Source organism: Streptomyces tamarix (genome assembly GCF_032423885.1).
Taxonomy (GTDB): Bacteria; Actinomycetota; Actinomycetes; order Streptomycetales; family Streptomycetaceae; genus Streptomyces; species Streptomyces tamarix.
On sequence record NZ_JAWCTQ010000002.1, the window covers coordinates 57166 to 113071 of the forward strand.

Annotated in this window: 53 protein-coding genes and 3 pseudogenes (2 of these 56 running past the window's edge); 24 read left to right on the forward strand and 32 right to left on the reverse strand. The window is 73.5% G+C overall.

Features of this window, described 5'->3' with window-relative positions; translation table 11 throughout:
- The 6 genes from RND61_RS02305 to RND61_RS02330 all read left to right on the forward strand — a co-directional run.
- On the forward strand, window positions 1-23 hold the end of the coding sequence (locus tag RND61_RS02305; protein WP_315875928.1) for a phosphatidylglycerol lysyltransferase domain-containing protein. 1807 nt of this gene lie to the left of the window's left edge; 23 of the gene's 1830 nt are visible here — the last part of the coding sequence; the start codon falls outside the window, past its left edge; the stop codon is at window positions 21-23.
- Window positions 24-119: 96 nt separating this feature from the next.
- Window positions 120-983, forward strand: a complete 864-nt coding sequence (folP, locus tag RND61_RS02310) for a dihydropteroate synthase (protein ID WP_315875929.1) — start codon at window positions 120-122, stop codon at window positions 981-983.
- Window positions 980-1441 carry a nuclear transport factor 2 family protein gene (locus RND61_RS02315; protein ID WP_315875930.1) on the forward strand — a complete coding sequence of 154 codons (462 nt, stop codon included), beginning with the start codon at window positions 980-982 and terminating at the stop codon, window positions 1439-1441. Before folP ends, RND61_RS02315 begins: the two co-directional genes overlap by 4 nt.
- A gap of 153 nt (window positions 1442-1594) precedes the next feature.
- On the forward strand, window positions 1595-1954 hold the full coding sequence (gene folB / locus RND61_RS02320) for a dihydroneopterin aldolase (protein WP_315875931.1): 360 nt from the start codon (window positions 1595-1597) through the stop codon (window positions 1952-1954).
- Window positions 1951-2550, forward strand: coding sequence for a 2-amino-4-hydroxy-6-hydroxymethyldihydropteridine diphosphokinase (folK, locus tag RND61_RS02325; protein WP_315875932.1), 600 nt, complete (start codon window positions 1951-1953; stop codon window positions 2548-2550). The genes folB and folK overlap by 4 nt, the downstream gene beginning before the upstream one ends.
- 54 nt (window positions 2551-2604) lie before the next feature.
- Window positions 2605-3090, forward strand: coding sequence for a DUF3180 domain-containing protein (locus tag RND61_RS02330; protein WP_315875933.1), 486 nt, complete (start codon window positions 2605-2607; stop codon window positions 3088-3090).
- Window positions 3091-3172: 82 nt separating this feature from the next.
- On the opposite strand, the gene folE is transcribed toward RND61_RS02330, so the two are convergent.
- The 6 genes from folE to dacB all read right to left on the reverse strand — a co-directional run bounded on the left by folE (window position 3173) and on the right by dacB (window position 10727).
- Complete coding sequence (gene folE / locus RND61_RS02335; RefSeq protein WP_315875934.1) at window positions 3173-3778, reverse strand: GTP cyclohydrolase I FolE; 606 nt, start codon at window positions 3776-3778, stop codon at window positions 3173-3175.
- Window positions 3779-3874: 96 nt separating this feature from the next.
- Complete coding sequence (gene ftsH / locus RND61_RS02340) at window positions 3875-5902, reverse strand: ATP-dependent zinc metalloprotease FtsH (protein WP_315875935.1); 2028 nt, start codon at window positions 5900-5902, stop codon at window positions 3875-3877.
- 210 nt (window positions 5903-6112) lie between these two features.
- Window positions 6113-6652, reverse strand: coding sequence for a hypoxanthine phosphoribosyltransferase (hpt, locus tag RND61_RS02345; protein WP_037947448.1), 540 nt, complete (start codon window positions 6650-6652; stop codon window positions 6113-6115).
- Window positions 6653-6747: 95 nt separating this feature from the next.
- A complete protein-coding gene (tilS, locus tag RND61_RS02350; protein ID WP_315875936.1) occupies window positions 6748-7836 on the reverse strand; it encodes a tRNA lysidine(34) synthetase TilS in 1089 nt (362 codons plus the stop codon).
- Window positions 7837-8046: 210 nt separating this feature from the next.
- Window positions 8047-9174: a zinc-dependent metalloprotease gene (locus RND61_RS02355; protein WP_315875937.1), complete on the reverse strand. Its 1128-nt coding sequence runs from the start codon at window positions 9172-9174 to the stop codon at window positions 8047-8049.
- A 128-nt stretch (window positions 9175-9302) separates the two neighbouring features.
- Window positions 9303-10727, reverse strand: a complete 1425-nt coding sequence (gene dacB / locus RND61_RS02360; RefSeq protein ID WP_315875938.1) for a D-alanyl-D-alanine carboxypeptidase/D-alanyl-D-alanine endopeptidase — start codon at window positions 10725-10727, stop codon at window positions 9303-9305.
- Between the two features lie 135 nt (window positions 10728-10862).
- Here dacB and RND61_RS02365 point away from each other — a divergent pair, with 135 nt between their 5' ends.
- The gene (locus tag RND61_RS02365; protein WP_315875939.1) at window positions 10863-11357 is read left to right on the forward strand and encodes an inorganic diphosphatase; all 495 of its coding nucleotides are present in this window, start codon (window positions 10863-10865) and stop codon (window positions 11355-11357) included.
- 215 nt (window positions 11358-11572) lie between these two features.
- Window positions 11573-13225 carry a threonine/serine exporter family protein gene (locus RND61_RS02370; RefSeq protein WP_315875940.1) on the forward strand — a complete coding sequence of 551 codons (1653 nt, stop codon included), beginning with the start codon at window positions 11573-11575 and terminating at the stop codon, window positions 13223-13225.
- 74 nt (window positions 13226-13299) lie between these two features.
- Here RND61_RS02370 and RND61_RS02375 read toward each other — a convergent pair whose 3' ends face one another.
- The 6 genes from RND61_RS02375 to RND61_RS02400 form a co-directional block, all read right to left on the reverse strand.
- Window positions 13300-13995: a VTT domain-containing protein gene (locus RND61_RS02375; protein ID WP_315875941.1), complete on the reverse strand. Its 696-nt coding sequence runs from the start codon at window positions 13993-13995 to the stop codon at window positions 13300-13302.
- Between the two features lie 401 nt (window positions 13996-14396).
- Window positions 14397-15155, reverse strand: coding sequence for a MerR family transcriptional regulator (locus tag RND61_RS02380; RefSeq protein ID WP_315875942.1), 759 nt, complete (start codon window positions 15153-15155; stop codon window positions 14397-14399).
- Between the two features lie 84 nt (window positions 15156-15239).
- Complete coding sequence (locus tag RND61_RS02385; protein ID WP_315875943.1) at window positions 15240-15881, reverse strand: PadR family transcriptional regulator; 642 nt, start codon at window positions 15879-15881, stop codon at window positions 15240-15242.
- A 215-nt stretch (window positions 15882-16096) separates the two neighbouring features.
- Window positions 16097-16642 carry a DinB family protein gene (locus RND61_RS02390; RefSeq protein ID WP_315875944.1) on the reverse strand — a complete coding sequence of 182 codons (546 nt, stop codon included), beginning with the start codon at window positions 16640-16642 and terminating at the stop codon, window positions 16097-16099.
- A gap of 100 nt (window positions 16643-16742) precedes the next feature.
- Complete coding sequence (locus tag RND61_RS02395; RefSeq protein WP_315875945.1) at window positions 16743-18200, reverse strand: aldehyde dehydrogenase family protein; 1458 nt, start codon at window positions 18198-18200, stop codon at window positions 16743-16745.
- A 76-nt stretch (window positions 18201-18276) separates the two neighbouring features.
- A complete protein-coding gene (locus tag RND61_RS02400; protein WP_315875946.1) occupies window positions 18277-19161 on the reverse strand; it encodes a helix-turn-helix domain-containing protein in 885 nt (294 codons plus the stop codon).
- 289 nt (window positions 19162-19450) lie between these two features.
- Between RND61_RS02400 and RND61_RS02405 the strand changes: the two genes are divergently transcribed.
- Window positions 19451-19951 carry an ATP-binding protein gene (locus RND61_RS02405; RefSeq protein WP_315875947.1) on the forward strand — a complete coding sequence of 167 codons (501 nt, stop codon included), beginning with the start codon at window positions 19451-19453 and terminating at the stop codon, window positions 19949-19951.
- Window positions 19952-20072: 121 nt separating this feature from the next.
- Here the strand turns inward: RND61_RS02405 and RND61_RS02410 are convergent, their stop codons facing one another.
- From RND61_RS02410 to rpmG, 5 genes are all read right to left on the reverse strand, one after another.
- Window positions 20073-20291: a DUF397 domain-containing protein gene (locus RND61_RS02410; protein WP_315876110.1), complete on the reverse strand. Its 219-nt coding sequence runs from the start codon at window positions 20289-20291 to the stop codon at window positions 20073-20075.
- A 269-nt stretch (window positions 20292-20560) separates the two neighbouring features.
- Window positions 20561-20806 carry a 30S ribosomal protein S18 gene (gene rpsR, locus RND61_RS02415; RefSeq protein WP_315875948.1) on the reverse strand — a complete coding sequence of 82 codons (246 nt, stop codon included), beginning with the start codon at window positions 20804-20806 and terminating at the stop codon, window positions 20561-20563.
- 4 nt (window positions 20807-20810) lie between these two features.
- Window positions 20811-21950 (reverse strand): CobW family GTP-binding protein, encoded by a 1140-nt coding sequence (locus RND61_RS02420; RefSeq protein ID WP_315875949.1) that lies wholly within the window; start codon window positions 21948-21950, stop codon window positions 20811-20813.
- The gene (locus tag RND61_RS02425; protein WP_315875950.1) at window positions 21950-22222 is read right to left on the reverse strand and encodes a type B 50S ribosomal protein L31; all 273 of its coding nucleotides are present in this window, start codon (window positions 22220-22222) and stop codon (window positions 21950-21952) included. Before RND61_RS02425 ends, RND61_RS02420 begins: the two co-directional genes overlap by 1 nt.
- Before the next feature lie 5 nt (window positions 22223-22227).
- On the reverse strand, window positions 22228-22392 hold the full coding sequence (gene rpmG, locus RND61_RS02430; protein ID WP_026252351.1) for a 50S ribosomal protein L33: 165 nt from the start codon (window positions 22390-22392) through the stop codon (window positions 22228-22230).
- A gap of 66 nt (window positions 22393-22458) precedes the next feature.
- On the opposite strand from rpmG, the pseudogene RND61_RS02435 reads away from it, so the two are divergent.
- The 3 genes and pseudogenes from RND61_RS02435 to RND61_RS02445 form a co-directional block, all read left to right on the forward strand.
- Window positions 22459-22725 (forward strand): annotated as a pseudogene (locus RND61_RS02435) (hypothetical protein); the annotation flags it as partial.
- 31 nt (window positions 22726-22756) lie between these two features.
- A pseudogene (locus tag RND61_RS02440) lies at window positions 22757-23022 on the forward strand (30S ribosomal protein S14); the annotation flags it as partial.
- A gap of 67 nt (window positions 23023-23089) precedes the next feature.
- A complete protein-coding gene (locus RND61_RS02445) occupies window positions 23090-23578 on the forward strand; it encodes a hypothetical protein (protein ID WP_315875951.1) in 489 nt (162 codons plus the stop codon).
- Window positions 23579-23656: 78 nt separating this feature from the next.
- Here the strand turns inward: RND61_RS02445 and RND61_RS02450 are convergent, their stop codons facing one another.
- On the reverse strand, window positions 23657-24793 hold the full coding sequence (locus RND61_RS02450) for a DUF2786 domain-containing protein (protein WP_315875952.1): 1137 nt from the start codon (window positions 24791-24793) through the stop codon (window positions 23657-23659).
- Window positions 24790-25191 carry a winged helix-turn-helix transcriptional regulator gene (locus tag RND61_RS02455; RefSeq protein ID WP_315875953.1) on the reverse strand — a complete coding sequence of 134 codons (402 nt, stop codon included), beginning with the start codon at window positions 25189-25191 and terminating at the stop codon, window positions 24790-24792. Before RND61_RS02455 ends, RND61_RS02450 begins: the two co-directional genes overlap by 4 nt.
- A gap of 81 nt (window positions 25192-25272) precedes the next feature.
- On the opposite strand from RND61_RS02455, the gene RND61_RS02460 reads away from it, so the two are divergent.
- The 3 genes from RND61_RS02460 to RND61_RS02470 all read left to right on the forward strand — a co-directional run bounded on the left by RND61_RS02460 (window position 25273) and on the right by RND61_RS02470 (window position 28649).
- Window positions 25273-26091, forward strand: a complete 819-nt coding sequence (locus RND61_RS02460; RefSeq protein ID WP_315875954.1) for an NAD(P)H-binding protein — start codon at window positions 25273-25275, stop codon at window positions 26089-26091.
- A gap of 57 nt (window positions 26092-26148) precedes the next feature.
- Window positions 26149-26709 (forward strand): sugar O-acetyltransferase, encoded by a 561-nt coding sequence (locus RND61_RS02465; protein WP_315875955.1) that lies wholly within the window; start codon window positions 26149-26151, stop codon window positions 26707-26709.
- Between the two features lie 272 nt (window positions 26710-26981).
- On the forward strand, window positions 26982-28649 hold the full coding sequence (locus RND61_RS02470) for a bifunctional 3'-5' exonuclease/DNA polymerase (RefSeq protein WP_315875956.1): 1668 nt from the start codon (window positions 26982-26984) through the stop codon (window positions 28647-28649).
- A 235-nt stretch (window positions 28650-28884) separates the two neighbouring features.
- Here RND61_RS02470 and RND61_RS02475 read toward each other — a convergent pair whose 3' ends face one another.
- The 3 genes from RND61_RS02475 to RND61_RS02485 form a co-directional block, all read right to left on the reverse strand.
- Window positions 28885-30177, reverse strand: coding sequence for a hypothetical protein (locus RND61_RS02475; protein WP_315875957.1), 1293 nt, complete (start codon window positions 30175-30177; stop codon window positions 28885-28887).
- 56 nt (window positions 30178-30233) lie between these two features.
- The gene (locus RND61_RS02480) at window positions 30234-30770 is read right to left on the reverse strand and encodes a SigE family RNA polymerase sigma factor (protein WP_315875958.1); all 537 of its coding nucleotides are present in this window, start codon (window positions 30768-30770) and stop codon (window positions 30234-30236) included.
- Between the two features lie 174 nt (window positions 30771-30944).
- The gene (locus RND61_RS02485) at window positions 30945-31334 is read right to left on the reverse strand and encodes a rodlin (protein WP_315875959.1); all 390 of its coding nucleotides are present in this window, start codon (window positions 31332-31334) and stop codon (window positions 30945-30947) included.
- A 227-nt stretch (window positions 31335-31561) separates the two neighbouring features.
- Here RND61_RS02485 and RND61_RS02490 point away from each other — a divergent pair, with 227 nt between their 5' ends.
- Entirely contained in the window at window positions 31562-31942 is a 381-nt protein-coding gene (locus RND61_RS02490) for a DUF6479 family protein (protein WP_315875960.1), read from the forward strand.
- Window positions 31943-32149: 207 nt separating this feature from the next.
- Here the strand turns inward: RND61_RS02490 and RND61_RS02495 are convergent, their stop codons facing one another.
- The 5 genes from RND61_RS02495 to RND61_RS02515 all read right to left on the reverse strand — a co-directional run bounded on the left by RND61_RS02495 (window position 32150) and on the right by RND61_RS02515 (window position 36370).
- Window positions 32150-32332, reverse strand: a complete 183-nt coding sequence (locus RND61_RS02495; protein WP_315875961.1) for a thiazolylpeptide-type bacteriocin — start codon at window positions 32330-32332, stop codon at window positions 32150-32152.
- 54 nt (window positions 32333-32386) lie between these two features.
- Entirely contained in the window at window positions 32387-32578 is a 192-nt protein-coding gene (locus RND61_RS02500) for a thiazolylpeptide-type bacteriocin (protein ID WP_315875962.1), read from the reverse strand.
- Window positions 32579-33703: 1125 nt separating this feature from the next.
- Window positions 33704-34072 carry an STAS domain-containing protein gene (locus RND61_RS02505; RefSeq protein WP_315875963.1) on the reverse strand — a complete coding sequence of 123 codons (369 nt, stop codon included), beginning with the start codon at window positions 34070-34072 and terminating at the stop codon, window positions 33704-33706.
- Window positions 34069-35538 (reverse strand): PP2C family protein-serine/threonine phosphatase, encoded by a 1470-nt coding sequence (locus RND61_RS02510; protein ID WP_315875964.1) that lies wholly within the window; start codon window positions 35536-35538, stop codon window positions 34069-34071. Before RND61_RS02510 ends, RND61_RS02505 begins: the two co-directional genes overlap by 4 nt.
- 637 nt (window positions 35539-36175) lie before the next feature.
- Entirely contained in the window at window positions 36176-36370 is a 195-nt protein-coding gene (locus RND61_RS02515; protein ID WP_315875965.1) for an antitoxin, read from the reverse strand.
- A gap of 304 nt (window positions 36371-36674) precedes the next feature.
- Between RND61_RS02515 and RND61_RS02520 the strand changes: the two genes are divergently transcribed.
- The gene (locus tag RND61_RS02520) at window positions 36675-37151 is read left to right on the forward strand and encodes a hypothetical protein (protein WP_315875966.1); all 477 of its coding nucleotides are present in this window, start codon (window positions 36675-36677) and stop codon (window positions 37149-37151) included.
- A 507-nt stretch (window positions 37152-37658) separates the two neighbouring features.
- Here the strand turns inward: RND61_RS02520 and RND61_RS02525 are convergent.
- Window positions 37659-37838: a hypothetical protein gene (locus tag RND61_RS02525; RefSeq protein WP_315875967.1), complete on the reverse strand. Its 180-nt coding sequence runs from the start codon at window positions 37836-37838 to the stop codon at window positions 37659-37661.
- A gap of 1336 nt (window positions 37839-39174) precedes the next feature.
- On the opposite strand from RND61_RS02525, the gene RND61_RS02530 reads away from it, so the two are divergent.
- Complete coding sequence (locus tag RND61_RS02530; RefSeq protein ID WP_315875968.1) at window positions 39175-39963, forward strand: methyltransferase domain-containing protein; 789 nt, start codon at window positions 39175-39177, stop codon at window positions 39961-39963.
- Window positions 39964-40446: 483 nt separating this feature from the next.
- On the opposite strand, the gene RND61_RS02535 is transcribed toward RND61_RS02530, so the two are convergent.
- Window positions 40447-41382: an NAD(P)H-binding protein gene (locus RND61_RS02535; RefSeq protein ID WP_315875969.1), complete on the reverse strand. Its 936-nt coding sequence runs from the start codon at window positions 41380-41382 to the stop codon at window positions 40447-40449.
- Window positions 41383-41518: 136 nt separating this feature from the next.
- Here RND61_RS02535 and RND61_RS02540 point away from each other — a divergent pair.
- The 3 genes and pseudogenes from RND61_RS02540 to RND61_RS02550 all read left to right on the forward strand — a co-directional run.
- Window positions 41519-41685 (forward strand): annotated as a pseudogene (locus RND61_RS02540) (SDR family NAD(P)-dependent oxidoreductase); the annotation flags it as partial.
- 586 nt (window positions 41686-42271) lie between these two features.
- Entirely contained in the window at window positions 42272-42520 is a 249-nt protein-coding gene (locus tag RND61_RS02545) for a hypothetical protein (protein WP_315875970.1), read from the forward strand.
- Window positions 42521-43257: 737 nt separating this feature from the next.
- On the forward strand, window positions 43258-43779 hold the full coding sequence (locus RND61_RS02550) for a deaminase domain-containing protein (RefSeq protein WP_315875971.1): 522 nt from the start codon (window positions 43258-43260) through the stop codon (window positions 43777-43779).
- Window positions 43780-43904: 125 nt separating this feature from the next.
- On the opposite strand, the gene RND61_RS02555 is transcribed toward RND61_RS02550, so the two are convergent.
- A complete protein-coding gene (locus tag RND61_RS02555; RefSeq protein WP_315876111.1) occupies window positions 43905-44624 on the reverse strand; it encodes an IS6 family transposase in 720 nt (239 codons plus the stop codon).
- Window positions 44625-44936: 312 nt separating this feature from the next.
- Complete coding sequence (locus tag RND61_RS02560; protein WP_315875972.1) at window positions 44937-45620, reverse strand: TetR/AcrR family transcriptional regulator; 684 nt, start codon at window positions 45618-45620, stop codon at window positions 44937-44939.
- A 117-nt stretch (window positions 45621-45737) separates the two neighbouring features.
- Here RND61_RS02560 and RND61_RS02565 point away from each other — a divergent pair, with 117 nt between their 5' ends.
- The gene (locus RND61_RS02565) at window positions 45738-46442 is read left to right on the forward strand and encodes a DUF4386 domain-containing protein (protein WP_315875974.1); all 705 of its coding nucleotides are present in this window, start codon (window positions 45738-45740) and stop codon (window positions 46440-46442) included.
- Between the two features lie 520 nt (window positions 46443-46962).
- On the opposite strand, the gene RND61_RS02570 is transcribed toward RND61_RS02565, so the two are convergent.
- The gene (locus RND61_RS02570; RefSeq protein WP_315875975.1) at window positions 46963-50301 is read right to left on the reverse strand and encodes a S8 family peptidase; all 3339 of its coding nucleotides are present in this window, start codon (window positions 50299-50301) and stop codon (window positions 46963-46965) included.
- Between the two features lie 291 nt (window positions 50302-50592).
- On the opposite strand from RND61_RS02570, the gene RND61_RS02575 reads away from it, so the two are divergent.
- Both RND61_RS02575 and RND61_RS02580 read left to right on the forward strand, forming a co-directional pair.
- Entirely contained in the window at window positions 50593-54423 is a 3831-nt protein-coding gene (locus RND61_RS02575; RefSeq protein ID WP_315875976.1) for an nSTAND1 domain-containing NTPase, read from the forward strand.
- A gap of 564 nt (window positions 54424-54987) precedes the next feature.
- A protein-coding gene (locus RND61_RS02580; protein ID WP_315875977.1) for a Gfo/Idh/MocA family protein crosses the window boundary here: on the forward strand, window positions 54988-55906 show its 5' portion. 509 nt of this gene lie beyond the right edge of the window; only the first 919 of its 1428 coding nucleotides appear in the window; its start codon is at window positions 54988-54990; its stop codon lies off the right edge, out of view.

Sequence of the window (55906 nt, forward strand, 5' to 3'; positions counted from 1 at the left end):
GGCAGGGCGTGCGCGCGGCCTGAGGCCCCGCCCGCGCCCGGGGCGGGCCGCCACCCGGCCGGACCCGGGGGCCCGGCCCGGTCGGCACCCCGTCCCCCGCGCGGGCCTAGGCTGGGGGCATGAGTACGTTGCGCGGACGGGGTACGGTCCAGGGGCTGCCGGAGTGGGACCGCTGCGCGGTCATGGGCGTCGTCAACGTGACGCCCGACTCCTTCTCCGACGGCGGGCGCTGGTTCGACACCACCGCCGCCGTCAAGCACGGCCTGGAGCTGGTCGCCCAGGGCGCGGACCTGGTGGACGTCGGCGGGGAGTCGACGCGCCCGGGCGCCAGCCGGGTGGACGAGGACGAGGAGCTGCGGCGGGTCGTGCCGGTCGTACGGGGCCTGGCCTCGGAAGGGGTCACCGTTTCCGTCGACACGATGCGCGCGTCGGTCGCCCGCCGGGCCGTGGAGGCGGGCGCCGTGCTCGTCAACGACGTCAGCGGCGGCCTGGCCGACCCGGACATGGTCCCGTCCGTCGCCGCCGCCGAAGTGCCGTTCGTCGTGATGCACTGGCGCGGCTTCAGCGAGGGCATGAACGGCCTCGCCGTCTACGACGACGTGGTCGCCGAGGTCGTCGCGGAGGTCCACGCGCGCGTGGAGGCCGTCGTCGCGGGCGGCGTCGCCCCCGAACGGCTCATCGTCGACCCCGGTCTGGGCTTCGCCAAGCAGGCCGAGCACGACCTGGCCCTCGTGGCGCACCTGGCGGAGCTGCGGGCCCTCGGGCGCCCCCTGCTGGTCGCCGCCTCCCGGAAGCGGTTCCTGGGCCGCGTACTGGCCGGGGAGGGGCACGCCCCGCCGCCGGCGCGGGAGCGGGACGCCGCGACGGCCGCGGTCTCCGCGATCGCCGCCCACGAGGGCGCCTGGGCCGTACGCGTCCACGAGGTGCGCGCGACGGCGGACGCGGTCCGCGTGGCCCGCGCCGTCGAGGGCGCCGCCTCGTGAGCGGCGCCCGCACGGACACCGAGGCGGTCGAACGGGCCAACACCGCCTTCTACGAGGCGGTGGAGCAGGGCGACTTTGAAGCGGTCGCCGACCTGTGGCTGGACGAGCGGCACGGCGGGATCTCCTGCGTCCACCCGGGCTGGCCGGTGCTGTCGGGCCGGGGCGAGGTCCTCCGCTCGTACGCGCTGATCATGGCGAACACCGAGTACATCCAGTTCTTCCTGACCGATGTGAAGGTGTCGGTCGCGGCGGACACGGCGGTGGTGACCTGCACGGAGAACATCCTCAGCGGCGGCCCCGCCGAGGACGGCGCCGAGCTGGGCCCGCTGGTCGGGCAGCTGGTCGTCGCGACGAACGTGTTCCGCCGCACCCCGGACGGCTGGAAGGTCTGGTCCCACCACGGCTCGCCCGTCCTGGCGGAATCCGACGACGAGGAGGACGACGAGAGCGCGGTGTGAGCGCTCCGAGCGGGTAGACGGGCCGTGGGGAAACCGCCGGCGGGACCGTGTGCGGGCCGTGTCGGTGGCCGCGGGTAGATTCGAGGGGCTGCGACCGGACCGACCGCACCCGGCCGGGAGCCGCCCAGACCTACGACAGCAGGAGTGATTCGCGTGGATCGTGTCGCACTGCGCGGCCTCAAGGCCCGCGGGCACCACGGCGTCTTCCCCAAGGAGCGGGAGGAGGGCCAGACGTTCATCGTGGACGTGGTACTGGGCCTCGACACCCGGCCCGCCGCCGCGGAGGACGACCTGACCAAGACCGTCCACTACGGCATCGTCGCCGAGGAGGTCGTCGACGTGGTGCGGGGAGAGCCGGTCGACCTGATCGAGACGCTGGCCGAGCGCATCGCCCAGCGGTGCCTCAAGCACGAGGGTGTCCAGGAGGTCGAGGTGTGCGTGCACAAGCCGGACGCCCCGATCACCGTCCCGTTCGACGACGTGACCATCACGATCACCCGGAGCCGCGTATGAACCGCACGCCCAGCGACCCGACGGTACAGCCGGTGCCCGCCTCCGTGACGGAGCAGGTCGACGCCGCCGACACGACGCTGACCAACCCGAGGCTGGCCGTCCTCTCCCTCGGCGGCAACCTCGGCAACCGCCTGGAGAACCTCCAGGGCGCCATCGACGCCCTGGAGGACACGCCCGGCGTGCGGGTCAAGGCCGTGTCGCCGGTCTACGAGACGGAGCCCTGGGGCGTCGAGCCGGACGCCCAGCCCCCGTACCTGAACGCCGTGGTGGTGGTGAAGACCACGCTGCCCCCCTCGTCGCTGCTGGAGCGGGCGCACGCCGTGGAGGAGGCCTTCGACCGCGTGCGCACGGAGCGGTGGGGCGCCCGGACCGTCGACGTGGACATCGTGACGTACGCGGACGAGGTCTCCGACGACCCGGCCCTCACCCTGCCCCACCCGCGCGCCCACCAGCGGGCCTTCGTGCTGCGCCCGTGGCTGGACGTGGAGCCGGAGGCCCAGCTCCCGGGGGCGGGCCGGGTCGCGGACCTGTTGGCCGGTGTCGCCCAGGAGGGCGTCACCGTCCGCGGCGACCTGGAACTCCGCCTCCCCGACTGACCGTTGCCCGTACGGAACGGCAGGCAACGGCACCGACAGACGCGAAGGACACCGGTGAAGCAACTGAGGGTCAAGGTACTGGCCGGACTCTTCGTGGTGGCCGGAGTCCTCTCCTGGGGCGGCGCCCGGCTGTGGGACGCGTTCGGCACGCTGCCGAGCGTCCCGCTGGCCGCGCCGATCGTGCTGGCCGCGATCGCGGCGGTCCTCGCGGCGACGGCGCTGTCCCTGCGCTCCCGCCTGAAGGCGCAGCGGGAGCGCCGCCCCGGCGCGAAGGGCGTGGAGCCGCTGCTGGCGGCCCGCGCGGTGGTCTTCGGCCAGGCCAGCGCGCTGGTCACGGCCGCGGTGAGCGGAATGTACGGGGGGACCGGGGTCTTCCTGCTGGGCTCCCTGGACGTCCCGGCCCGCCGCGACCAGGCCCTCTACGCGGGCTTCGCCGTCCTGGCCGGCATCGCGGTGGTCGCGGCGGCCCTGTTCCTGGAGCGGGTGTGCCGGCTCCCCGAGGACGACGAGCCCCCGGGCGCCTCCCCGACGACGGCGTGACCGCCCCCGCCGGGGCACCGCCCCCGCCGGGCCGTCCACGCCCGCCTACGCCCCGCGTGGCTCCGCGCGCGGCCGTGCGCCGCTAGTTCGCCATGATGAGGCTCATCGCCTCGGCGCGGGTCGCCACGTCCCGGAGCTGGCCGCGCACGGCCGACGTGAGGGTCTTGGCGCCGGGCTTGCGGATCCCGCGCATGGACATGCACATGTGCTCGCACTCGATGACCACGATCACGCCGCGCGGTTCGAGGATCTTCATCAGCGAGTCGGCGATCTGCGTGGTCAGCCGCTCCTGCACCTGGGGGCGGCGCGCGTACACGTCCACCAGCCGGGCCAGCTTCGACAGGCCGGTGATCTTGCCGGAGGTCGAGGGGATGTAGCCGACGTGGGCCACGCCGCGGAAGGGCACCAGGTGGTGCTCGCAGGTCGAGAAGACCTCGATGTCCTTGACCAGCACCATCTCGTCGTGGCCGAGGTCGAAGGTCGTGGTCAGCACGTCCTCCGGCTCCTGCCACAGGCCGGCGAATATCTCCCGGTAGGCCCGCGCGACCCGGGCCGGCGTCTCCCGCAGTCCCTCCCGGTCCGGGTTCTCACCGATCGCGATGAGGAGTTCGCGCACGGCGTTCTCGGCGCGCTTCTCGTCGAACTCGCCGATCGTGCCCTCGCCGTCCAGCGTCACCGCGTCGGTCATGTGTGCCTCGTTCCGTCTTCCCTGAGTGCGCGAACGCCGCGCCCCCACAGGCTAGAACCTGGGGGGCGCGGCATCCATTCCGGGTGGGATCCGGGGTCAGGACTCCGGACGGTCCTCCGGGACCGCGTCGGTGGCCTTCGTGGTCTCCACCGGCGTGGCCGTGGTGGCCGTCGACGGGGTGGCGCCGTTGGTCAGCGCCAGCTCCTTCGGGGAGAGCACCGGCGGCCGCGTCGACGGCGTACGCCGCGAGGAGCCGGTCCACGCCGGGCGCGGCGGGCGCTTCACGATCGGGGCGAAGATCTCGGCGATCTCCTCCTTGCCGAGAGTCTCCTTCTCCAGGAGCTGGAGGACCAGGTTGTCGAGGACGTCGCGGTTCTCGACGAGGATCTCCCACGCCTCGTTGTGCGCCGTCTCGATGAGCTTCTTGACCTCCTCGTCGACCAGCGCGGCGACCTCTTCGGAGTAGTCACGCTGGTGCGCCATCTCGCGGCCGAGGAACGGCTCGGTGTTGTCGCCGCCGAACTTGATCGCGCCGAGTCGCTCGGTCATGCCGTACTGCGTGACCATCGCGCGGGCCGTGGCCGTGGCCTTCTCGATGTCGTTGGCCGCGCCCGTGGTCGGGTCGTGGAAGACCAGCTCCTCGGCGGCGCGCCCGCCCAGCATGTACGCGAGCTGGTCGAGCATCTCGTTGCGCGTGGTCGAGTACTTGTCCTCGTCCGGCAGGACCATCGTGTAGCCCAGGGCACGGCCGCGGGACAGGATGGTGATCTTGTGGACGGGGTCGGAGTTCGGGGACGCCGCGGCGACGAGGGCGTGACCGGCCTCGTGGTACGCGGTGATCTTCTTCTCCTTGTCCGACATGATCCGGGTCCGCTTCTGCGGGCCCGCGACCACGCGGTCGATCGCCTCGTCCAGCATGTGGTTGTCGATGAGCTTCTTGTCGCTGCGCGCCGTGAGGAGCGCCGCCTCGTTCAGCACGTTCGACAGGTCGGCGCCGGTGAAGCCCGGCGTACGGCGGGCGACGGCGGCCAGGTCGACGTCGGGCGCGACCGGCTTCCCCTTCTGGTGGACCTTGAGGATCTCCAGACGGCCCTGCATGTCCGGGCGGTCGACCGCGATCTGGCGGTCGAAGCGGCCGGGGCGCAGGAGGGCCGGGTCGAGGATGTCCGGGCGGTTCGTGGCGGCGATCAGGATGACGCCGCCCTTGACGTCGAAGCCGTCCATCTCGACGAGCAGCTGGTTCAGGGTCTGCTCGCGCTCGTCGTGGCCGCCGCCGAGGCCCGCGCCGCGGTGCCGGCCGACGGCGTCGATCTCGTCGACGAAGACGATCGCCGGGGCGTTCGCCTTGGCCTGCTCGAAGAGGTCGCGGACGCGGGAGGCGCCGACACCCACGAACATCTCGACGAAGTCGGAGCCGGAGATCGAGTAGAAGGGGACGCCCGCCTCGCCGGCGACGGCGCGCGCCAGGAGCGTCTTGCCCGTTCCGGGCGGGCCGTAGAGCAGCACACCCTTGGGGATCTTGGCGCCGACGGCCTGGAACTTGGCGGGCTCCTGGAGGAACTCCTTGATCTCGTGGAGCTCCTCGACGGCCTCGTCCGAGCCGGCGACGTCGGCGAACGTCGTCTTGGGGGTGTCCTTGGTGATCAGCTTGGCCTTGGACTTCCCGAAGTTCATGACGCGGGAGCCGCCGCCCTGCATCTGGTTCATCAGGAAGAGGAAGACCAGGACGATCAGGACGAAGGGCAGCAGCGAGAGCAGCACGGAGACGAAGGCGCTCTGCTTCGTCGGCGAGATCGTGTAGCCGTCCTCGATCTCACCGGCCTCGTACTTCTGCTGCAGCGTCGCGGCGAGGTCGGAACCCTGGGTCCCGATGTAGCTCGCCTGGATCTTGTCGCTGCCGTCGATCTTCTGGCCGTCCTTCAGGTCGGCCTTGATCATCTGTTCGTCGCCGGTGGTCAGCTTGACCTGGTCGACCTGGTTCTTGGCGATCGCCTGGACGACCTTGCCGGTGTCCACCGTCTTGTAGCCGCCCGACGAGCCGACGACCTGCATCAACACGACCACGGCGAGGACGGCCAGCACGATCCACATGACCGGCCCACGGAAGTATCGCTTCACGTCCATCCATACGGAGCGATGACGCCCCGTCCCTCCTGCCCGTAGGTAAATGCTGCTGTGAGAGTGTGAGACTACGTGCTGGCGTCTGGGTCAGCACGGGTGTGGAAAAAAGCTGTTCTTCGGACGGTACCCCAGCATTGTCGCCCGTGGCCGCCTTCCCCACGTCCAACGCGGAGGAGGCGGCCAGGGTTCCCGGGTCGCCGCGGCCCCGGGCCGTCAGCCGCCGTAGACGTGCGGCGCGAGCGTCCCGACGAACGGGAGGTTGCGGTACTTCTCGGCGTAGTCCAGCCCGTACCCCACGACGAACTCGTTGGGGATGTCGAAGCCGATCCACTTCACGTCGATCGCCACCTTCGCCGCCTCGGGCTTGCGCAGCAGCGTGCAGACCTCCAGGGAGGCCGGCTCGCGCGAGCCGAGGTTGGAGAGCAGCCAGGACAGGGTCAGCCCGGAGTCGATGATGTCCTCGACGATCAGGACGTGCTTGCCCTTGATGTCGGTGTCCAGGTCCTTGAGGATCCGGACGACGCCCGAGGACTGGGTGCCCGCCCCGTACGAGGAGACGGCCATCCAGTCCATGGTGACGGGGGTGGACAGGGCGCGCGCCAGGTCCGCCATCACCATCACGGCGCCCTTGAGGACGCCGACGATGAGCAGGTCCTTGCCCGCGTACTCCGCGTCGATCTTCGACGCCAGCTCGGCCAGCTTGGCGTCGATCTCTTCCTTGGTGATGAGCACCGACTTGAGGTCGGCACCCATGTCGTTCTGGTTCACCCGGGTCACTTTCGTTGCAGCCTGCGCCAGCCTGGACCGGCCTGGACGGCCTCCTGACCGATGCCTCGGCCGGTTTTCGGTCAGCCTTGCCGGATGACCAGTCTGCCACCCTGGCGCCGGGCGACGACGCGGCCGGGCAGGTTGATGGCGCCCTGGCCCCGCCAGCCCGTGATCAGCCGGTCCAGCTCCTCGACGTGCCGGGCGAACAGCGACCCGGCCGGGGCGCCCTCGGCGATGGCCGCGCGGCGCAGGACGCGGCGGCGCACGGCGGGCGGCAGGGCGTACAGCTTGGCGCACTCCAGCAGGCCGGCCTCGTCGCGGACGGTGGCGTCGGCCTCGGCGGCCCAGCGGTCCAGGGCGTCGGCGTCGTCGCGGCAGAGCTGCGCGGTACGGGCGAGGGCCTCCACGACGCCCTTGCCGAGCGACTTCTCCAGGGCGGGCAGGCCCTCGTGGCGCAGCCGGGACCGCGTGTACGCCGGGTCGGCGTTCATCGGGTCGTCCCAGACGGGCAGGGACTGGACCAGGCACGCCTTGCGGGCGGTCTGGCGGTCGAGGTGCAGGAAGGGGCGGCGGTAGCGGCCGGCGGCGCCGGAGACGGCGGCCATGCCGGACAGGGAGCGGATGCCGGAGCCGCGGGCGAGGCCGAGGAGCACGGTCTCGGCCTGGTCGTCGCGGGTGTGGCCGAGCAGGACGGCGGCGGCGCCCAGGCGCTCGGCGGCCTCGTCCAGGGCGGCGTACCGGGCGTCGCGGGCGGCCGCCTCGGGCCCGCCCTCGCGGCCGACGGTCACCGTGATGGCCTCGACCGGGTCGAGCCGCAGGGCGCTGAGCCGGGAGGCGACCTCGGCGGCGCGCAGGTCGGAGCCGGGCTGGAGGCCGTGGTCGATGGTGATGCCGCCGGCGCGGACGGCCAGCTTGCGCGCCTCGAAGGCGAGGGCGGAGGCCAGCGCCATGGAGTCGGCGCCGCCGGAGCAGGCGACCAGCACGAGCGGCGGCTCGCCGGCGCGGTCGGTGCCGGCGCGCGCGGCCCGCTCGGGGCCGCTGGCGTCCGGGTGCGCGGGAGCTGCCGCCGCGGGGCGGGCGGCGGTGTTCCGGGAGACCTCGTTGAGTACGTCGTGGAGTACGCGGCGAACCGCCAGGCGTATCGCCGCGACCGCAGGATGGGGACCCATGTCCGGTGCCCTTCGTGGAAGTTGGGGGGTGCCTCGGTCGGAGTCTTAACGGTCGGAACGGAGGGTTCGGTCACTCAGGCCGTCACTCAGCGTGCGTCGATGGTGACAGAACACAGCCGTTACCCGAGCATCGCACGCCTATCCGTCGCCCACGGTCCCTCGGATGGGTGATTGGAGCGGCTCCGTTCCGGGGACACCGGTTCCGCTTCCTCACTCCCCCTTGCGGTGCACCCTCGCCACCCACTCCGCCGGCCTGGCGATCTCGGCCTTCGTGGGCAGCGTGTTCGGGGAGGTCCACACCCGGTTGAAGCCCGCCATGCCGACCTCGTCGACGACGGCCCGGACGAACCGCTCGCCGTCGCGGTACTGACGGAGCTTGGCGTCCAGTCCGAGCAGCTTGCGCAGCGCCGCGTCGAGGCGGGACGCCCCGCGCGCGCGGCGCTGCTGGAACTTCTCGCGGATCTCCGCGACGGACGGCACGACCTGCGGGCCGACGCCGTCCATGACGTAGTCGGCGTGGCCTTCGAGGAGCGACATGACGGCCGTGAGGCGGCCCAGGATCTCCCGCTGCTCCGGGGTCTGGACCAGCTCGACGAGGGAACGGCCGCCGTCGTCCTCCTCGGCCTCCGGCCGGGCGCCGGCGAAGGTCTGGACGGCCTCGCGGAGACGTTCCAGCACGGTCATCGGGTCGACCTCGGTCGCGCCGAGGAACGCCTGGATCTCGCTCCGCAGGTGGTCGCGCAGCCACGGCACGGCGGTGAACTGCGTGCGGTGCGTCTCCTCGTGGAGGCTCACCCACAGGCGGAAGTCGTGCGGGGCGACGGCGAGCTCCCGCTCGACGTGGACGATGTTGGGCGCGACGAGGAGGAGCCGGCCGCCGCCGTTCTCCCCGGCGGGCAGTTCGCGGGTGGCGGGGGCGAAGGTCTCGTACTGGCCGAGGACGCGGGAGGCGAGGAAGGAGAGGAGCATGCCCAGCTCCACGCCGGTCACCTTGCCGCCGACCGCGCCGAGGACGGCGCCGCCGGGGCCGCCGGGGCGGCGCTCCGCCATCTTGTCCAGCAGGGGCTTGAGGAGTTCGCGGAAGCCCGCCACGTTCGCCCGGATCCATCCGGCCCGGTCGACGACGAGGACGGGGGTGTCCTCGGGCTCGTGCCCCTCCGGGACCATGCGGGTGAACCCTCGGACGTGCTCCTCCGAGGCCTTGGCGTGCCGCCGCAGCTCGGCGACGACCTCCCGGGCCTCGTCGCGGCTCACCTCGGGCCCGGGCCGCACGAATCGGGTCGCGGTCGCCACCGCGAGATTCCAGTCGACCATCTCGGCACCACCGATGCTCGTCATGCGTCAACCGTACGTGCTCCGCGCCACAAGGGTGACCCCGCGGGCGTACGCGGACCGTACGCGGGCGGGCGCGGCCGGGACGGCGGGCGCGGGCCGGGACGCGGGGGCCGCCGCGGGCCGGGCGGCGGTCAGGGCCGTGGCCGGGCGGCGGTCAGGGCGGTGGCGAGGGCGTCCAGGGCCGGCTGGGCCTCGTACGGGGACGGGGTGTTCGACGCCAGGAAGGCGAAGGCCAGGAGGCGGCCGTCGTGGGTCACCGCCGTGCCCGCCAGGGCGTTCACGCCCGTCAGGGTGCCCGTCTTCGCGCGGATGAGGCCCGCCGCCGGGGAACCGTCCGTGTAGCGGTCCTCCAGGGTGCCGCTGAAGCCGCCCACCGGGAGGCCCGTCAGGACGGGGCGCAGCTCGGGGTGGGCGGGGTCGGCGGCGCGGGCCAGGAGCGCGGTGAGGAGGCGCGCGGAGAGGCGGTTGCGGCGGTCGAGGCCACTGCCGTCCCTGATGACGGCGCCGTCCAGCGGCACGCCGAGCCCCCGCAGTTGCGCCCGCACCGCCCGCCCGGCGCCGTCGAAGCCGGCGGGGTGGCGGGTCGCGCGGGCGGTCGCCCGGGCCAGCGCCTCCGCCAGGTCGTTGTCGCTGTGCGTCAGCGTGCGCTCCACCAGGGTGGACAGGGGGGCCGAGTGCGTCGCCGCGAGCCGCAGGGGCCGGTGCGGGGCGCGGCCGGGCCGGGGAGCCGGGGACACCGTGACGCCCCGCGCCGCGAGCAGCTCCGCGAAGGCGCGCGCCGTCTCCCCCGCCGGGTCCCCCGCGCGCGGGGCCGGGCCGGAGGTGGAGTCGTCGAGGCGTGCGGAGCGGGTCATGAGCGCCGTGACGGGGGCGATGTTGTCGTTGACGCCGATCCGGTGCCGCACCGGGCCCGTGTACAGGGAGGTGTCGTACGTCAGGGCCGTGGGCGCCGCGCCCCGCGCGCGCAGGGCCTTCGCGGTGGCCGCCGCCAGGGCCTTCAGGCGGCTCTCGTCGAGCGTCGGGTCGCCGCCGCCGACGAGGGTGACCGTGCGGGCGTCCCGCGACGCGACGACGGTGGTGGTGAGGCGGTGGTCGGGGCCCAGCGCCGAGAGGGCCGCCGCCGTGGTGGCGATCTTGATGGTGGAGGCCGGGGGCATGGGGGCCGCCACCCCGTGCCCGTACAGCCGGCGGCCGGTCGCCACGTCCACGACGGCCGCCGTGCGCGGGGCGCCGAGGCCGGGGTCGCGGAACAGCGGGTCGAGCGCCCCGGCGAGGGCGGGCGCGGGGGCGTCCTGGACGCGGGCGGGCGCCGCCAGGGGCGTGAGGACCGCGGGGGCGCTCGGCGCGGGCGCGGGCGCGCGGCCGACGGAGGGGCCCGGCCCGGCGCCCCGGCCGTGATGTGCGCCACCTGTGGCGGCCCGGGCAGCGGCGCGGTCGCGTTCGGCCGTACGCTGACCCCCGTCCCAGGGACCGGCGAGACCCGCCACCGTGGCGGCCAGGGCGACGCCGACGGCGGCGGAGCCCGCGGCCAGCCGCAGCACGTTCCGCTCCAGCACGGCTGACCAGCCCCTTTCGCGAGCACTCGGTTGCGTGAGGGACACTTAACCACTGAGCTGGGCCACGAGCACGGCACCCCGGTGATCACGGCGGTCCAGTGACCCGACATTGTGTTGATCTTGGAGGAGCCACCCGTGGAGTTCGACGTCTGCATCGAGATCCCGAAGGGTTCGCGGAACAAGTACGAGGTGGACCACGAGACCGGTCGCATCCGTCTCGACCGCCACCTGTTCACCTCGACCGTGTACCCGGCGGACTACGGCTTCGTCGAGGGCACCCTGGGTGAGGACGGCGACCCGCTGGACGCGCTGGTCATCCTGGACGAGCCGACCTTCCCCGGTGTTCTGGTGAGGTGCCGCGCGATCGGCATGTTCCGCATGACCGACGAGGCCGGCGGCGACGACAAGCTGCTGTGCGTCCCGGCGTCGGACCCGCGCATGGAGCACCTGCGCGACATCCACCACGTGTCCGAGTTCGACCGCCTGGAGATCCAGCACTTCTTCGAGGTCTACAAGGACCTGGAGCCGGGCAAGTCCGTCGAGGGCGCCGACTGGGTCGGCCGTGCCGAGGCGGAGGCCGAGATCGAGGCGTCCATCAAGCGCCTGAAGGAGCAGGGCGGCGCCCACTGAGGCAGCCCCCTCACCGCGTTCCGCCGGCGGGCGGCGCACCCCGAGCGTCACGGGTGCGCCGCCCGCCGTGCTGTGCGGGCGGGGCAAGGACGCCCATACTGGGCGGAACGGGCACGCCACGCGCGCGTGGAGGCGTGCGGCACCGGGAGTACGGCACGGCGCCCCGGGCAGGCGGAGACGACGCGACGAACGATCAGCGGGAGTGGGCAGGCACAGTGGTGGCGGAGCCGCACGGTCCGGAGGAGGACCGCAAACCGCAGCCGGACGAGGCGCGCAGCGCCTTCACCCCGCCTGCCGGTGTGGAGCCGCCGGGCCCGCCCGAGGACGACCACCCGAGTTCGGAGTTCGCCGTCCCGGAGGGGTTCGCGGCGGAGCCGTCCGGGGAGCCGGAGAGGTCCGCGTTCGCGCCGCCGTCCACGTTCGACGCGCGGCTGGCCCACCCGGCGTACACGCCCGCGCAGGGCCTGCCGGCGGTCCGGCTGTCGAAGGACGCGCCGTGGCAGGACCGGATGCGGACCATGCTGCGGATGCCGGTGGGCGAGCGTCCGCTGACCGAGCCGGCGCAGCGGCACGAGGAGGGCGCCGGCCCGGCCGTGCCCCGCGTGCTGGACCTGACGCTGCGCATCGGCGAGCTGCTGTTGGCGGGGGGCGAGGGCGCCGAGGACGTCGAGGCGGCCATGTTCGCGATCTGCCGCTCGTACGGGATGGACCGCTGCGAGCCGACGGTCACGTTCACGCTCCTGTCGGTCACGTACCAGCCGTCGCTGGTGGACGACCCCGTGACGGCGAGCCGGATCGTGCGGCGCCGCGGCACCGACTACACGCGGCTGACGGCCGTGTACCAGCTCGTCACGGACATCAACACCGAGGACGTCGACGTCACCCTGGAGGACGCGTACCGGCGGCTGGCGCTGATCCGCCGCAACCGGCACCCGTACCCCGGCTGGGTGCTGACCCTGGCGGCGGGCGGTCTGGCCGGTGCGGCGTCGGTGCTGCTGGGCGGCGATGTGACGGTGTTCCTGATCGCGGCCGCGGGGGCGATGCTCGGCGACCGGCTGGCGTGGCTGGCGGCGGGGCGGGGGCTGCCGGAGTTCTACCAGTTCGCGGTGGCGGCGGTGCCGCCCGCGGCGCTGGGCGTGGTGGTGAGCCTGCTCCACGCGGGGCTACGGCCGTCGGCGGTGATCACGGGCGGGCTGTTCGCGCTGATCCCGGGGCGGGCGCTGGTCGCGGCCGTGCAGGACGGCCTGACGGGCTTCTACATCACCGCGTCGGCGCGGTTGCTGGAGGTCGTGTACTTCTTCGTCGCGATCGTGGTGGGCGTGCTGACGACGCTGTACGTGGGCGTGCAGGTGGGCGCGGAGCTGAGCCCGGAGGGGACCCTCGCGCCGGCGGAGCGGCCGGTGGTGTCGATCCTCGCGGCGATGGCGCTGTCGCTGACCTTCGCGGTCCTGCTCCAGCAGGAACGTTCCACGGTGGTGTTCGTGATGGTGAACGGCGCGGTGGCCTGGGTCGTGTTCGGGGCGGTCGCGGTGACGGCCGGGGGGTCGGCGATGCTGGCGACGGCGCTGGCGGCCGGGCTGGTGGGCCTGTTCGGGCAGCTGATGGCGCGGTACGAGCGGTCGACGTCGCTGCCGTACGTGACGGCGGCGATCGGGCCGCTGCTGCCCGGTTCCGCGATGTACTACGGCGTCCTCAACATCGCGCAGAACAACATGGACGCCGGTTTCGCGTCGCTGGCGCGCGCGGCGGCGCTGGCGCTGGCCATCGCGATCGGCGTGAACCTGGGCGGCGAGCTGGCCCGGATGTTCCTGCGGGCGCCGGCGACGGCGGCGACCCGCCGCGCGGCCAAGCGCACGAGGGGCTTCTGACGGCGCGCGACCGGCCGGTCCCCCGGCCGGCCGCGCGTGGCCGGTGCGGCGCCCGGTGCCCCCGGGCGCGGTGGTCAGCGCCTGGCGTGGCGGCCGCGCTGCACGGGCGCGGCGGGGTCGGCCGGGAACGCCGCGCCGGACAGCGCGGCGGCCTTCTTCGCCTTCGAGCGTCCGCGCACGAACTCGATGATGATCGGGATCACCGACAGCAGGACGATCAGGACGAGGATCGCCTCGATGTTCTCCTTGATGAAGCCGATCTGACCCAGGAAGAACCCGGCGACGGTGATGCCGGCGCCCCAGAGCACGCCGCCGACGACGTTGTACGCGATGAACGTCCGGTACTTCATCCGGCCGGCGCCCGCGACGATCGGCGCGAACGTCCGCACGATCGGCACGAAACGGGCCAGCACGATCGCCTTCGGCCCGTACTTCTCGACGAACTCGTGCGCCTTGTCCAGGTTCTCCTGCTTGAAGACCTTGGAGTTCGGGCGGCTGAACAGCTTCGGGCCGAAGAACCGGCCTATGGCGTAGCCGACCTGGTCACCGGTGATCGCGGCGATCACGATCAGTGTGCAGACCAGCCACAGCGGCTGCTGGATGTAGTTGCCCTCGGCGACCAGCAGGCCCGCCGTGAACAGCAGCGAGTCACCCGGCAGGAAGGCGAAGAACCCCGATTCGGCGAAGACGATGAGCAGAATGCCGGGCAGGCCGTACTCGGAGATCAGGTAGTCCGGGCTGAGCCACTCCGGGCCAAGCGCAAGGGTCATCACGGGTTCCGGGCTCCTGGGTCGATGGGCGGGGGACGGCTGCCCAAACGTATCAACGCTCCCGGCGTGCCCTCGGTTCCACCGACCCTCCGCGCGCGCGGCCCGGGCGGCGCAGCGAACCGGACGACCGGATACCGCCCCTTCCGGTCACTCCGCGTGGCCGGTGGGCGGGGCGGAGGGGCCGCCCGGGGCCCGTGGGCCTCCGGCAGCCCCTCCACTGCCCGGCACCCCGCCCCGGTCCCGGGTGCCCCGCGGGTGCCCCGCCCGGGGGCGGCGCTCCGCCGCGGGGCCGCCCGGACCCCGGGCCCCGGGTGTCCCGCGCGCGGGGCGGTGCTCCCGCACGGTCATCGGGGAGGTCCCGGACCTCATGGGTGTCCCGCGCGGGGCGGCGCGGGCCGCCGTTACGCGTGGCGGTCGGCGTTCGCGTGGATCGCGTCCCGCACGTGCTCGGCGAGGCCGGGGCGCATGCTGTCGTAGAACGCCTTGAAGCGCTCGTCCGCGACGTACATGTCGCCCAGGCAGCGGTGCATCTCGTAGGGGCAGTCATAGAACCAGCGGCAGATGTGCTGCCGGTGCTCCTCCGCCATGGCCACGGCGCGCTCGCCGGACGGCTCCTCGCCCTCCTCCATCAGCGCCGTGTAGCGCTCGCCCCAGTCCTTCGCCTCGTCCTGGATGCGCTGCCAGTCCTCCTTGGCGTAGCGGGCGGCGCGGCGCTGGGACTCGCGGTACGCCTCGGTGCCGCCCCAGCGCTGCTCGGCCTCGTCGGCGTACTGCTCGGGGTCCTTGTCCCCGAAGACCTCGAACTTCTCCTCGGGGGTGAGGTTGATGCCCATCTTCTTCGCCTCCATGGCGTTCTCGACGGCCTCGGCCATCCTCTGCAGTTCGACGATCCGGGCGGTCAGCAGCCGGTGCTGGCGCCGCAGGTGCTCCTGCGGGTCCGTGTCCGGGTCGTCGAGGAGGGCCGCGACCTGGTCGAGCGGGAAGCCGAGCTCCCGGTAGAACAGGATCTGCTGCAGCCGGTCGAGGTCGTCGTCCTCGTAGCGCCGGTGTCCGGCGTGGCTGCGGCCGCTCGGGGAGAGCAGCCCGATCTCGTCGTAGTGGTGCAGGGTCCGCACCGTGGTCCCGGCGAGACGGGCGACCTGTCCGACGGAGTAGCTCATCGTCCCCCCGCTCCTTCCTTCGGTACGCCCCCAGCCTGGTTCCTCACGCCGCGTGAGGTGCAAGCGGCTTTTCCGAGGAGGGCGTCAGCCCTGGTCGCCGGGGTGCCGGGAGCCCGTCGCGTACGGGTTCTCCTGGCCGTCCGCGAGGACGCCGACGAACGGGTCGCCCTCGCCGGCGAAGGTGTACGCGCCGCCCTCGACCCGCTCGATGAGGCCGCGGGTCCAGGCGGCGCCCGCGTCGGCCTGGTGGAGCCAGAGGTTCATGATCTCCCCGATGTGGCCCAGTTGCTCGGGGCCGCCCTCCGGCGTGTAGTGCTCGGTGACGGTGGCCCGCCAGCGCTCCAGGCCCGCGACCCGCTGCCGGAGCAGGCCGACCGCCTCCGCGCGCGGCAGGTCGACGAGGAAGCCGAGGGCGGCGGTGAGGCTGTCGGGCTTCTGGTCGTGCGCCGTGAGGGCCTGGCGGAGCAGGGCGAAGTACTCCTCGGTGCCCTGTTCGGTGATCTCGTACTCGGTGCGGGGCGGGCCGCCGGCGGTGCTGGGCGCGGTCTCGTGGGCGCGCAGCAGGCCCTGCTTCGCCATCTGCTTCAGGGCGTGGTAGATCGAGCCCGGTTTGGCGTTGGACCACTCGTGGGCGCCCCAGTACTCCAGGTCGTTGCGCACCTGGTAGCCGTGTGCCCGCCCGTGCTGGCGCACGGCGCCGAGCACCAGCAGCCGGATCGCCGACATTCGCGTCCCTGCCCTCCGTACCGTGACGTCAATTTTGACTAGGGTACGGGCAAGGACGCGTCCGCGCCGGGAGAACGCGCCGCGCCAGGGCCGAGGGGCCCGGGAGTGCGGGGCCCCGGGCCGAGCACGACCGGCCTCCGACACGGGCCGTCGACGCGAGCCGTCGGCGCAGGCCACCGGCGCGGGCCTTCGGCGTCCCGGGCCCGGGCGGTCCGCTACGCCTCCCGGCCGGCCTCCATCTCGATCAGCTCGAAGGAGGTCCTGCCGTCCAGGCACTCGCGGATGATGTCGGCGTGCCCGGCGTGCCGGCCGAACTCCTGCACCAGGTGCAGTGCCATCCACCGCACGGAGACCCGGCCGTCCTTGGGGAACCAGGGCGCCTCGGGCAGCGGGAAGGTGTCGTCCAGGCTGGGCACCGTGCGGATGAAATCCTCCAGCTCCTTGACGACCCCGTCCCAGAAGGCGAGCACGCCGGGGATGGTCTCGTCGCCGGACAGCCGGAAGCCCTCGGCCCAGGTCTCCGGGCTGCGCCTCCTGTCGTTGGGGCGCTGCTGGGCGAGGCGCAGCCAGTTGAGCTCGGCCTCCGCCGCGTGCTTGAGCAGCCCCGACAGCGACAGTTCGCTGGCGGTGGGGCGGCTCGCCGCCTGCTCCTCGGTCAGTCCGAGGACCGCGCGGCGGAGGGCGGCGCGCTGCGCCTCGATGAAGGAGAGCAGCGCGCCGCGCTCATCGCCGTGCGCCTCGGCGGGGACAAGAGCGACCATGAAGGGACCGCCTTTCCGGTGGGGTTGTGCCCTGACCTGACCTCCTCACGCTAGGGACCATCGCGGTCAGGTCCTGTCCTCGATGGGGGTGCGGGCCGGGTCAGATGGGGAAGGTGCTGCGCGCGTGCTGGACGGAGATCCACTTCTGCGTGGTGAACGCCTCGACGGTCGCGTCGCCGTTGAGCCGCCCGACGCCGGAGTGCTTCTCGCCGCCGAAGGGCACGATCGGCTCGTCGTGGATGATGCCGTCGTTGACGTGGATCATGCCCGTGTGGACGCGCTGGGCGAACCGCACGCCGCGCTCGACGTCGCGGGTGTGGACGCCGCCGCTCAGCCCGTACGGGGTGTCGTTGGTGATGCGGACGGCCTCGTCCTCACCGTCGAACGGGATGAGGAGGGCGACCGGGCCGAATATCTCCTGGGTGAGGACGGGGGCGTCGGCCGGGATGTCGGACAGGACGGTCGGCGCGACGACGTTGCCCTCCGAGACGCCGCCCACCAGCACCTTGGCGCCGGCCGCGACGGTCTGCTGGATGGCACTCATGACCGACTCGACCTGCGAGGAGTTGATGAGCGGGCCGATGTGGGTCTCGGGCTCGGACGGGTCGCCCGTCTTCAGGGTCCGCACCTTCGCGACGAACTTCTCGGTGAACTCGTCGAGGACGGACCGGTCGACCAGGACGCGGTTGGCGGCCATGCACGCCTGGCCCTGGTGGATGAAGCGGCTGAAGACGGCCGCGTCGACGGCGTAGTCGATGTCCGCGTCGTCGAGGACGACGAGCGCGCTGTTGCCGCCGCACTCCAGGACGGCCCGCTTGAAGTGGTTGGCGCACACCGTGGCGACGTGCCTGCCGACGCGGTCGGAGCCGGTGAAGGAGATGACCCTCGGGATCGGGTGCTCCAGCAGCGCGTCGCCGATCTCCGCGATGTCGGTGACGACGACGTTGAGGACGCCGGGCGGCAGGCCCGCGTCCTCGAAGACCTTGGCCAGCATGGTGCCGCCGAGGATCGGGGTGTTCTGGTGCGGCTTGAGCACCACCGCGTTGCCCAGGGCCAGCGCCGGGGCGACGGACTTCAGCGAGAGCAGGAAGGGGAAGTTGAACGGGCTGATCACGCCGACGACGCCGACCGGCAGCCGGTAGAGGCGGTTCTCCTTGCCGTCGATGGGCGACGGGAGGATCCGGCCCTCGGGCCGCAGCGACAGGTGGATCGCCTCGCGCATGAACTCGCGGGCGAGGTGGAGCTCGAAGGCGGCCTTGCCGCGCGTGCCGCCGAGCTCCGCGACGATCGCCTCGATCAGCTCGTCCTCGCGGTCCTCGATGATCCGCAGGGCGCGCTCGAAGACGCCGCGCCGCGTGTACGGGTTGGTCGCGGCCCACCCGGCCTGCGCCCGCTCGGCGGCGCGGTAGGCCTGGTCCACCTCGTCGACGGTGGCGACGGTTATGGAGGCGAGCTTCTCCTCGTTGTACGGGTTGAAGTCGATGATGTCCCACGAGCCGCCACCGGCCCGCCATTCACCGTCGATGTACTGCAGGGCCAGATCTTTGAAGTAGGACATGACATCCCTTCCGAAGCCGCGTGGCCCGCAGGGCCGCTCCCGGGCATCTATGACGGGACGTCATACTACTTACGTATCAAATGAGTTGCAGGAGTCCTCTGAGGAGATCCCGACTTTCCTCCGGGCCGGGGCTGTCCGCGTGGAGCCTCTCCATGGCCCGCTCGTACTGGGCGACCTCGTCGCGCTTGTCGATGTAGAGGGCGCCCGTCAGCTGTTCCAGGTAGACGATGTCCGAGAGGTCGGACTCGGGAAACCGCAGCATGGTGAAGGCGCCGCTCTCGCCGGAGTGCCCGCCGAAGCTGAACGGCATCACCTGGAGCGTGACGTTGGGCCGTTCCGACATCTCGATCAGGTGCTTCAACTGGTCGCGCATGACGGACCGGTCGCCGTACGGGCGGCGCAGCGCGGCCTCGTCGAGAACGGCGTGAAACCGCGGAGCGCGCTCGGACACGAGGACCTTCTGCCGCTCCAGGCGCAGCGCGACGCGGCGGTCGATCTCGGCGGCCGAGGCGGTGGAGCACATCCCGCGGGCGACGACCGCGTGCGCGTACGCCTCGGTCTGCAGCAGGCCGTGGACGAACTGGACCTCGTAGATGCGGATGAGCGAGGCGGCGCCCTCAAGCCCGATGTACGTCTGGAACCATCCGGGCAGCACGTCGCCGTAACTGTGCCACCAGCCCGCGAGGTTGGCCTCCCGGACGAGGCCCAGCAGCGCCTCGCGCTCCTTCTCGTCGGTCACGCCGTAGAGCGTGAGCAGATCCTCCACGTCCCGTGCCTTGAAGCTCACCCTTCCCAACTCCAGCCGGCTGATCTTGGATTCGGACGCCCGGATCGAGTAGCCGGCGGCCTCCCGGGTGATGCCGCGCGACTCGCGCAGCCTCCTCAGCTGAGAGCCCAGCAGGATGCGCCGCACCACGGAACCGCCGGATTCAGTCGCGGTCACGTCTCCAACCCTCCCCATCGCTGATGTGTACGACGGAGCACCCCCGAGCCCCGAGGAAGCGGATTCTGCCACCAAAACGCTTCACCCCGTACGCGAACGATTACAGAACGGCGACCACTTCGGCCACAGCCGCCGGAACGACCCGGGGAAGATATGGCCAAGAACCGCCACGGGGCAGGACACCTCGGGCGCGTGCACGTGCATCTGCCCTTGCATCTGCCCCTCCCTTTCGGAACCATGGTCCCCGCGCACCTGCGTAGTCGTTCGTGTTGTAGCACCACAGCCGCGAATCCGGGGAGTGCCTCGCATGGGGACGAATGGATCGACCATGCTCGAGCCGTTAAGGCAGGGGCTTCCCCCGATCGACGCCGCGTCCCTGTCGAGCTCGGCCTCGTGCGCCCTGCCCGCCCGGTACGAAGCGGTGCGCGGCGCCCGCCAGTTCACAAGCACGACCCTCGCGCAGTGGAACCTCAGCGACCGGTTCGACGACGTCGCACTCGTCGTCTCCGAACTCGTCACCAACGCCCTGCGGCACGCGCTGCCCGCCGACACCCCGCGCGAGCACCCGCTCGACCCGCCCGTGCGGCTGCACCTGATGCGCTGGGCGGGCCGGCTCGTGTGCGCGGTGCGCGACCCCAGCCCGGACACGCCCGCGGCGCGCACCTCCGGCGAGGACTTCTCGGCGGAGTCGGGGCGCGGGCTGTTCCTGGTCGAGTCGTTCAGCGACAGCTGGGGGTGGCACCCGCTGGCGGGGACGCTGCACGGGAAGGTCGTCTGGGCGCTGTTCCGGCTCGCCGACCAACCGTAGCCGGGGCCGGTGCTCCGCACCGGAAGAGACGTCGGCCCGAGGCCACGGGGGACTCGCCGCCGATGAAAAGGGGCTCCGTTCGCGGAGCCCCTTTTTCCGTGCCCGGCGCGGGGGCGGGCCGTCAGCCGCCGACGAGGTGGTCGAACTCCCCGTCCTTGACGCCCAGGAGCATTGCCTCGATCTCCGCGGGGGTGTAGACCAGGGCGGGCCCGTCGGGGAACCGCGAGTTGCGTACCGCCACATTCCCGCCGGGGAGCTTGGCGAATTCGACGCACGAGCCTTGTGAATTGCTGTGCCGGCTCTTCTGCCAGACGACCCCGTGAAGCTCCGTGGCCGCCATGCCGTTGTACACGTTCAACACGTGGTGCACAGGACGCTCCCCGAGTCACATGAGTTACATGAGTGAGTGATGTTGCAGGTGTCAACTATCTGGGATCATAGCTGCGTTCACCTGCACATGCATGAGCAGATGCACGTGCACGCCGGGTGTTCCTTCGACTACTGAGACGCGTACCGGGCCCGTGAGGCTCCCTCTTTCCCCCGGCACACGGAAAAAGGCCCCCCACGCGCGCGGAGCGCGGGGGAGCCCCCTTGAGGAACGGCGGTGCGTCAGCGGGCCGCCGAGGCGTACGGCAGCAGCGCCATCTCGCGGGCGTTCTTCACGGCCCTGGCCAGTTGCCGCTGCTGCTGGGCCGAGACGCGGGTCACCCGGCGGCTGCGGATCTTGCCGCGGTCGGAGACGAACTTCCGCAGCAGGTCGGTGTCCTTGTAGTCGATGTACGTGATCCCTTCCCGGTCCAGCGGGTTGGGGCGGGCCTTGGTCGGCTTGCGGTCGGCAGAGCGGCGCGGGGGCACGGGGTCAGACCTCCAGGAGCGTGTCGAAGGCGGACGGGAGCCGCTTCCAGGCCGTACGGCCGGCGGCGTACTCCGCGTCGGTGAGCAGGCAGGAGCCGAGCAGCTCGGCGAGCCCCTCGCGGTCCAGGCCGGGCGAGGTGAAGACGAGGTGCTGGCAGCGGTCGCCGAACTCCGGTTCCCAGTCCAGCGCGGCGGCGGCCCGGCGCACCGCCGGCACCATCTCCCAGGCGGCGTCCGGCAGCGCGGCCAGCCACGGGCCGGCGCTCTCCACGCACAGGGCGCCGCCCGCCGCGTCCCAGGCGAGCAGCGTGTCGGGCCGGTCCGCGAGCCAGAAGCGGCCGCGGCTGCGGGCGGCGGCGCAGGCCAGGTCCTCCAGCGCCGCGTACAGCCGCCCGGGGTGGAAGGGCCGGCGGGCGCGCCACACGTACGTGCCCACGCCGGCCGCGTCCGCCTCCTGCGGGAGCAGCGCGCAGGCCGGGTGCTGGGCGGCGGCCGCGGCCCCCACGTCGAACCCGGCCAGGAGGGCCGTGGCCAGGTCCCCGTCCGGCACGGCGACCCGGCGGGCCGTCGGGTGGAGCTGGGAGAGCAGCGCGCGGTCCTCGTCGCCGGCGTCCGGGCCGTCCAGGACGGCGAGCACCGGCGCGTACTCCACCTGCCGGGCCCAGGTGTCGGCGATCGTCCGCCGGTCCGTGGCGGCGGACGCGAGTCCGGCGTCCGCCAGGTCGTCGCCGTTGCCCAGGTACGGGAGGACCAGCGCGGGGTCCACGGCGGTGGCGACCCCCGTCAGGTCGAGCCCGGCGGCGGCCACGGCCTCGGCCGTCGCCCGGGGCTCGACCGAGTCCCACAGCTCCACGACGGCCAGCCGGGTCAGGCCGGCGTCGGCGAGCCGCCCCAGCTCGGGCACCAGGTCCTCGCGGAGCGTGCAGCAGGCGCAGTCGTTGACGAGCGGTGCCTCGCCGGTGGAGAGCACGCCGCTCGCGTCGCGGACCGTCCGGACGACCGTGCCGCGCTCGACGGCGGCGGACAGGTCGTGGTGGAGCGCGACACTGCCCGGCACGGAGGCGAGCAGCCGGTCGACGGCGGCGCGGCGGGCGTCGGAGTGGAGTCCGCCGACGAGGGCGACGGAGAGGGGGACGGACGGCATCAGCGGGCCTCGGGCCGCCCGGCGGCCCCGGCCGCGCCGTAGCGGCGCTCGAACCTCTCCACGCGCCCGGCCGTGTCGAGGACGCGCGCCTGGCCGGTGTAGAAGGGGTGGCTCGCCGAGGAGATCTCGACGTCGACGACGGGGTAGGTGCGGCCGTCCTCCCATTCCACGGTCTTGTCACTGGTCATGGTGGACCGGGTGAGGAAGGCGAAGCCGCCCGCCTTGTCGCGGAAGACGACAGGTCCGTACGCGGGGTGGATTCCGGGCTTCACGGCGGTCAGCGCTCCTCTCGGAAGTCGACGTGCCGGCCGACGACCGGGTCGTACTTGCGCAGGGTGAGGCGGTCGGGGTCGTTCCGGCGGTTCTTGCGGGTCACGTAGGTGTAGCCGGTTCCGGCGGTGGACCGGAGCTTGATGATCGGGCGTAGTTCGTTGCGGGCCATGGGGACAGAGTAAATGGAAATGGTTTCCATTACCAAGAGAGTTTCCCGAGAGGTGGGTCACTCTTCTCCGCCCGCTGCCGGCCGACCGGCGCCCGGCCGACCGGCGCCCGCCGGGCTTCGGCGACCGCACCCTGCCCCCGCCCCCGCCGGTACACGTACCGTCGGTACGCGTCCCGCCGCTTCGGCCCCACCGTCCGGCACGGGCACCACCGGCTCCCCGGCGAGGGCCGGTACGTGCGACTCGCCCTCGGCGCCCGCGGCATCAGGACCGTCGACGCGATCGGCGGCGGAGCGGCCGTCGCCCGCGTCCGCGCGGGGGGGGTGAGGGCCTGACGGCGAAGGAGGGCATCGGCGGCGGGGCGGCCGGCACAGGGCCGTCGTCGAGCGGTACGCCGCCCGTCGCGCCGAACTCAAGGAGCTCATCCGCCGACCGGGCACCCTGGGGGCGGAACGCCCGGCCGTTCGGGCCGAATCGCGTCACCGGCCGCGCGACGCCGGCGCCACGCGGGTTCGCGACCGGGACGCCGCGGGCGCCGACCCCGCGGCCGCGTGCGGACGTCCGGCATCTCGCGGCCGCGTCCGCGGGAGCAGGCGCACGCCGGATCCCCGCCCGGCGGGCGCACGTCGTCCCGATGGCGCTGTGAGCCCTTCCTGGTAGCTTGGCGCGAACTGATCATCCGACTAGGGGGACTTGATCGTGCAGAAGCTGGTACGGAAGGGTGCGGCCGTCGCGGCCGTGTTGGTCTCGGCCGTCGCGCTGACCGCCTGCGGCTCGAACGACGAGAGCGCGGCGACGGGCGGCTCAGGCGGCTCGGCCGCACCGTCCGCCGGCACCTCGAAGGCCGCCGGGGTGGCCCTCGCCGATGCCGAGGGCACCTGGCTGGGGACGACGGACGGCAAGCCGGTCACGCTGACGGTCAACAAGGGCGGCCAGGCCGTGGTGATCAGCGAGGCGCACGTCTGCCAGGGCACCGCGAAGGAGGGCGACGCCCTGACGCTCGCCCTCACCTGCAAGGACGGCGACACCGACCGCGCGTCGGGCACGATCCGCTCCGCCGACGGCGAGCGGCTGGTCGTCGCCTGGGACTCCGGCAAGACCGACACGCTCTCCAAGCCGGCCGTCAGCGGCCTGCCCACGAACCTGCCGTCCATCCCGCCCCTGCCGTCGCTGCCGCCGCAGCCGTAGGACCACCACGGTCGTAGGACGACCACCGCCCCGCGACCACCGCCGCCCCTCGACCGCGACGGCTGCGGGGCGTACGGCTCAGGGCGCCGCGCGGCCCGTGTCGGCCCGGTCCGCCGCGGCCCTGCCGTGGTCCCAGCCGGCCGGGTCCGTGGCGCCCCTGACCCGGGTCGTCGTGGCGCCCGGGAACATCCGGTCCGTACGGGCGGTCACCGCCACGTCCCGCGCCGCCAGGACCGGCAGCAGCGTCGGCTCCCCGGCGGTGACCCTGCGGGACGTGGCCGACAGGCGGTCGCCGAGCCGCTGCGCGTACGCCAGCAGGAACGACTGCCGGAACGTCTTCGTCCGCTTCCGGCCCCCCGCCCGCTGCGCCGCCTCCGCCTTCGCCATCGCGGCCTGCCCCTGCACCAGCAGCGAGGTGTACAGCAGCTCCACCGCCTCCAGGTCCGCCTCGTAGCCGACGACGGTCGAGAAGTCGAACTCCTCGTTCCACACGGCGCGGCAGCGGTTCGCGCCGGCGACCGCGTCCAGCAGGATCGCCTTCGCCGTCTCGTACGGGGGCTCCACGCCGATCCGTACGGCCGACGGCTCGTCCGGGGCGGGACCGCCGTGCGCGCGGGCGGCGAGGGCCGCCTCGTCCAGGCTGTGGCGGGCCATCAGCTCCTGGGCCTTCGCCGTCAGCGCCTCCGCCTCCTCCGGGTAGTCCGTCGCCTCCGCCTTGGCCAGCAGGGCGCGGATCCGGGCCAGCGTGCGCGGCTCGCCCGCGACCGGCGCCGTCAGCGGGGCGGTGCCCGGCGGCGGGGCGACCGGCTCCAGGGCGGGCAGCCGGGCCAGCAGGCGGTACAGCTCCAGTACGGCCGTCGCGTACGAGAACCGGTCGGCCCGCCAGGGCTCGGTGTCCAGCGCGGCGAGCTGGTCCCGCCAGCGCGGCGGCACGTGCGCGTACCCGGCGGACTCGGCGGCGACCAGCGCGGACACGAGCCGCACGTGGTGCGCCTCCAGGTCCCGGCGGACGAGCCGCACCACGTCGGCGGGCTGCCAGCCGCGCGCCCAGGCCCGGCGCAGCAGTTCCTCGCCGCGCCGCGCCAACTCCGCGTCGGCGGACGGGTCGGCGGCGAGCAGCGACGCGGCGGTGTCGAGGGCGGCGGTGCCGTCCGCGTACAGGGCGGCGCCGAGGGCCCGTTCGACGGTCGACCCGCCGCCCGGCCCGGCGTTCACGTCCGCTCCCGCTCGTCGTAGGCGCGGCGGGCGTCCGCGATGGCCTCGCGGTGGGCGAGGGACCAGTCGACGAGCGCCTTGACCAGCCCCGTCAGGTCGCGCCCGGACGCGGTCAGCTCGTACGCGACCTGCGGCGGCACGGTGGGGCGCACGGTCCGCGTGACCAGGCCGTCGCGTTCGAGGCGGCGCAGCGTGAGGGTGAGCATGCGCTGCGAGATGCCCGGGACGAGCCGCTGGAGCTCCCTGAAGCGCCGCACGCCCCCGGCCAGTTCGACGACGACGTGCACCGTCCACTTGTCGCCGAGCCGGTCCTGCACGTCGCGTACGCCGCAGTCCTCCGCGCAGCTCAACCCGGCGGGTGCATCCCCGCCGGTTACCTCCGTGTGCCCCACGGACATGAAAGTGCCTCCTTATGCATACGCCGCCACCACGACCACCATGGTCGCAGCGCACACGTCCACGGAACGGGGGGCATTCCCATGCTGTTGATCACCGGTGTCTCGGGCGGGCTCGGCGGGCTGGTCGCCGGGCACGCCGCGGGCCGCGACGACGTCCTGCTCGGCACCCGCTCGCCGGACGGCCGGCCCGGAGCGCGCCGGGTGGACTTCGACGACCCGGGATCGCTGCCCGGCGCCTTCGCGGGGGTGGACACCCTGCTGCTCGTCTCCGCAGGCTACGGCGAGGACGACGTCGTCACGGCCCGCCACGGGGCGGCGATCGACGCGGCGGAGGAGGCCGGGGTGCGGCACGTCGTCTACACCAGCCTCTCCGGGGACGGCGACCACCTGCCGTACGCCCTCCCCCACCGCTGGACCGAACGGCGGCTGCGCGCCTCGCCGACGGCGTGGACGGTGCTGCGCAACGGCCTGTACGCCGAGTTGCTGGCGGCGCTCGCCGGGCCGGACGCCGACGGCCGGATCACGGCGCCCCTCGGCGGGGGCGCCCTCGCGGCGGTGGCTCGGGCGGACCTGGCCGAGGCGGCGTTCCGGGTGGCCGTCGACCCGGCGCCGCACACCGGCCGGGTGTACGAGCTGGTCGGGGAGGTCCCGCTGGGCGGCGCCGACCTGGCGGCGGCGGTGTCGGGGACGTACGAGCCGGGTGACGGGCTCGCCGCGGCCCGGGCGGCGATCGCGGCGTCGGGAGCGGCGCCGTTCCAGGTGCCGATGCTCCTCGGCACGTACTCGGCGATAGCCCACGGCTTCCTGGACGGCACCGGCGTGCCCCGCGGCCACCTGCGCGGGCTGCTCGGCCGGGAGCCGCGCCCGGCGGTGGACGTGTACGCGCGCGCGGTGGGGTAGGGCTCCCCGGGAGCCAGGCCCCCGAGAGCGGGGCGGCGGAGGCGGAGGGAGCGGGCCGTGGGGGAGAACAAGCGGAGGATGCTGGCCGGGGAGTGGTACCTGCCCGACGACCCCGAACTGGCCGCCGACACCGAACGGCGGATCGCGCTGTGCGCCGCCCACAACGCGCTGCCGCCCGCCCCGGCGGAGGAGCGGATGCGGATCCTGCGGGAACTGCTCGGCGCGGTCGGGGAGGGCGTGCGGATCAGGCCGCCGTTCCACTGCGACTTCGGGTACCACGTCAGCATCGGCGACCGAACGTTCGTCAACGTCAACGCCGTCTTCCTGGACTGCGCCCCCATCACGGTCGGCGCCGACGTCCAGATCGGCCCGAACGTGCAGCTCCTCACGTCGGAGCACGAGCTGGACGCCGGGCGGCGGCGGGCCGGCTGGGAGCGGGCCGCGCCGATCACGATCGGGGACGACGTCTGGCTGGGCGGCGGGGTGATCGTCTGCCCGGGGGTGACGATCGGTGCCGACACGGTGGTCGGCGCCGGTTCCGTCGTCACCCGGGACCTGCCGGCCGGGGTGCTCGCGGTCGGCGGCCCGGCGCGGGTGGTCCGGTCCCTCGAACCGTGAGGACCGGCCCCGCCGCACCCCGGCCCCGCCGCACCCCGATCCGCCGTACCTCGGCCCGTCGCGCCCCGGGGCTCCGGGCCTGCGGGTCCGTGGGTCCCGGGCCTCCGGGTCCTCGGGCTCTCGGCCCTCCGGGCTCCCTCGGGTCCCCGCCGCATCCGCCGTGCCCGCCGTGCCCGCCGTGCCCGTGAGCGGGAGCAGGAGCGCCCCGGCGACGGGCCGGGACCGACGCGGGCTGCGGGGGATTGTCAGTGGCGGGTGCCAGACTCGCTCCCGTGAGCGAGCGGTGGGCGCTGGACGGTGTCGAGGGCGGCGGTGCGAGGCTCGTCCCCCTCGGCCGGGACGGTTTGCCCGCCGGTCCCGTCGTCACCGAGCCCGACCTGGTGGCGGCGGTGCGGTCGCGGCCGGAGGTCGGCCGGTGGGTGTGGCGGTCCACGGCCGACCTCCATCCGCGGCTCCTCGCCGCGGGCGTGCGCGTCGAGCGGTGCTACGACATCGAGGCCGCCGAGCAGTTGCTCCTCGGCCACGAGGGACGGCTGGGCGAGCCCCGGTCGGCGGCGGCCGCCTGGGCACGGCTGCACCACCGCCCGGTGCCGCCCGACCGACCCACCCGGGCGGCCGAGCCGGGCGCGCAGTCCCCGCTGTTCGACGCGGACCCCGGCGGCCCGGAGGTCCCGTTCGAGGGCCTGCTGGAGGTGTACGCGGAGCAGCAGCGCAGGCACGGCGCCGCCGAGCACCCGGACCGGATGCGGCTGCTGACGGCGGCCGAGTCGGCGGGGATGCTGGTGGCCTCCGAGATGCACCGGGCCGGCCTGCCGTGGCGGGCGGACGTGCACCGGGAGGTGCTGCACGAGCTGCTGGGCGAGCGGTACGCGGGCGGGGGCGAGCCGCGCCGGCTGGCGGAGCTGGCGGCCGAGGTGTCGGCGGCGTTCGGGCGGCCGGTGCGGCCGGACCTGCCCGCGGACGTGGTGAAGGCGTTCGCGGAGGCCGGGATCAAGATCCGGTCGACGCGCCGCTGGGAGCTGGCGGAGGTCGACCACCCGGCGGTGGAACCGCTCCTCGCGTACAAGACGCTGTACCGGATCTGGACGGCGCACGGCTGGGGCTGGTTGCAGGACTGGGTGCGCGACGGCCGGTTCCGACCCGAGTACGTGCCGGGCGGCACGGTCAGCGGGCGGTGGACGACCAACGGCGGCGGGGCGCTGCAGATCCCGAAGGTGATCCGGCGGGCGGTCGTCGCCGACGAGGGGTGGCGGCTCGTCGTCGCGGACGCCGACCAGTTGGAGCCGCGCGTGCTGGCGGCGGTCTCCCGCGACCCGGGGCTGATGGAGGTGGCGGGACACGACGGCGACCTGTACGCGCGCCTGTCGGACCGGGCGTTCTCGGGCAGCCGCGACCACGCCAAGCTGGCGCTGCTCGGCGCGATCTACGGGCAGACCAGCGGGGACGGCCTGAAGAACCTGGCTGCGTTGCGGCGGCGGTTCCCGCGCGCGGTGGCGTACGTCGACGACGCGGCCCGCGCGGGCGAGGAGGGCCGGTTGGTCCGTACGTGGCTGGGCCGGACGAGCCCGCGCGCCGCGGGCGCCGGCGAGGCCGAGGAGGCGGGCCTCCCGCAGGACGGCGACCGGGCCCCGGCGGGTGCGGGCGCGGACGCCCGCGCGCGCGGCCGGTTCACGCGGAACTTCGTGGTGCAGGGCAGCGCCGCCGACTGGGCGCTGCTGATGCTGGCCGCGCTGCGGCGGGCGATCGCGGGGATGCGGGCCGAGCTGGTGTTCTTCCAGCACGACGAGGTGATCGTGCACTGCCCGGCCGAGGAGGCGGAGGCGGTCGCCGCGGCGATCCGCGCGGCCGGTGACCTGGCCGGGCGGATCGCCTTCGGGGACACGCCGGTGCGGTTCCCGTTCACGACGGCGGTGGTGGAGCGGTACTCCGATGCGAAGTGACCGGTCCCGGCGCGCCCCGGCGCGACGCGGCGCACCCCGGGACGACACTGCGGGCCTCGGCGCGGCCCGGCGTGACCCGGCACGACGCGAGACATGCCTCGGCGCGCCCCAATACGGCCCGTGCGGCCCGGCGCAGCCGACGCGGCCCGGCGCTCCCCGGCATGATGCGGGATGCTCGGCGCGGCCCGGCGCACCCCGGGACGGCACTGCGGGCCTCGGCGCGGCCCGAGGGACGCTACTTCTTCATCAGCTTCAGCCACTTCTCGCTGGTCGCGAGGGCCTTGAGCTGGTCGAGGGAGAGCGCGGGCTCCGCGCGCGTGGCGGGCTCGTGCTGGACGCCGGTGTTGAACGCGGACACGACGACCCGGTAGCCGCCGGGGCGGATCGTGTCGACGGTCCACATGACGACGCCCTCGCCGCCCTTCTCCCCCGGCTGCTGTCGGACGGTGACCTTGGTGCCGTCGGGCAGCGTCTCGTACGCGCCCTCCGGGAACAGCTCGCCCTCGACGTCGCGCATGTCGGGCTGGGCGTTGACCTGGACGAGGCTCTTGCCCTCGCCGTCGTCGACGACGGCGTACGCGTACTCGTCCTGGCCGCCCTTGTCGGAGACGGTGAGCTCCTTGGGCAGCAGGGAGAGCAGCGTGGGCCGCACGGCCGCGCCGTTGAACGCGGCCGTCGCGGAGCCGTCACGCCCCGGCGCCTGCCCGGACTTCCCCGGGGAGCCGGACGCGCCGTCCTCGGGCTTCCCTTCCTCCTGGTGCCGGACGGCCTCCAGGACGGGCGCCCACGCCGTGTGGGTGACGATCCGCTTCATCTCGGCGGGCGGGAACGGCGGGTCGGTGCGGGAGACGGCGGCGCCCTTCTGCGCGGGCGCGTTCCACGTGTTGAGGTCGAGGACCAGGCCGTCATCGCTCTGGAGGGTGGCCCGCCAGTTCTTCGTGTCCTCGCGGCGGTCCGGGTACTCGTAGCCCTGGTAGATCATCAGCCGGCCGCCGGGCAGGTCCTCCGTGGTGCAGGCGTCGTACGCGTTGAGCGCCTTGTCCGGGCACTGGGTGAAGCCCTCGTCGCCGGGGGACGCGTGGAAGAAGCCGATGCTCACGGCCGCCTTGCCCTGGCCGTCGTCGTAGACGCCGCTCGCCATCGGCCCGAACGGGTCGGCGGTTCCGCGGGCCTGGGCGTCCTCCAGCCGTCCTTCCGCGGGGAGCAGCCCACGGAAGATCCCGAGCAGCGCGTCGGCGTCGACGGGCGCCGCGGAGGGCTTCCCCGCGACGGCGGGCGGCGCCGCGGCGACCGAGGCGGGTTCCGCCCCGCCGCCGAGGGTGTCCGTCGCGTACGCGCCCCCGACCCCGACCAGGGCGAGCGCCAGCACGCTCCCGGTGACCGTTCCGACCCGGCGGCGCACCACGCGGCGCCGCCCGCGCGCCAGTCCCCCGGCCACCAGGCCGTCCCCGTCGTCCGCCGTGAACCCGTCGCCGGTGCGGCGCAGGGCGAGGGCGAATTCGCCCTCGAAGTTCTCTTCGGCAGGCATGTCGAATCTCCATCCAGTCCGTGGTCCGTGGTCTACGTGGCTGTGCGTCGAACGGGTCAGCGGGCGGCGTACTCGGCGATGCCGCCGCCGAGCCGCTCCCGGAGCCGCGCCAGCGCGCGCACCGACCGGGTGCGCACGGCGGCGGAGCTGACCTGCATGGCGCGGGCGGTCTCCTCGATGCTGCGGTCCTCCCAGTAGCGCAGCACGATCACCGCGCGGTCCTTGGGGGCCAGCTCGGCGAGGGCGCCGAGCAGCGCGACCCGGAGTGCCGGGTCGTCCCCGGGGGTGCGGGCGTGGGCGCTGTCGGGCAGTTCGCCGAGCGGCCGCTCGTCGGCCGAGCGGCGCCGCCGGTGGCTCAGGAAGGCGCGGACGAGGACGGTCTGGGCGTACCCGGCCGGGTTGTCGATCCGGGCCGCCGCCCGGCCCATCAGGCCGGTGCGCCCCCACAGCGCGTACATCCGGCCCAGCGTCTCCTGCACCAGGTCCTCGGCGAGGTGGGTGTCCCCGCTGGTGAGCAGGCAGGCCGACCGGAAGAGGTGCCCGGACCGTGCGGCGGCGAACTCCAGGAACTCGTCCGTACGGGACCTTCTCATGCCCTCCCCTTCGCACCGCTGTCCTCGTTCACCCCACTGACGCGGTGGCCCCCCGGGAATGTTTCACGTCTCCACAGGAACGTTTCGGCACGCTCCCCGCGCGCACGGCGAGGGGCCCCGCGTCCGCCACGGCGGACACGGGGCCCCTCCCCACCCTCACCGGTGGGAGCTCCGTCAGTTCTCGTTCTCCGCGACGGGAGCACCGTTCTCGGAGAGGACGTCCTCCAGGAGCTCCGCGAAGGGGCTGTCGCCCTTGACCGCGGTGGAGTTCTCCGTGCACTGCTGGTCCTGCGTGTCCTTGAGGAGGTCCTGGATGCCGATGTTGAGCAGAAGGTTCTGGACGTCGGCCTGGCCCGGCAGGGCGATGCACGGCTCGTTGAGCGAGTTCTGGATGAGCCCGATCTGCGGGCTCATGTACCCGTCCGAGTCCATGTTGTAGATGTGCTCGGAGATGCCGTAGTTCTTCACGTTCGTGTTGTCGTCACCGACGGCGGAGGCCATCGGAGCCCCCACGCCGAGGGTGAGAGCGGCAACGCCGACCGTAGTCACAGCCTTCTTGATCATTATGCGATCCTTCTCGTCGAGACCCGGTCTTGGGTCGCCCTGTTCAACCCCATTGCGCCATCCGGGTTGCGCTGGATCACCCGAAAGGTGCTGTCGCCGGGAAAGCCGAGTATCCGAATTGACGGCAGTACGACAGTACGAGCGGAACACGGTTTCGAACGGCCGCATCCCGGGCGTCCCGCGCGCCCGGGGTGTCTGGTTCGCCCCCGGCGGGGTACGCGTGCCCCATGGACGCTCTCATCACGTACAGCGCGGAATTCGCCGCGAAGGATCACATCGTCGGGATCGGTCCGCTGGTGGCGGGCATCCTCCTCGTCGGCTTCCTCATCGGCGCGTTCTGGCTGGGCCGGCGGATCTGGTCCAGGGAGCCGGCGCCCCCGACCCCCGAGGAGCAGCCGCACCGGCCGCCGGACGCCGGGCTGCCGGGCGAGGTGGAGGGCCACCGGAGGCCCGCCGAGGTGCCGAAGAGCGAACGGCGGATGATGCCGTACGAGCTGAAGCACGAGAACACCGAGCCGGACACGTCCCCCCTGTCGGACGACGACCGCAAGTGGCGCGGGGCGCCCAGCGGCGGCTTCGGCAGCGGGGGGCCCACGACGGGTAGCTGACCCCGCACCGGCCGCGGGGGGGGGGGGGGCGGCCCCCCCCCCCCCGGGCCGCGCCCCCCCCCCCCCCCCAACCCCCCGCCCCCCCCCGGGCCCCGGCCCCCCCGCGGGGGGGCCCCCCCGGGGGGCCCCCCGGCGGCGGGGCGGTCGGTCCCGTACGGCCGGGCCGTGGTCAGAGGACGCGGCCCGGGAACGGCACGGGTGCCGTCCCTAGAGCGAGAGGTCCGGCAGCTGCGGGGTGGCGCAGGAGGACGATCCGCAGGAGCAGGAACTGCCTCCGTTGGAGGCGCCGCCCTCGGGGAGCGCGACGGTGTCGCGCATCGAGGTCACGGTGAGTTCGCCCAGGTCCAGGTCCGCGAGGTCGAAGCCCGCGAGACCGGTGGTGTCGGACATGGATGTCTCCTTGGTCTGCCGGTGGCGGTGGACGGGGAGGTGCGCCCGCGTCGGTCAGCCCGCGGCGAGCGGGGTCTCCGGCTGCGGCTGGGCGCAGGACGACGAGCCCTGGCAGGAGCAGGACCCCCACGACGCGCCGCCCTCGGGGAGGGCGGCGGTGTCGCGCATGGACGTGACGGTCAAGTCGCTGAGGTCCAGCTCCAGGTCCTGGAGGTCGAAGCCGGGGGTGGAGGTGTTGTCGGACATGCGGAGCTCCTTCTGTGAGGGTGGGAACCGGAAGGCACCGAACGGACGGTGCCGGATGGAGCCCTGCGGTCCGCGGAAAGCACGCCCCTCCGGCGGGAACTGCAGGAGGGACGCCCGCAACCGCAAGTGATCAAGCATGTGCGGTCCGACTATATGGCCGCTGTCGGGCGCTCCAAGAACCTTCACAAGCCCCTTGATGATTTGGCCGGTTCGATGCCCTGGCTCATAAGCGGCGGATGCGTATTCAAGCCACCCAGAGAAGCCGAACTGGCCGCTCCAGGCCTTGCAGGGCAAGGCGTTCATCCCCATGTCACCACCCTCGACGGCCATGGACGCGACACCTCCGGATACAGCCACCGAGTGAGGGGCCTGTGAAGACCCCTCGTGCGCCGGCGGGGTGGTCAATTGAGCCGCGACGGGCCGGAATCCACCGATCCGCCACATCGGCCCGCGAACGGGCCCGGTACCTCGACCGCCGACCGCCGCAGCCCTTCGAGAACAGCGCTTACCGGTGGTCCCGTGCTTCCCGGAGGTTGCTCCGCACACGGGCCACGGACAGGTGCCGGAGGCGATTTCGAGACAGCGCGCGAGAGCGGCCTCACGGGCGTCCGCGTCACCGACGGCACCCCGGGAGGGGACCGCCCCGTGAACGGACGGCGGAAGGCGGCGCGCGATGCCCGGCTCGGTGGGTGCCGCCGGGACGGTGAGCGAACCCGATCCCGTTCCGACCGACCCGACGGAACTCCGCTTGCGACTGCCCCCGCACCCGGTTTGGGCCATCCCCGCTCGGCCATGGGCACCGGGCGCCGCGCCACCTCGCGTCCGGGGGTGGGCCGACCGCTGCCGTATCCCGGGGGCCGTCGCGTGGAGGCGCCTCGCCGACTCGCCTTGACGGGGACTTCGCGACGGGCCCGGCCCGTCCGGGCCTCCTATGGCGGCGCATCGGTGGGCTGTCGACGGCACTCGGGGGAGGGGCCCTCCCCGGCGGAGGCGGACGTCGCCATCGGCGCCGAGCGGACCGTGTCGGTGGGCCCGACGGCCGTACGAGCCCACCACCCCCACCGGATCACGCTGCCGTCCGACCGGGTCGGCCCCAGCCGGCTGTTGACTGGCGAGCGAGGGGTTTCAGGCGGTGGTGCGGTTGCCTTGGCGTGCGGCGAGCGCGGCGTCGGCGCTGGGGTAGACGGGCAGGAAGGTGTCCATCCCGGTGACGCTGAGCAGGCGGCCTAGCCGGTCCGGGATGGCCGCCAGGGTCAGGGAGCCGTCGACGTCCTTGGCGCAGCGCCAGATGCCGACGAGGGCGCCCAGCCCTGAGGAGTCGCAGAAGGTGACGCCCGCCAGGTCGGCGACCAGGTCGGGGTGGCCGTTCGCGATGAGTTCCAGGGCGCGGGCCCGCACGGCGGAGGCGGTGGCGATGTCGAACTCACCGGACAGTGCGATCACGGCCAGGGTGCCGTCGGTGTGCGGGACGTCGATGTGGAATGCGTCGGTCATGGGCGTTGGTTCTCCTGCCCGACGGAGGTGTCGGCGGTCGGGGCGGCGGCGCTGTGGGCGGTGGTGGTGATGCCCGCGGGAGCGGCATCGGGGGTGGGGACGGACAGGGCCAGCAGTGCCACGTCGTCGCGTTCGGTGTCGGGGAGGGTGTCCAGGAGCGCGACGGTGTCGTCGATCAGGCAGCCGGCACTGACCGGCGCCGGCCGCTGGGTCAGAAAGTCGATCAGGCCCGTGTCGGCGAGCATGCGGCCATCGGCGGTGCGGGCCTCGGTCAGCCCGTCAGTGTACAGCAGCAATCCCTGGCCGGGTGCCAGGTGCAGGGTACGTGAGGCGAAGGCGGCTTCGGCGAACGCGCCGACCAGCATGCCGCCCTTGGCACGGACCGCCTCCACCCGCACGCCGCCGCCCTCGATGGGGCTCAGGTGGTAGGCGGGCGGGTGGCCGCCGGTGGCCAGCGTGACCGTGAAACCGCCGTCCCGGGCCGGATCGAGCAGGCCGAAGACGGCGGTGCAGAAGCGGGTGCCGACTGCCGCGTCCAGCAGCAGCGCGGCGTTCAGGGCCTTGAGCGCGGCCGTGGGCTCGGCGTCGACGAGGGCTGCGGCCCGCAGCGTGTAGCGGGTCAGTGAGGTGACCGAGGCTGCTTCGGCGCCCTTGCCGCACACATCGCCCAGGAAGAACGCCCACCGGCCCCCGCCGACGGGGAAGACGTCGTAGAAGTCACCGCCCACTTCCTGCGGGGAGGCCGTCTTGTAGTGGCAGGCCAACTCCAGCCCCGGTACCGCGGGCAGTGCCGGGGGCACCAGGGTGCGCTGCAGGGTGGAGGCGAACGCGGCGATGGCCGCCTTGTCCCGCTCCGCGCGCTGTCGGGCCTCTTCCTCCGCCTGGCGCTTGTCCTGCTCGACCTTGCGACGCTCCTGCTCGGCGCGCACCACGCGCAACGCCGACAGCCGCAGCTCCAGCTGGTCACGCACTACCGCGGCCAGGTCCGCGAGCGTGGCCGAATCCGCCTCGCTGATCTCGCGGGGGCGGGTGTCCAGGACGTTGACCGTGCCCAGCCGGTACCCGTCGGCGGTGATGATCGGAGCGGCGGCGTAGAACCGCACCCCCATCGGGCCGGCGACCAGCGGATTGGAGCAGGCGACCGGATCGAGCAGGGTGTCGGGGATGACAGTGGTGTCATCCGTCAGGACCGCCGAGGCGCACAGCCCCGGATCCCGGCCGATCTCGGTGACACCCTCCAAGCCGTGCGTGGCCTTGAACCAGATCCGGTCCTCGTCCACGATCGTCACCGTCGCCACCGGCACCTCGAACAGGCGCGCGGCCAGCGCCGCGACCCGGTCGTAGGCGCCGTCCGGCGGAGTGTCGAGAATGTCGTAACGGCGCACCGCCGCCATCCGCGCCGCCTCGACCGACGCGGCCAGAGGTTCCTTCGGTGCTATCGCAGGCGGGCTCGCTTGCTCCGGCATGTTCCTCGTCTCGTCATCCCCCCAGGAAGGCACCGACCAGACAGTCAGCACCCCGAAACCCTACCGAACGCCCCAGCGTCACCGCTCAGGAGACGTCACCGAGCGGCCGGTCCAGAAGTTGCGGAAGAAGCCCGTGACCCACGGACGTACGCGCTCGCGGTCAGCCAATGTCACAGTGCCCACGTACTCCCCCACGATGTCGTTCCGGCCGGTGGACTCCACTCGGTGGAGTGGATGCCGGACACCGTCGGTGCGCACCACCGCACCGGGTGCGCACCACCGGGTGCGCTCAGTGGCCGGCCCCCCGGCCGCGGAAGCGTCGACGGGCGCAGCAATCGGAGAGGCCGGTGTGTCGGCGGGCGAGCCGGGAGCGGATCGAGGGCGGGTCGGCCGACGCGGAGGGCAAGAGCGCCGGGTGCCCGCCGTTATGGCTCGACGCGCCGGTCATGGACCGGGCGAGCCGCGGCACGGCGGCACCCAGCCGGCACACCGCGGGGGACCTGCCAGGTCCCCCGCCGGCGAAGCACGCCGCGCCCGCCGGCCTTGGGCTGGAGCAGGCGGTGTGGGGCAACGGTGAATCCGGACGCCGTCGGCTCCCCGGCACTGCTGCCGGGGAGCCGACGGCGTCGGCGTGAGGTCAGCGCTCCGCCGTACCGTCGCTTCCGTAGGAACGGCGCACCGCGTCGGCACCCTTGTCGGTCTGGGCGTCGTACTTGTCACCCGTACGCTCGTCGACCGCCCGTTCGGCGCTGGCCACGCCCTTGTCGGCCTGGTCCGGGTGGCCCTTCGCCATCTCCTTGGCCTTGTTCGCCATGTCTCCCAGCTTGCCCATGGGTACCTCCCGTAGGTAGCGCGTGCGTCGTACCCGACCGCAGGTACCCTTCAGATCCCGCTTGTCACCCCCCGATCCCCAGCAGGAAGACTCCGGCCGTACCGCGATGCCGGCGTCGAGGACCCGGCAGGCACAGGCGAGGAGCGTTTGCCCGGGCGCAGGCCCGGCGGCACGGCGGCACGGCACGACGTCAACGGCCGGCGGACACGGCGCGCGGCCGGAACCAGTCCCGCCATCGCAGGCTACGGGTGGGCACTCCACAGCAGAAGTGACGGCACCGTCAACGCGTGAAAGGCTGACCGGCATGATCACGAAGGCCGACGGACGATATCGAGAGCTGTTCCTTCGAAACGGTCTGCGGGCGGCAGACGTGGTGCTCGCCCACCGTGAGGCGCTTGGTGTCCTACGAGATGACATCGAGACCGCCCACCTCGACGCCCACAGCGACACAGCCTGGCCCGTGGAGGCGATACCCGCCTACGAGCGGGCGCTGTCGATGGCCCGAACCAGGACGGACGCGGGCACCCGCTCAAAGGGGGACGATCTGATGGGAATCGACATCGACGTCCGAGACGACATGCAGTTCGACGTGCTCCAGACCCTGGCGCCCTTCACCATTCACGCCGAGGCATGGCGGCGAAACCGCGTAATCTTCAGCGCCGGCGACACAGGCACAGCCCTGTGGATCGCCGTCACGGCACCACAAGAAGCACAGCTCCTGGCACGCCTCGACGCCGCGGGCGTCCCACCAACCGCATTCACGACACACCCCCACAGATGACCACACCGCCCCATCCCGTGGACATGCAGGCAGAACGAAGCAGCCGTCCCAGCGGGACGGCGGCCAGCAGCGCCGAGGCAACCGGCCAGGCAGGCCCTGGACCAGGGCACGGTCGAGGCATCGGACACCAAACGGAACCGTGAGGCAGGCGCGGCGGACCCGCGACCGGACCGCGGTAGGCGGGCCGACGAGTACTACCGGACCGGGCAACGCACCAGGACCGGGGCCGATCGCGGCCGCAGCGGCGGGAGCGGGGATCGAGTGGCGGCGCCAAGCCGACCGGGACCGGGACACGGCACAGCGGCGAACGGCCGGGACGGCGCAGGCGGCCAACTCGATCCGGACAAGACGGCCCGGCGACGCCAGGCGGTCACGCGGTCGGACGGTGACCGGCGGGTCGGTGACGTGGGCCAGACTGGGCAGCACGACGGCGTCGGGGCGCCGAATAACTGGGGCGGACACCGGGCCGACCCGCGGCCAGGACGGCGAAGCGGCGCGGCGGCAGGGTCATACGGCGATCGACGGTGTACGGCCGGACACCGCCCCCCGGCGGCGGGACGTGGCGGCGCTGCTGTACGGCAGCGCGGCCGGAACCCGGCCAAGCGCGTCGAAGCTGAACGGCGCGGCGTCGGAGGCCGGGACGGCGCCGTACGGAGCGGCCAGCAGGACGGCGTCGCCAGCGACCACAGGGCGGCGCCCGACGACGGCGACGCGGCGAGACGGTAGGGCCCGTACGGATGAGCTCCGGCGGCCGGAAGGAGGCCAAGGAACGGGCAGGGCGATGGTAGGCCGGGACGGCGGCGCCGTACGGAGCGGCTGGCGGGACGACGACGGCGTCAGCACCGGGACTGTACAGCGGCCAACCGGGAGGCGGAGGCCGATGGGTGAGCGCCGGCGGCCGGACACCGCCCTCCGCAGCGGCACAGCGGCGCCTGCGACGGGCCGGACGACGGTCGACGACTGGCCGGAGCCGCGATCGACGGTGCGGCCGGGGCCCTGCCGCAGGCGGCCGGGAGGCGGAGGCCGTACAGACGAGCGCTGGCGCCCGGGACGAAGCGGTGACGGGGACGCCGGGACGGCGGCCGACGACGGGGAGACCAGGCAACGGAGCGACGGAGCGGGACACCGTACGGGAGTCGACGGCGGTAGTGGTCGACGGGCGAGCGCCGGTGGCCTGGACGGTCGGACACCCCCGGCGACAGCCGACGACGGGGCGGCGGGACGGCGCCGAAGCGACGGTCGACGACGGCGACGGGCGGCGCGGCGACAGGCGGCGCGGCGACAGGATGACGGGGCCGTGCGGCACCCAGTCGGAAGGCGGAGGCCGTACGGGCAAGCACCGGCAACAAGGCGCGGCGGCAGGACGGCGAGCGCCCGCGTCGACGGCGGTACGACGCGGGGGCCGGACACCGCGCGCGGCGGCCGGACACGACGGCGCCGTACGGCGGCCGACGGCAGGGCCGCAAGGCCGAGCGCTGGCGGCCGGGACGGAGCCGAAGAACGAGGAGCACGGCCCGAAGTACAAGGAACAGGACGCGGCCAGGAACACTGCCCCGGGCGACGGTCAGCGGCGGGCCGGCACCGGGCTGGCACCGGGCCAAGGGGCGGCGACGGGCTCGCCGGCCGCGGGGACGCCGACGGGCGCGGCAGCCGGAGAGGCGGGCTCGGTCAGCAAGGAATCAGGCTGGACGATCGCTCATGAGCGTCAGGCGCTGGCCGTACACCGCTTGGCCTCGTTCTTTCCTGACGGTCTGCCGACGGACTGCCGACGGACTACGGAGCAGATCTGCCGCATGTGGGCGATTCAACGCATGGGTTCTGTGTGCTTCCGTGCGCCCCGTCGTGTGGCTTCACTGCTCGGCGGTTCCGGGGAAGTAGTGGAGGCAGCGATCGGCCGGGCCGACCCGGCGGCACCACCCCGCCCGGCGGGCCCCACGGAGGCGAGGAGTTGGACATGGGCAATCCATCGGCCCGGGATGTCGGCGAATGGTACGACCGCTTTGGGGGCCTGTATGGCCTGACCATGGGCGACAGCATGCATCTTGGCATGTGGACCGACGGCGTACGGGCGCAGACGGGGGAGCTGACAGCCGACGAGATGTGGGAGGAGCTCACCAGGGCTCAGGACTCCTGGACCGACAGCCTCATCAGCGAGGTCGGACTGCTGCCGGGACAGCGGATGCTGGATGTCGGCTGCGGCACGGGCCGGCCCACTGTACGGATCGGTGCCGAGTCGGGCGCGAGCGTGCTCGGTGTGACGGTCAGCACCGCTCAGGTCCGGGCCGGACGCGACCGCGCCTCGAAGGCGGGACTGTCCGACCGCGTCGCCTTCGAACAGGCGGACGCCATGGCCCTGCCCCAGGAGTCCGAGACCTTCGACGCCGCGTGGGCCATCGAGTCGTTCGCGCACTTCTCCGACCGCCCCGCGGCGATCCGCGAGGTTCGGCGGGTGCTGCGGCCCGGCGGCCGCTTCGTCCTCGCGGACTGCTACGAAGCCGAGCCCTTCACTCCCGCGGAAGTCCAACTCTTCCAGGCCGCGTTCGCCCTCTCCCGCCTTCCCGCCGGTCCCGAGGACTACTCCCGCATGCTCGACGAAGCCGGCTTCACCATCCACCACACCCGTGACATGACTCGAGAGTTCAAGCCCACCTACGACCTCATCCCACGCCTGTTCGCCGCAAGGCGCGCCCAGATCACCGAGCTGGTGGGCACCGACGCGATGGCGCGGCTCGACACCCTCTACCCGCGCGTCCTGACCCTGTGCCGGAACAAAATGGGATACATCATGGTCAACGCTGTGAAGACCCCCTGACGGCGGCCAAGCCCGTCCCGACTCCTGGCCAGGCACAGCTGGGCGAGGGTGAGCAGGACCTCGCCACGGAGGTCCGCGCCGGCCTTCGCCGCGCTGGTCTTCGCCGTGGCGGCCTTCCGGGCCCGGGACACAACGGCCTCGAACTGGATGACCGTGCTGAGGCGCGGAACGGCCTGCCAGGTTTCCACATCGGTGCAGGTAGCCAACAGCAGGCCTTCAGGTCGGCCTTACGGTAGTCGAAGTCCCTGTCCACCGTGCCCTCACCGACCTCCCGGTCGTAGGACACGATGTCGTCGTGCAGGCTGACTTTGCCGTCTGCCGGACTCATCAGTACTCAGCCCGAGAACGTGACGCGAGCATCCTCCCGCTTCCACCTGATCTCCTGCCGGGCTGATGCCGCTTCTGCCCACAGGAAGCCCGCCGCACCAGGGCGCGTGGCAGTGGCACGATACTGCCGACATGCCCGGGGCGTCCGGGGCGAGTTCAGCGCCCCAGGCTCTCGGCGATGGCGGTGTCGAGCAGGTTCGGCCGGCCAGGAAGGCCGAGTCCGGCTGCGGGGCCGGGGTCGAGGTGGAGGTCGTGCAGCAGGAGGTCAGGGAGGTGAGCGAGCGTGAGGCCCGACTGATGGCCGGTGAGGGATTCGAGGCTGCCTGCCAGGTGCAGGGCCGTCCTTAATACGGCAGAAGGCAGGCGGCGCACGGGGCGCGCCCTGTGCACGGCTGAGGCGACACGAGCAATCATGTCCTGCCAGGAGAGGTTGTCCTCCACCACCGGGAGGTCCTCTCCCGAGGCGTGCTCCAGCGCCGTGACCGCCACCTCGGCGACGTGCCGCGCGCTGGTCACGGCGGTGCTGCCGTCCGGCGCGTACAGGGGCCACCGCGACCGCGCCCATGACTCCAGCGGGCGGCACCAGTCCGGGCGCCTGCCGATGGCCGCGCCGAAGACGAACGGCACCTCCAGCACTGCAACTGGCAGGTTCGGCCCGGCTGCCGCCCGTCCTTCCTGTGCTTGCTCGACGCGGCTGCGGATGTAGGGGTGCCGGATCGCGAGGTGCCACGTCGGGTGGTGACGGTGGATGCAGGTGAAGTACGAGCCGATAACGGCCGCCCGGGTGAGTCCCTCCTGGCGGGCCGCCGTCAGCAACGCGACGACCGGCTCGACGTTGGCCCGGCGCAGCGTGGGGTAGGCGGGCCTGCGCAGCGGACGGCGATCGTCCAGGCCGGCCGCGAACACCACGCCGTCATGGCCCGCCAGCACCTCGCGCCAGTCGCCGACCGAGGCGGCGGAGACGTCGAGGGCGTGGTCGATTCCGGGCCGGTCGGTGCGTGCCAGGGCGGTTGTCACGTGGCCCCGCCGCTGGAGTTGAGTCACTGTGTGCTGCCCGAGCAGTCCGCTCGCGCCGACAACGAGAATCTTCACCCGTCGAACCCTTCCACCGCCTCGTCCCGGCTGCAAGAACGCCGCGTGCCGCCGCCCCCCCCTGCTCGGACTGGGAGGCTGGTTGGCGTTCCACCGGGCCGACGGCCGGCCTGCGGCCGTGAAGGGAGAACGACGGATGTCTCAGTGGGCGGCACGCGGCACACCCCACCAGAGCGGGCGCACCGCCGTGGTGACCGGTGCGAACAGCGGGCTGGGGTCTCGACCGCCCTCGAACTCGCCAGGCATGGTGCCCGCGTGGTGCTGGCCTGCCGCGACCTGAGGCGCGGCGAGGGGGCGGGACGGCTGGCCGCCCCCCTCGGCCGCGTGGGTCGGCGGCTGGCGACAGGGCGAGGTGGGCGGACACCGCGTACAACGACGGCAAAACCGTACGACGACTGACGACGGCGGGTCGGAGCCGCAGTCGACGATGCGGCCGAGGCCCTGTCACGGTAGGTCGAAAGGCGGAGGCCGTACAGACGAGGGTCGACGACGGTGGTGGTCGACGGGCGAGCGCCGACGGCCCAGGGCGGCAGCGGGCCGGGACCGCCGGACCGCGGCATGTCGCCCAGGCCTGCGATCGGGTGCTCGACGAACCGCGCCCACCACCGGTCCCCCGCATGCGGTGTCGAGCCGAGTCGAGCGGCGACATCCTTGTTCGACGCACCCGCCGCGCAGGTCAGGATGATTCGGCACCGCAGGGCCCACGCCTGCGACGTGGAGCGGCGCCGCACCCACTCCTCCAGCGCACCCCGCTCCTCATCCGGACAGGACCAACTCGGCCTTCGACCGCCCAGTACGCGCCACCCCGCAGCCCTGCACATCTGAACAGAATTCCTGACTCAGAAGACCAGGTGGTTGATCCTTTCCCGTGCCCCCAGAATGGGATGCCATGGCCAATGCATCACTCTCAGGGTTTCTACGGTTCGTCCTGCATGCCGACTCCTTCACCACCTCCTCGGTCGGGGTGATCACGCTGAGCGTGGTTCTGCTCACGCTCGTCTCCACCGACACCGTCGCGGGTCTCATCGCCGCGGTGGTGCTCTTCACAGCCTGGGTCGCTATCGGCTGGACCGGTCGCAGGCATCAACGGCGGAGCGCAGGAGGAGAGAGCCAGCGAAGCGGCGCGGCAGCGGGCTGAGCAGGCGACGAAGGACAGGTCGTTACGGTTGGACGTGCCGGTCACCACCCGGCAAGAGCGGACCGTCCGGCCCGGCACCACGACCGTTGACGACGAAGCGGAGGGGACGCTCGACGGGCTCCGCCAAGCAAGACCGGTACCACCCGGACCAGGCCGGAACGGCAGGCGGCACGGCGGCCAGGACGGCAACCAGTCTCGACGCAGAGCACCGAGAAGGGCCTCAACCGGGCCACCGGGGTGCCGAACGGAGCGGCGCGGCCCCGGCCATGGCCCGCGGTCGACTTGACGGCGAGCGCCAGCCGTTACGGCTGGGCGTGCCGATCGTGGGCCGGACGGCCACCGGGGCGCCGAGCGGTCCCGTATCGGCGGCACCGGAACCGGCCACCGCCAACGACAGGCGGGCCGACAGGTTCCCGGGGCACGGCGGCGCAACCGGCGACATCCGTCTGCCGCCTGGCACCGGGCCAAGGGGCGGTGACGGGCCTGCCGGCCGCGGAAACGCCGACGGGCGCAGCAATCGGAGAGACTCGTGTGTCGGCGGGCGAGCCGGGACCATCCGGAGACCGTTATGCGCCTGGGCATCCTCGGCATCGTGCCGACGCTTCGAAACGTGGGGGGTGCTTCGAAACGTGGGGGTCCTGCACGGCACGGCGTCCTCAACTGCCCGTTTATTCCGCGTATACCCGTGCATGCCACGGTGTTCCCGGCCTCAAGCCCCACCAGCGGACGGAGTACGCGTGACCACGGCAGCCGCTTACGACAACCGGGCGATCCTGAAGTACCGAATCTCCTTCACCGCGGGCCCCGACCTCGAAGGAACGATCGAGCGCATGTCGGGCACCACCGTGGTCGGGAGCACCTACTACCACGGACTGCCCGAGCCCAAGGGCAAGTTCGCGGGCCAGTACCGACACGACAAGGATCCGGAGAGGCAGACCGTCAACCTCCTAGCCAACGCGGTCTTCGAGCGGCTCGGCTGCAACGACGACCAGTACCTGGCCGAGATCCTGACACAGGTCACCGGGGGCAGTATCGCGCTCTACTCCGATAAGGGCCCCTGCCACTCCTGCCGGGCGGTCCTCAAGCAGTTCCTGCAGGACTACCCGATGATCACCTCCTGCGTGGTGACCTACCGCAAGACGGACGGACGAGGCCGGCCGATCCAGGCCCTCGAACCCGCCGGAGGCGACCTCTACGGCTCCTACGGCTACGAGGACGCCGTGGAGGTCAACGGCAACTGGTGCAAGGTGCTGCGCTGACGCCGCCGGCCGACGAACCGGAGCGTTCGACGGCGCGGCCGCACAGGCAACTGTTCGATCAGCGCTGTCACGTTGTTGGGCGTGCGGGCGCCTGACGGTGTGTCGGTGCATGGTGAGGCCTGGGCTCAGTCCAGGGTGGACAGGCCAGCGGTGCCTGTGACCTGCTGCCAGATGGCGAAGCGGATGGTCATTTCGGCTCGGTAGTCGGGGGCGGCCATCAGGTGGCGGCGGGGCCGGAAGTGCGGTGAGATACCGCTGAACGCGGACAGGAACCGCTGCGCCCCTCCAGCGGAGCGGAAGCCCTTCATCGCACGTTCACGCTGCCTCGTCGGCTGGTGGCTGTTCTCCGCCCGGTTGTTCAGCCCCTTGTGCGAGCGGTGCTCGACCGAGGGCATAACCTCGCGGTGAGCGGCGCCGTAGGAGCGGAGCTTGTCCGTGACAACCACCCGCGGCACCGTACGGGTCCTCTTCAACAGACGACGGAAGAATCGCCTGGCCACGGTCTTGTCCCGCCGGTTCCGCACCAGGATGTCCCGCACCATGCCGTCCTGGTCGACAACCCGCCAGAGGTACTTCCGCTCGCGGTTGATCGTGACGAAGACCTCGTCCAGGTGCCACTTGTCACCAGGCCGGGGCTGGCAGCGGCGCAGCGCATTGGCGTACTGCTGCCCGAACTTCACACACCAGCGGCGGATGGTCTCGTAGGAGACGATCACGCCGCGCTCCAGCATCAGCTCCTCGACCTCACGGAAGCTGAGCGGGAACCGGAAGTACAGCCACACGCAGTGGGAGATCACCTCGACCAGGTACCCCTGTACGACGGCGACGCGCTCCCCACGGACGATCCCCCTCCACCATGATCAACCTGAAGATCGTCCCACCCGCTCAGCCGGCGTGACAGTGCCCCCAGGACGCCGGGGCCGGCGAGCAGCAGCTGCGCGCCATCGCCGCCGAGGGCCTCGGCCGTATGTACTTCCGTGACGGAGGCCGCCGCGCTCACGGCCTGGACGTGGAGTTCATCGACGTGAGGCACCTGGAGTTCGAGCCGTAGCAGCCGCGCCGCACAGCTGCGAGCCCTTCCGAGGGATCGCCGTCGGGTTCTGGGCTCGGTTGGGCTTCCCTTACCCCTTCGACGCTGGATCAGCCCTCCGCACCCGCTACGCCTTCCGTGCGGACGTCCAGCCCTGGCGGCGGAGGCTTTCGAAGCCGTCCAGGAGGAGGTCGAGGGCGAATTCGAACTCGAACTGGTCGTCGCAGCCGCCACCGACCGTGGAGCCCCCGTCGTGTGCGGCCGTCGCGGCCAGTTCCGCGATGTGCGGGTAGCGCGCCGCCAGGCCGGGGTCCGGTGGGCCGGAGGGGCCCGAGGTGTCGAACAGTTCCTGGCTGAAGCCGAGGAGGCGGCTGCCCATCGCGTGCATGACGTGGTGCGTGAGGTCGGCGGAGAGGCCGCCGTCCCGGAAGCTCCCGGCCATCGAGTCCAGGTACGCAAGCACGGCCGGGGTGGGGCCGGTCCGCGACTCGATGACCCGGACCGCCCAGGGGTGGCGCAGCAGGACCCGCCGGGCCGAGAGGATCCGCCCGCGGACCACGTGCTGCCAGTCGGGGCCCGAGGCCGGCGGGTCGATCTCGCCGACGACGGCGTCGACCATGCCGTCGAGCAGCTCCTCCTTGTTGGCCACGTGCTTGTAGAGGGCCATCGGTACGACGCCCAGCTCCTGCGCGAGCCTGCGCATGCTGAGTGCGTCGATGCCGGTGGCGTCGGCGAGCGCGACGGCGGCGCGCAGGACGCGGTCCCTGTTCAAGGGGATCCGTTGCGTGCGCGTGGCTTCCTGCGGGGTCATTTCCGTTCGGCCCCTTCCCTCCTCGACAGCCTTCTCCTTGACGAGTGTACGCCGTACACCTATGGTCGCTGCCAGGTGTACGACGTACACCACCATGGAGCGAGGGGGCTGGAGAAGATGAGTCCGGACCGGAGAACCGCGGTGGCCGCCGGGTCGCTGTTCCTGTTGACCGAGGGCGCCGCGATAGCCGGGGCGATCCTGTACCGCCCCTTGCTGGGAGCCACGGACGGCCGGCTCGCGCAGGGCGCCGACACGCAGGCACTGCTCGGGGCGCTCTGCGAGGTGGTGTTGGTGGTGGCGGTGGCCGGTACCGGGGCGGCGCTGTTCCCCGTCCTGCGGCGCCACGGCGAGGGGCTCGCGCTCGGGTACGCCTTCGGGCGGTTGCTGGAGGCGACCGTCATCGCCCTCGGGATCGTCGCCGTCCTGGCGCTCGTCACCCTGCGGCGGGACACGGGGACGGCGAACGGCGCCGACGTCGCGCTGGTGGCCGTGCACGACTGGACGTTCCTGCTCGGGCCCAACATCGCCCTCGGCCTGAACACCGTCCTGCTCGCGTACCTGGCGTACCGCACACGGCTCGTACCGCGCTTCATCACCGTGCTCGGACTGGTCGGTGGACCACTGATCTGCGCCTCGGCCGTCGCCGTGATGTTCGGGACCTACGCGCAACTCTCCGTGGCGGGGGCAGCCGCCGCACTCCCGGTGTTCGCCTGGGAGCTGGGGCTGGCCGGGTGGCTGATCGTCAGGGGGTTCGGGCCCGGCTCAGGCACCGCGTCCCGGGCAGACGGAGAAGTGGCTGATCCGGCAGGTGCCCGTCAGTGAGGTCGGCCCGAGCCTGACGACAGAGCCGTCCGGGGGACGCGCCAGCCCTGCCCGGGTGGGGGACCATCATGATCTGCGAAAAGCAACGCCGCAGCGGGCGGTGGGACAGCGGCAGGATCGCGAAGCGTCGGGACGGCTCGGCGGCGCCGTGGGCGGGCCGAGCGGCGCCCGCCCCGCAGTCGCGAGCGAGGACGCCAAGAGCCGGGGCCGCGACAGCGCCGCGACGGGCGGGCGCGCGGCGCGACGCAGCGGCAGCGGGACGCCCGTGCCCCGGGCCTGAAGCGTCCCGCCGGGCGCGGCCGGCGCCACCGAGGGGGCGGACCGGTGGCCGGGGCCGTCGGGCGGCGCGCTGTCCGGTCGGCCCGTCGGCGCCCCGGCGGGCGGCGGCGCCCGCCGGGGGTCCCGTACGCCTGCCCCGCCCGCTGCGGCAGGCCCCGAAGGGCCCCGTGCCCCGGCGCGCGGGAGGGTCGGCGCGCCGGAGCCCGTCAGCTCCGGCGCGCCGCCCCCTTCCGTCAGGGCGTCACCTTCCGCGGTACGCCTGGTGGACGTCGAGCGAGGAGCGGTTGCCCTGCTTGTCCACGACCAGGGCGCGCAACGAGATCGCCTTGCCCTGGTCCGGGTTGCGCACCACGGCCCTGCCGTCCACCACGGTGAGCGCCGTCCAACTCTTCCCGTCGTCGTACGAGGCGTACACGGCGAGGGACTTGAGGTTCCCGCCCGCCGCGGCGCCCTGCACCGTCAGCGGCACGAGTTGGAGGTGCCGGGCCGGGACGGTGCCGTCGAGGCCGACGGCAGCGCCGAAGCGCACCGTGGAGACGGGCAGCCGGGTCGCGGTCGTCGTCTGCCGGGAGCGGAACTCCCAGCTCGCGTCGATGCGCGTGGAGGCGGCCGCCACGGCGGGGTCGCGCGTGACCGACGTCGACAGCCGGTACCGGGCGTCGCCGGCGGGCACGGTGAAGGGGGTCCGGTCGATCGGGGCGTCGCTCTCCGCGATCTTCACCCCGTCGCGGTGGAGCGTGGTCCGCGCCGACGTGTGGAGCGTGCGGCCCGCGTGCCCGCGGCCGTCGGAGAAGAGCGGGACGTCACCGGAGATCTCGTCCCCCTCGCGGGAGAGCCCGTACCGCGCGTCGACCAGGGGGCCGATGACCGCCGTGTTGAAGACCTCGTGGTAGGTCTGCCCGCCGCGGTACTCCTTGGGTTCCTCCGGCGCGAAGCTCACCTCCGTGGCCCAGCCGTCCCCGCTGCGGGCCATCTGCTGGAAGCCCATGTCCCAGCGCGCGCCGTCGAGCGTCGACAGGTACAGCGTCTGCTCGGTGGGGAGCTCCCGGGCGGACGAGGAGGGCGCGAAGAAGTTCGGCGGCGCGTCGGGGACGGTGGCCGTGGGGAAGAGGAAGCCGCTCTTGCCCGGGGCGGAGGCGCCGAGGCCCACCCGCACGGCGGCCATGTCACCCGTGCCGAGGTGCCGGGTGACTCCGGTGGTGAACCGGTCCGAGCCGCCGCCCAGCGTCACGCGGTAGTCCTTCGGGCCGTTGGTCCACACCCCCGACCACAGCTGGGTGAGCCCGGAGGTGACCGCCGGGCCGAGGTGCGCGGTGCGCAGGCCCGCGAACGACCGCATCGCGAGGAAGGTCATCTGACCGAAGTCGCCCTGTTGGTAGGAGAAGACCGCGACGGCGCTCTCCGGTGCCGCGTCGCGGTCCGGCACGGTGATGTCCACCGGCTTCGCCGCGCGCGCGTCGAGGGTGACGGTCTGCGTGCCCGTGACGTCGAGCACCGGCTGGACCAGCCAGTTGGTGCCCGTCTCGGAGCCGTCGACGTGGGATTCCAGGAAGTACGTGCCCTTCGGCAGGCGGACCGTGTCCGTGGCCGATTCCTCCGAGAGGTACACCTCCTTGCCGAACAGGTCCTCGGTGACGCCCCTGACGGAGGTGCCGTAGCTCGCGGCGGCCTGCCCGTCACGGCCGACGTGGTCGAACGTCACGTCGTAGGACTCGACCTCGCGCTCCACCACCGCCGGGGTACGGACGCCCTGCCCGTCGCCGACGGCCAGGACCTGGACGGAGTACAGGCCGTCGAGCGTGCCGCCGAGCCGGGTGTCCGCGGACAGGTCCACGGAGGCGGTGCCGCCCGCGGGGACGGTCACCGTGTCGGCGCCGAGGGTGAACAGCCCGTCCGGGCCGGGCTCGCCGCGGGGGTCGCGGACGTCGAGCGTGAGGGCGAGGGTCACCGGCTCGTCACCGGTGTTGCGGTAGGTGACCTTCTCGGTTTGGACCGGGTCGTCGGCGTGGGGCCACTGCGCGACGCCGAAGTTCAGGGCCGCCGGCTGGGCGAACACGGTCTGCTCCAGCGCCGCGTCGACCCGGACGCGGCCGGTTCCCCCGGCGAGGAGGCCGTAGGGGCCCTCATCGGTGGAACCGGTCAGGGCGCCCTTGAGTTCGGCGTACGTCCAGTGCGGGTTCCGCTGTTTGAGGACGGCTGCGGCACCGGCGACGTGCGGGGTCGCCATCGACGTGCCGGAGATCGTCAGGTAGCCGTCGGGGCTCTGGCCGTGCCGTTCGGCCAGGGCGCTGCCGGGCGCGGCCGCCGCGGTGATGTCCACTCCGGGTGCGGTGACGTCGGGCTTGACGCCCCCGTCGCCGGTGCGCGGGCCGCGGCTGGAGAAGTCGGCCAGCGCGCCGGAGTCGTCGACCGCGCCGACGGTGAGCGCGGCCTCGGCGCTGCCCGGGGACTCCACCGTGGAGGCGCCGGACCCCGAGTTGCCGGCCGCGACGGCGAAGAGGACGCCCTTGTCGGCGGAGATCTGGTTGACGGCCGCTTCCAGCGGGTCCAGCTCGGGCGTGTCGGTGCTGCCGAGGCTGAGGTTGACGATGTCGGCGCCCTGGGCGACCGCCCATTCGATGCCCGCCAGGATCTGCGAGTCGCTGCCGAAGCCGTCGTCGTCGAGCACCTTGCCGCTGAGCAGTTTCGCGCCGGGGGCCACGCCCTTGTGGGCGCCCCCGGACCTGGCGCCCGTCCCGGCGGCGGTGGAGGCGACGTGGGTGCCGTGCCCCTGCCGGTCCTCGGCGTCGGCCGCCGACGAGAAGTTCCGCTCGGCGACCACCCGGCCGGCGAGGTCCGGGTGCGTGGCGTCGACGCCCGTGTCCAGCACGGCGATCGTGACGCCCGTGCCGTCGTACCCGCCGGCCCACGCCTTCGGCGCGCCGATCTGCGCCACGCTCTTGTCCAGGCTCGCCCGGCGCCCGCCGTCGAGCCAGACCCGGCTGATGCCGGGAGCGGGCGCGGCGACGGCGGCGCGCCGGGTGTCGGTGAGCGCGGACCACAGCGCCCCGGCGTCCGCGGCCGGGGTCTGGACGGCTTCCGCGTTGAGCGCCCCGAACGTCCTGCGGACCGCGCTGCCCTCGGCCTCGCGCACCTCGGAGCGGGCCGTCGCGGCGGAACCGCTGTACTGGACGATCACCTTGAGGCCGCCACGCTGTGCGGCGAGGGTCTCGGGGCGGGTCAGTTCGGTCAGGTCGAACAGTCGCCGGTCGAGCTTGCCGGTGGCGATCAGGCGTTCCGCGTCGGCGGGCACCGCGAGGGTGCGCCCGTTCTGGACCCGTACCCACACGGGGATCTTCTCGCGGCCCTCGCCGCGCTCGATGCGGACGGGCCTGCCCTCGGCGTCCACGCTCACCCGGTCGCCGGTGATCAGCGTGACGTGCTTCAGCGGCGCGGTGGCCCTCCCCGCCTCGGCGGGGCCTGCGGCGCCCGGGGGCGTCGCCCCGGCGGGGGTGCCGAGGCCCGTGGTGAGGGTGACGACGGCCGTGGCGAGGGCCAGGGCCGCTGTCCGGCGCCGGGCTCTCCGTAGGGATCTGTACAACTCTGCTCCTGTCGAGGGGGCGGATCGCCCGCCCGTGCCTCCGGGTCCTTCCGGGCCCCGCGGGGCGCGGGTGCCGCTCCCGTGGGGCCTGGGCCGGAGGGGGTGGGCTCGACGCGTCTTCCGCGTCGCCGCGTTGTTCGCCAGAGCAGTTCACCGGCCCGTGGGTTGTTCAGCAGCCCCGTTCCGTGCTGCTGAACAACTGTTTTCGCACGTGGCCGGTGGGGTTCGCACCGATGGGGGGAGATACGTTCCTCCTGTGCGAAGGGCCTTGATCAGTTGAACGGGGGCGGTGTGGGACGACCGGAGAAGGAGCTCGATCCGACGGCGGGGCAGGTGCCGCGCTTCGCCCACGAGTTGCGCGAGCTGCGCCGGGAGGCCGGGGGGCTGTCGTACCGGGAGATGGCCCGGCGCGCCGGGTACTCGGTGACGGCGCTCTCCCAGGCCGCCGCCGGGGAGAGGCTGCCGACGCTGCCCGTCGCCCTGGCGTACGCGGTTGCCTGCGGCGGGGATCCCGAGGAGTGGGAGCGCCGCTGGCGCGCCGCCGAGGCGGAGCACCTCGCCGAACTCGCCTCCGGCACGGACGACGGGAGCGACCCGCCCTACCGCGGCCTCGCCCGCTTCGAACCCGAGGACGAGGCGGTCTTCTTCGGGCGGGGGCAGCTCACCGACGAGCTGACGGACCTGGTCGCCGCGCACCGCTTCTCCGTGGTCTTCGGACCGTCCGGCAGCGGCAAGTCGTCCCTCCTGCGCGCCGGTCTCATCCCCCGGCTGCGCCGGTCTCGGGCCCCGCTGCCCCGGGCGGCCGCCCTGCGGGTCCTCACGCCGGGCGAGCACCCGATGCGGACCCACGGCAGACTGCTCGTCCCGGCCGGCGGGGAGGGCGAGACCTGGCTGGTCGTGGACCAGTTCGAGGAGGTGTTCACGCTCTGCGCCGACCCGCGGGAGCGGGACGCGTTCCTCACCGCCCTGCTGGCCGCCCGCCGGGCCGACAGCCGGCTGCGGGTGGTGCTCGGCGTGCGCGCCGACTTCCATCCCCGGTGCCTCGCCCATCCCGGGCTGGCCGCCGCCTTCCGGGAGGCCGCGCTGCCCGTGGGCCCGTTGACCGCCGCGGAGCTGCGCGGGGCGATCGTGAAGCCGGCGGCCGCCTGCGGGCTCATCGTCGAACGGGCCCTGACCGCGCGTCTGGTGGAGGAGGTCGCCGACGAGCCCGGCAGCCTCCCCCTGCTCTCCCACGCCCTGCTGGAGACCTGGCGCCGCCGCCGCGGCCGCACCCTGACCCTGGAGGGGTACCGCGCCGCGAGCGGGCTGCACGGCGCCCTCGCGCAGACGGCCGAGGACCTGTACGCGGACCTCACCCCCGCCCAGGCCGAGGCGGCCCGCCGCATCCTGCTGAGCCTGATCACCCCGGGCGAGGGTGCCCCGGACACCCGCCGCCCCGTCAGCCGCTCCGAGGTCGTCCCCGCCGGGGCGGAGTCGGACGCGCACGCGGTCCTCGACCGGCTGGCCCGTGCCCGGCTCGTCACGCTGGACCAGGACACCGTGGACCTGGCCCACGAGGCGCTGATCACCGCGTGGCCGCGGCTGCGCGACTGGATCGACGAGGGCCGCGAGCGACTGCGCCGCCACCGGCGCCTGACCCAGGCGACCCACAACTGGCTGGCCCGGCAGCGCGACGGCGGGGCGCTGCTGCGCGGCGGCGAGCTGGCCGAGGCCGAACTCGCCTTCGCCTCCGCCCGGGACCAGCGGGAGCTGACCCGGGCGGAGCGGGAGTTCCTGCGGGCCAGCACCGCGGCCCGCACCCGGGCGCGGTGGACCCGCCGCACGGTGACCTCCGCGGTGGCGCTGCTCGTCGTCCTCGTCACGGTGGCCGGAGCGGCGGCCTGGCAGCAGGGCCGCGACAGCCGGCAGCAGCGCGAGGAGAGCCGCCAGCAGCGCGAGGAGGCCGCCGCCCGCCGCGTGGCCTCGCTGGCCCAGGGCGTGCGCGCCTCCGACCCGGTCCTGGCGATGCGCCTGAGCCTGGCCGCGTGGACGCTCAAGCAGACGACGGAGACCCGCTCGGCGCTGCTCGGGGCGTTCGCACAGCCGGAGGCGGACACGTACGACGTCCCGGACGGGGACAACCCGACGACGACCTCCGACGCGGTACCGGTCCGCCTCAGCGCGGACGGCCGCACCGTCGTCACCACCGGCGAGTCCGGGGTGCGGGCGTGGGACGTCACCACGCGCAGGGCGGTCGGACCGCCGGTCCCGACCTCCTACGACAGGCGGGTGACCGGGATCAGCCCCGACGGGCGGACGGCGCTGCTGTCCCGGACGCAGGGCGAGGGCCCCGACGTCCAGCGATGGGACCTGGCGTCGGGCGAACCGGTCGACGACCCCCGGCGGACGAACGGTTCGGTCGACGGCTACGCGCCCGACGGCCGCACCGTCGTGGAGACGTGGCTCGGCGGGAACGGCCGGGGCCGCCTCGGGTTGCGGGACGCGCGGGGCGGCCGGCTCCTGATCGAGCGGCCCACGGGGCTCGACCCGAGGTGGGCCGTGAGCCCCGACGGCCGCCTGCTGGCCCTGTGCGCGCGGGGGGCCGGCGGGAGCGCGGGGAAGGAGGCCGCCGCCCTGGAGGTCTGGGACGTCGCCCAGCGCCGCAGGCTGCCCGCGACGTGGTCCGGCGCGTGCGCCGCGGAGTCCTTCGCGTTCACCGGGGACGGCGGGACCCTGATGGCGCGGTCCCCCGACGGGCTGCGCCTGTGGGACCCGGTCGCCGGGCGGGAGCGCACCCCGGTCCGCCACCCGGGCCTGACCGACGCGACGGCGAGCCCCGACGGGCGGTTCGCCGTGGCGGCGGACAACCGCGAGGTCCTGCTGTGGCGCCTGGCCTCGCCCGGGGAGCCGGTCTTCCGCTTCCCGCTGGCCAACGAGGCCGCCACCCAGCTCAGGATCGACACGGCGGCCGGGGTGATCCGTTACGTGACCGAGCGCCACCGCTCGGACACCGTCGTGCGGACGGTGTCCTACGGCCCCGCGATGGCCGCGGACTGGAACCCGGAGCCCGCCTCCAAGGGCGCGTTCAGCCGGGACGGCCTGACCCTCGCGGTCGACCGCCGCCGGGGCGGCACGTCGTACTTCGAGGCGTACCGCGTCCCGAACGGACGCCGGCTGGCCCGCACCCCCGCCGTCCCCTGCTCGGAGGGCAGCCCTCCCCTGGGCGACGACGAGTGCTACACCCTGCTCGCGCTCAGCCCCGACGGCCGGACCCTGGTCCACGGCAGGACGAGCCTGTTCGGGGACGACGAGCGGAAGGACTACCGGCAGTTGGTCCTGTGGGACGTGCGGGCCGACGCGCCCGCCCGCCCCCTGGCGGACCCCCACCCGCCCTACTCGGCGCGGCTGCCCATGACCGGGCTCGCCTTCACCCCGGACGGACGGTCCCTGCTCGTCACCCGCTACGGCATGGACACCGTCGACATCTGGGACCTGTCCCGCAGGCAGCGGACGCGGCCCGCCGACCAGTCCCGGTCCCACTTCACGGTGCTCGACTTCTCCCCGCGCCCCAGCACGCCCCTGGTGCGCCCCGACGGCCGGCTGGTCGCCACCCCCCGGCACACCTTCGCCCTGCCCACGGGCCGGGTCACCTCGCGCGGCCTCCACATGGACGCCACCGGCGTGCTCGCCTTCAGCCCGGACGGCGCCCACCTGGCGGTCGGCGACGGCGCGGGAGGGGTGACCCTCTGGGACGGCGACGTCACACGGCGGCGCGGGGCCCTCCTCGGCGCCCAGAACGCCGCCCGCCGGGGCACGGTCGAGGCCGTCAAGGCGCTGGCCTTCTCACCCGACGGGACGACCCTGGCCGTCGCGGGCGACGGCGGCACGCTCCAGCTCTGGGACGTGGCGTCGGGCCAGCCGCTGGGGTCGCCGCTGCCGACGCCGGGCGACGGCATCGTCGCGGTGGCCTTCTCCCCCGACGGCCGCACCGTGCACAGCGCGGGCGAGCACAGCGGCATCCGGTCCCACCCGGTGGCCCCCGAGAGCCTGACGGCGTCCGTGTGCGGGCGCGCGGGCGGCGGGCTCTCGCCGGACGACTGGGAGACGTACCTGCCGGGCGTCCCGTACCGGAAGGTCTGCTGACCGGAAGGTGCTGCCGACCGGGCGAGGGGCCGACGCGCCGCGGCCTGCCGGCCCCTCGCTCGGCCGGCGGCCCGCCCCGGACGGCCGGGGGCGGGCAGCCGGAGACGGGGGGCTGGGGACGGGCGGCCGGGGGCGGGCAGCCGGAGACGGGGGGCTGGGGACGGGCGGCCGGAGACGGGGGGCTGGGGAGGGGGGCTGGGGCGCCCCGCCGTCCCGCGCGGAGGGACGCCTGCCGGACGGGGCCCGCCCGCCGTGGCCCGCCGGCCCCTCCCGGCCGAGCGGGCCGCCGGGGCCCCGGACGAAGCCGCGCAGCCCCCGGCGCACGGACCCTCGCGGCCCGCAAAGCGCCGCCCCGGACCCGCGCCCGCTGCCCGACGGGGGCGGCCCGCCCCTCCTCACCGGTCAGCGCGCCAACGGCCACCGGGATCCGGAACTGCGCGCTTCACGCAGTTCGTTTGATCGAGAACACGTGAAACAGCCAGTTTTCAAGCATCCATTGACACCATGGCCTCGCCCCGACAGAGTCATGCCGCACACGAGCCCGTCTCTGCACCGAGGAGCGCCATGTCCGACTCCTTTTCCGTTTCCCGCCGTTCGCTCATGGGGGGCGCCGTCGCGACCGGGGCGGCCTTGACCGGGTTCGGGGCGGCGGTGCCGGCCGCCGCCGAGGCCGCTCCGGTCGCACCCCGGCGCGGGCCCGGCCAGAAGAGCATGGTCAGGACCCCCTTCGACGTGCACCGCACGGTGCGCGTCGGCGTCATCGGCCTCGGCAACCGCGGTTCGGGGATGGCCCTGGGCTGGGCCGCCGTGCCCGGCTGCGCCGTGACCGCCGTGTGCGACGTCCGGCGCGAGCGCGCCAAGCGCACCGCCGACCGGCTCGTCTCCGAGGGCAGGCCCAGGCCCGCCGAGACCGGGGGCTCGCCCGCCGCGTTCAGGGAGCTGCTGAAGCGCGACGACGTCGACCTCGTCTACATCGCCACGCCGTGGGAGTTCCACTTCGCACAGGGCAGGGCGGCGCTGCTGGCGGGCAAGCACGTCATGGTCGAACTGCCCGTCGCCACCGGGCTGAACGAGCTGTGGGAGCTCGTCGACACCTCCGAGCGCACCCGCAGGCACCTGATGCTGGCGGAGAACTGCAGCTACGGCCGCAACGAACTGGCCATGCTGAGGATGGCCCACGAGGGCCTGTTCGGCGACGTCACCAACGGTCACGGCGGCTACCTCCACGACCTGCGCGCGCTGCTGTTCTCCGACACGTACTACACCGACGCCTGGCGCCGGCTCTGGCACACCCGCAGCACCGCCAGTCTCTACCCCATGCACGGCCTCGCACCGATCGCCGCAGCCATGGACGTCAACCGCGGCGACCGCATGACCGCCCTGCGCGCCACCGCCACCGAGCCCAGGGGCCTGGCCGACTACCGCGCCCGCTTCGTCGACCGGTCGCACCCGTCGTGGAAGGAGACCTACGTCAACGGCGACC

Bases quoted from the DNA above. Each gene is read 5' to 3' on its own strand.
- folP (WP_315875929.1), top strand. From the start codon at position 120: ATGAGTACGTTGCGCGGACGGGGTACGGTCCAGGGGCTGCCGGAGTGG.
- folK (WP_315875932.1), top strand. From the start codon at position 1,951: ATGAACCGCACGCCCAGCGACCCGACGGTACAGCCGGTGCCCGCCTCC.
- folE (WP_315875934.1), bottom strand. From the start codon at position 3,778: ATGACCGACGCGGTGACGCTGGACGGCGAGGGCACGATCGGCGAGTTC.
- ftsH (WP_315875935.1), bottom strand. From the start codon at position 5,902: ATGGACGTGAAGCGATACTTCCGTGGGCCGGTCATGTGGATCGTGCTG.
- hpt (WP_037947448.1), bottom strand. From the start codon at position 6,652: ATGGGTGCCGACCTCAAGTCGGTGCTCATCACCAAGGAAGAGATCGAC.
- tilS (WP_315875936.1), bottom strand. From the start codon at position 7,836: ATGGGTCCCCATCCTGCGGTCGCGGCGATACGCCTGGCGGTTCGCCGC.
- RND61_RS02355 (WP_315875937.1), bottom strand. From the start codon at position 9,174: ATGACGAGCATCGGTGGTGCCGAGATGGTCGACTGGAATCTCGCGGTG.
- RND61_RS02375 (WP_315875941.1), bottom strand. From the start codon at position 13,995: ATGACCCTTGCGCTTGGCCCGGAGTGGCTCAGCCCGGACTACCTGATC.
- RND61_RS02380 (WP_315875942.1), bottom strand. From the start codon at position 15,155: ATGAGCTACTCCGTCGGACAGGTCGCCCGTCTCGCCGGGACCACGGTG.
- RND61_RS02385 (WP_315875943.1), bottom strand. From the start codon at position 15,881: ATGTCGGCGATCCGGCTGCTGGTGCTCGGCGCCGTGCGCCAGCACGGG.
- RND61_RS02390 (WP_315875944.1), bottom strand. From the start codon at position 16,642: ATGGTCGCTCTTGTCCCCGCCGAGGCGCACGGCGATGAGCGCGGCGCG.
- RND61_RS02395 (WP_315875945.1), bottom strand. From the start codon at position 18,200: ATGTCCTACTTCAAAGATCTGGCCCTGCAGTACATCGACGGTGAATGG.
- RND61_RS02400 (WP_315875946.1), bottom strand. From the start codon at position 19,161: ATGGGGAGGGTTGGAGACGTGACCGCGACTGAATCCGGCGGTTCCGTG.
- RND61_RS02405 (WP_315875947.1), top strand. From the start codon at position 19,451: ATGGGGACGAATGGATCGACCATGCTCGAGCCGTTAAGGCAGGGGCTT.
- RND61_RS02410 (WP_315876110.1), bottom strand. From the start codon at position 20,291: ATGGCGGCCACGGAGCTTCACGGGGTCGTCTGGCAGAAGAGCCGGCAC.
- RND61_RS02420 (WP_315875949.1), bottom strand. From the start codon at position 21,950: ATGCCGTCCGTCCCCCTCTCCGTCGCCCTCGTCGGCGGACTCCACTCC.
- rpmG (WP_026252351.1), bottom strand. From the start codon at position 22,392: ATGGCCCGCAACGAACTACGCCCGATCATCAAGCTCCGGTCCACCGCC.
- RND61_RS02455 (WP_315875953.1), bottom strand. From the start codon at position 25,191: ATGTCCGTGGGGCACACGGAGGTAACCGGCGGGGATGCACCCGCCGGG.
- RND61_RS02460 (WP_315875954.1), top strand. From the start codon at position 25,273: ATGCTGTTGATCACCGGTGTCTCGGGCGGGCTCGGCGGGCTGGTCGCC.
- RND61_RS02475 (WP_315875957.1), bottom strand. From the start codon at position 30,177: ATGCCTGCCGAAGAGAACTTCGAGGGCGAATTCGCCCTCGCCCTGCGC.
- RND61_RS02480 (WP_315875958.1), bottom strand. From the start codon at position 30,770: ATGAGAAGGTCCCGTACGGACGAGTTCCTGGAGTTCGCCGCCGCACGG.
- RND61_RS02485 (WP_315875959.1), bottom strand. From the start codon at position 31,334: ATGATCAAGAAGGCTGTGACTACGGTCGGCGTTGCCGCTCTCACCCTC.
- RND61_RS02490 (WP_315875960.1), top strand. From the start codon at position 31,562: ATGGACGCTCTCATCACGTACAGCGCGGAATTCGCCGCGAAGGATCAC.
- RND61_RS02495 (WP_315875961.1), bottom strand. From the start codon at position 32,332: ATGTCCGACACCACCGGTCTCGCGGGCTTCGACCTCGCGGACCTGGAC.
- RND61_RS02500 (WP_315875962.1), bottom strand. From the start codon at position 32,578: ATGTCCGACAACACCTCCACCCCCGGCTTCGACCTCCAGGACCTGGAG.
- RND61_RS02505 (WP_315875963.1), bottom strand. From the start codon at position 34,072: ATGACCGACGCATTCCACATCGACGTCCCGCACACCGACGGCACCCTG.
- RND61_RS02510 (WP_315875964.1), bottom strand. From the start codon at position 35,538: ATGCCGGAGCAAGCGAGCCCGCCTGCGATAGCACCGAAGGAACCTCTG.
- RND61_RS02515 (WP_315875965.1), bottom strand. From the start codon at position 36,370: ATGGGCAAGCTGGGAGACATGGCGAACAAGGCCAAGGAGATGGCGAAG.
- RND61_RS02520 (WP_315875966.1), top strand. From the start codon at position 36,675: ATGATCACGAAGGCCGACGGACGATATCGAGAGCTGTTCCTTCGAAAC.
- RND61_RS02530 (WP_315875968.1), top strand. From the start codon at position 39,175: ATGGGCGACAGCATGCATCTTGGCATGTGGACCGACGGCGTACGGGCG.
- RND61_RS02545 (WP_315875970.1), top strand. From the start codon at position 42,272: ATGGCCAATGCATCACTCTCAGGGTTTCTACGGTTCGTCCTGCATGCC.
- RND61_RS02560 (WP_315875972.1), bottom strand. From the start codon at position 45,620: ATGACCCCGCAGGAAGCCACGCGCACGCAACGGATCCCCTTGAACAGG.
- RND61_RS02565 (WP_315875974.1), top strand. From the start codon at position 45,738: ATGAGTCCGGACCGGAGAACCGCGGTGGCCGCCGGGTCGCTGTTCCTG.